Annotated in this window: 44 protein-coding genes and 1 tRNA gene; 18 read left to right on the top strand and 27 right to left on the bottom strand. The window is 59.1% G+C overall.

Going from position 1 to position 57671, the window contains the following annotated elements:
- Positions 1 to 1222: 1222 nt before the first annotated feature.
- Positions 1223 to 3418 carry a family 20 glycosylhydrolase gene (locus tag Q9S52_RS02140; protein WP_304708022.1) on the bottom strand — a complete coding sequence of 732 codons (2196 nt, stop codon included), beginning with the start codon at positions 3416 to 3418 and terminating at the stop codon, positions 1223 to 1225.
- A 33-nt stretch (positions 3419 to 3451) separates the two neighbouring features.
- A complete protein-coding gene (locus Q9S52_RS02135; RefSeq protein ID WP_297832476.1) occupies positions 3452 to 4108 on the bottom strand; it encodes an ABC transporter ATP-binding protein in 657 nt (218 codons plus the stop codon).
- 107 nt (positions 4109 to 4215) lie between these two features.
- Here Q9S52_RS02135 and Q9S52_RS02130 point away from each other — a divergent pair, with 107 nt between their 5' ends.
- A complete protein-coding gene (locus Q9S52_RS02130; RefSeq protein ID WP_304708021.1) occupies positions 4216 to 5337 on the top strand; it encodes an ROK family protein in 1122 nt (373 codons plus the stop codon).
- Between the two features lie 144 nt (positions 5338 to 5481).
- Positions 5482 to 5554: transfer RNA gene (locus Q9S52_RS02125), tRNA-Met, on the top strand.
- Positions 5555 to 6775: 1221 nt separating this feature from the next.
- Here the strand turns inward: Q9S52_RS02125 and Q9S52_RS02120 are convergent.
- The 3 genes from Q9S52_RS02120 to Q9S52_RS02110 form a co-directional block, all read right to left on the bottom strand.
- Positions 6776 to 8386: a fumarate hydratase gene (locus tag Q9S52_RS02120; protein ID WP_304708020.1), complete on the bottom strand. Its 1611-nt coding sequence runs from the start codon at positions 8384 to 8386 to the stop codon at positions 6776 to 6778.
- A 104-nt stretch (positions 8387 to 8490) separates the two neighbouring features.
- A complete protein-coding gene (locus Q9S52_RS02115; RefSeq protein ID WP_304708050.1) occupies positions 8491 to 9846 on the bottom strand; it encodes a mechanosensitive ion channel family protein in 1356 nt (451 codons plus the stop codon).
- Positions 9847 to 10075: 229 nt separating this feature from the next.
- The gene (locus Q9S52_RS02110; protein WP_294591922.1) at positions 10076 to 10282 is read right to left on the bottom strand and encodes a hypothetical protein; all 207 of its coding nucleotides are present in this window, start codon (positions 10280 to 10282) and stop codon (positions 10076 to 10078) included.
- A gap of 242 nt (positions 10283 to 10524) precedes the next feature.
- On the opposite strand from Q9S52_RS02110, the gene miaB reads away from it, so the two are divergent.
- Positions 10525 to 11874 (top strand): tRNA (N6-isopentenyl adenosine(37)-C2)-methylthiotransferase MiaB, encoded by a 1350-nt coding sequence (gene miaB / locus Q9S52_RS02105; RefSeq protein WP_304708019.1) that lies wholly within the window; start codon positions 10525 to 10527, stop codon positions 11872 to 11874.
- A gap of 28 nt (positions 11875 to 11902) precedes the next feature.
- Here the strand turns inward: miaB and holA are convergent, their stop codons facing one another.
- The 5 genes from holA to Q9S52_RS02080 form a co-directional block, all read right to left on the bottom strand.
- Positions 11903 to 12982: a DNA polymerase III subunit delta gene (gene holA / locus Q9S52_RS02100; RefSeq protein ID WP_294591918.1), complete on the bottom strand. Its 1080-nt coding sequence runs from the start codon at positions 12980 to 12982 to the stop codon at positions 11903 to 11905.
- 113 nt (positions 12983 to 13095) lie between these two features.
- On the bottom strand, positions 13096 to 13449 hold the full coding sequence (gene secG, locus Q9S52_RS02095; RefSeq protein ID WP_294591916.1) for a preprotein translocase subunit SecG: 354 nt from the start codon (positions 13447 to 13449) through the stop codon (positions 13096 to 13098).
- Between the two features lie 73 nt (positions 13450 to 13522).
- Positions 13523 to 14170 carry a hypothetical protein gene (locus Q9S52_RS02090; protein ID WP_294591914.1) on the bottom strand — a complete coding sequence of 216 codons (648 nt, stop codon included), beginning with the start codon at positions 14168 to 14170 and terminating at the stop codon, positions 13523 to 13525.
- Positions 14171 to 14199: 29 nt separating this feature from the next.
- Positions 14200 to 14724 (bottom strand): LptE family protein, encoded by a 525-nt coding sequence (locus Q9S52_RS02085; protein ID WP_294591912.1) that lies wholly within the window; start codon positions 14722 to 14724, stop codon positions 14200 to 14202.
- Positions 14725 to 14734: 10 nt separating this feature from the next.
- Entirely contained in the window at positions 14735 to 15997 is a 1263-nt protein-coding gene (locus Q9S52_RS02080) for a sigma-54-dependent Fis family transcriptional regulator (RefSeq protein WP_297626738.1), read from the bottom strand.
- A 567-nt stretch (positions 15998 to 16564) separates the two neighbouring features.
- Here Q9S52_RS02080 and Q9S52_RS02075 point away from each other — a divergent pair.
- Positions 16565 to 17149, top strand: coding sequence for an HdeD family acid-resistance protein (locus Q9S52_RS02075; protein ID WP_294591908.1), 585 nt, complete (start codon positions 16565 to 16567; stop codon positions 17147 to 17149).
- Between the two features lie 74 nt (positions 17150 to 17223).
- Here the strand turns inward: Q9S52_RS02075 and galK are convergent, their stop codons facing one another.
- The 4 genes from galK to Q9S52_RS02055 all read right to left on the bottom strand — a co-directional run bounded on the left by galK (position 17224) and on the right by Q9S52_RS02055 (position 22114).
- Positions 17224 to 18381, bottom strand: a complete 1158-nt coding sequence (galK, locus tag Q9S52_RS02070) for a galactokinase (RefSeq protein WP_304708018.1) — start codon at positions 18379 to 18381, stop codon at positions 17224 to 17226.
- 22 nt (positions 18382 to 18403) lie between these two features.
- Positions 18404 to 19675: an MFS transporter gene (locus tag Q9S52_RS02065; RefSeq protein ID WP_304708017.1), complete on the bottom strand. Its 1272-nt coding sequence runs from the start codon at positions 19673 to 19675 to the stop codon at positions 18404 to 18406.
- 33 nt (positions 19676 to 19708) lie between these two features.
- Positions 19709 to 20797 (bottom strand): aldose epimerase family protein, encoded by a 1089-nt coding sequence (locus tag Q9S52_RS02060; RefSeq protein WP_304708016.1) that lies wholly within the window; start codon positions 20795 to 20797, stop codon positions 19709 to 19711.
- Between the two features lie 396 nt (positions 20798 to 21193).
- Positions 21194 to 22114 (bottom strand): nucleotidyltransferase, encoded by a 921-nt coding sequence (locus Q9S52_RS02055; protein ID WP_304708015.1) that lies wholly within the window; start codon positions 22112 to 22114, stop codon positions 21194 to 21196.
- A gap of 213 nt (positions 22115 to 22327) precedes the next feature.
- Here Q9S52_RS02055 and Q9S52_RS02050 point away from each other — a divergent pair, with 213 nt between their 5' ends.
- Genes Q9S52_RS02050 through rseP form a run of 3 tightly spaced genes read left to right on the top strand, consistent with a single transcriptional unit; the run spans position 22328 to position 25768 of the window.
- The gene (locus tag Q9S52_RS02050; protein ID WP_294591898.1) at positions 22328 to 23179 is read left to right on the top strand and encodes a murein hydrolase activator EnvC; all 852 of its coding nucleotides are present in this window, start codon (positions 22328 to 22330) and stop codon (positions 23177 to 23179) included.
- Positions 23180 to 24418: a 1-deoxy-D-xylulose-5-phosphate reductoisomerase gene (gene dxr / locus Q9S52_RS02045; RefSeq protein ID WP_304708014.1), complete on the top strand. Its 1239-nt coding sequence runs from the start codon at positions 23180 to 23182 to the stop codon at positions 24416 to 24418.
- 24 nt (positions 24419 to 24442) lie between these two features.
- Complete coding sequence (rseP, locus tag Q9S52_RS02040; RefSeq protein WP_300727812.1) at positions 24443 to 25768, top strand: RIP metalloprotease RseP; 1326 nt, start codon at positions 24443 to 24445, stop codon at positions 25766 to 25768.
- A gap of 792 nt (positions 25769 to 26560) precedes the next feature.
- Here the strand turns inward: rseP and Q9S52_RS02035 are convergent.
- A complete protein-coding gene (locus Q9S52_RS02035) occupies positions 26561 to 26770 on the bottom strand; it encodes a hypothetical protein (RefSeq protein ID WP_304708013.1) in 210 nt (69 codons plus the stop codon).
- A 73-nt stretch (positions 26771 to 26843) separates the two neighbouring features.
- Here Q9S52_RS02035 and Q9S52_RS02030 point away from each other — a divergent pair, with 73 nt between their 5' ends.
- The 4 genes from Q9S52_RS02030 (at position 26844) to Q9S52_RS02015 (ending at position 30322) form a co-directional block, all read left to right on the top strand.
- Positions 26844 to 27311, top strand: coding sequence for a hypothetical protein (locus Q9S52_RS02030; protein WP_304708012.1), 468 nt, complete (start codon positions 26844 to 26846; stop codon positions 27309 to 27311).
- Positions 27308 to 28438 (top strand): glycoside hydrolase family 3 protein, encoded by a 1131-nt coding sequence (locus Q9S52_RS02025; RefSeq protein WP_297626761.1) that lies wholly within the window; start codon positions 27308 to 27310, stop codon positions 28436 to 28438. The genes Q9S52_RS02030 and Q9S52_RS02025 overlap by 4 nt, the downstream gene beginning before the upstream one ends.
- A gap of 136 nt (positions 28439 to 28574) precedes the next feature.
- Positions 28575 to 29447 carry a vWA domain-containing protein gene (locus Q9S52_RS02020; RefSeq protein WP_297626764.1) on the top strand — a complete coding sequence of 291 codons (873 nt, stop codon included), beginning with the start codon at positions 28575 to 28577 and terminating at the stop codon, positions 29445 to 29447.
- On the top strand, positions 29444 to 30322 hold the full coding sequence (locus Q9S52_RS02015; protein WP_304708011.1) for a WG repeat-containing protein: 879 nt from the start codon (positions 29444 to 29446) through the stop codon (positions 30320 to 30322). The genes Q9S52_RS02020 and Q9S52_RS02015 overlap by 4 nt, the downstream gene beginning before the upstream one ends.
- Before the next feature lie 1141 nt (positions 30323 to 31463).
- Here the strand turns inward: Q9S52_RS02015 and Q9S52_RS02010 are convergent.
- The 6 genes from Q9S52_RS02010 to dapF form a co-directional block, all read right to left on the bottom strand.
- Positions 31464 to 32051 carry a porin family protein gene (locus tag Q9S52_RS02010; RefSeq protein WP_304708010.1) on the bottom strand — a complete coding sequence of 196 codons (588 nt, stop codon included), beginning with the start codon at positions 32049 to 32051 and terminating at the stop codon, positions 31464 to 31466.
- A gap of 35 nt (positions 32052 to 32086) precedes the next feature.
- On the bottom strand, positions 32087 to 32752 hold the full coding sequence (locus Q9S52_RS02005) for a 4'-phosphopantetheinyl transferase superfamily protein (RefSeq protein ID WP_304708009.1): 666 nt from the start codon (positions 32750 to 32752) through the stop codon (positions 32087 to 32089).
- Positions 32724 to 34070 (bottom strand): gliding motility-associated protein GldE, encoded by a 1347-nt coding sequence (gldE, locus tag Q9S52_RS02000; protein ID WP_304708008.1) that lies wholly within the window; start codon positions 34068 to 34070, stop codon positions 32724 to 32726. Before gldE ends, Q9S52_RS02005 begins: the two co-directional genes overlap by 29 nt.
- A gap of 108 nt (positions 34071 to 34178) precedes the next feature.
- Complete coding sequence (locus Q9S52_RS01995; protein WP_294593955.1) at positions 34179 to 34781, bottom strand: lipocalin family protein; 603 nt, start codon at positions 34779 to 34781, stop codon at positions 34179 to 34181.
- A 67-nt stretch (positions 34782 to 34848) separates the two neighbouring features.
- On the bottom strand, positions 34849 to 35664 hold the full coding sequence (locus tag Q9S52_RS01990) for an alpha/beta fold hydrolase (RefSeq protein WP_304708007.1): 816 nt from the start codon (positions 35662 to 35664) through the stop codon (positions 34849 to 34851).
- A gap of 23 nt (positions 35665 to 35687) precedes the next feature.
- The gene (gene dapF / locus Q9S52_RS01985; RefSeq protein WP_304708006.1) at positions 35688 to 36488 is read right to left on the bottom strand and encodes a diaminopimelate epimerase; all 801 of its coding nucleotides are present in this window, start codon (positions 36486 to 36488) and stop codon (positions 35688 to 35690) included.
- A 169-nt stretch (positions 36489 to 36657) separates the two neighbouring features.
- Between dapF and Q9S52_RS01980 the strand changes: the two genes are divergently transcribed.
- The 5 genes from Q9S52_RS01980 to Q9S52_RS01960 all read left to right on the top strand — a co-directional run bounded on the left by Q9S52_RS01980 (position 36658) and on the right by Q9S52_RS01960 (position 46389).
- Positions 36658 to 37425 carry a nitroreductase family protein gene (locus Q9S52_RS01980; protein WP_304708005.1) on the top strand — a complete coding sequence of 256 codons (768 nt, stop codon included), beginning with the start codon at positions 36658 to 36660 and terminating at the stop codon, positions 37423 to 37425.
- Positions 37426 to 37463: 38 nt separating this feature from the next.
- The gene (locus Q9S52_RS01975) at positions 37464 to 39122 is read left to right on the top strand and encodes a sialidase family protein (RefSeq protein WP_297626791.1); all 1659 of its coding nucleotides are present in this window, start codon (positions 37464 to 37466) and stop codon (positions 39120 to 39122) included.
- A 1359-nt stretch (positions 39123 to 40481) separates the two neighbouring features.
- On the top strand, positions 40482 to 42758 hold the full coding sequence (locus tag Q9S52_RS01970) for a GH92 family glycosyl hydrolase (RefSeq protein WP_304708004.1): 2277 nt from the start codon (positions 40482 to 40484) through the stop codon (positions 42756 to 42758).
- Positions 42759 to 42872: 114 nt separating this feature from the next.
- Complete coding sequence (secDF, locus tag Q9S52_RS01965; protein ID WP_304708003.1) at positions 42873 to 45857, top strand: protein translocase subunit SecDF; 2985 nt, start codon at positions 42873 to 42875, stop codon at positions 45855 to 45857.
- 163 nt (positions 45858 to 46020) lie between these two features.
- Positions 46021 to 46389 carry a co-chaperone YbbN gene (locus tag Q9S52_RS01960; protein WP_304708002.1) on the top strand — a complete coding sequence of 123 codons (369 nt, stop codon included), beginning with the start codon at positions 46021 to 46023 and terminating at the stop codon, positions 46387 to 46389.
- A gap of 1092 nt (positions 46390 to 47481) precedes the next feature.
- On the opposite strand, the gene Q9S52_RS01955 is transcribed toward Q9S52_RS01960, so the two are convergent.
- The 6 genes from Q9S52_RS01955 to Q9S52_RS01930 form a co-directional block, all read right to left on the bottom strand.
- Entirely contained in the window at positions 47482 to 47673 is a 192-nt protein-coding gene (locus tag Q9S52_RS01955; protein WP_304708001.1) for a hypothetical protein, read from the bottom strand.
- A 139-nt stretch (positions 47674 to 47812) separates the two neighbouring features.
- Entirely contained in the window at positions 47813 to 48814 is a 1002-nt protein-coding gene (locus Q9S52_RS01950; RefSeq protein ID WP_300829547.1) for a malate dehydrogenase, read from the bottom strand.
- Between the two features lie 44 nt (positions 48815 to 48858).
- Positions 48859 to 49893 (bottom strand): YeiH family protein, encoded by a 1035-nt coding sequence (locus tag Q9S52_RS01945; protein WP_304708049.1) that lies wholly within the window; start codon positions 49891 to 49893, stop codon positions 48859 to 48861.
- Between the two features lie 200 nt (positions 49894 to 50093).
- Positions 50094 to 50246: a hypothetical protein gene (locus Q9S52_RS01940; protein ID WP_300729053.1), complete on the bottom strand. Its 153-nt coding sequence runs from the start codon at positions 50244 to 50246 to the stop codon at positions 50094 to 50096.
- Between the two features lie 42 nt (positions 50247 to 50288).
- A complete protein-coding gene (aroB, locus tag Q9S52_RS01935; protein ID WP_300729050.1) occupies positions 50289 to 51350 on the bottom strand; it encodes a 3-dehydroquinate synthase in 1062 nt (353 codons plus the stop codon).
- Positions 51351 to 52441: 1091 nt separating this feature from the next.
- Positions 52442 to 52903: an META domain-containing protein gene (locus Q9S52_RS01930; protein ID WP_304708000.1), complete on the bottom strand. Its 462-nt coding sequence runs from the start codon at positions 52901 to 52903 to the stop codon at positions 52442 to 52444.
- A gap of 274 nt (positions 52904 to 53177) precedes the next feature.
- Here Q9S52_RS01930 and Q9S52_RS01925 point away from each other — a divergent pair, with 274 nt between their 5' ends.
- Together Q9S52_RS01925 and Q9S52_RS01920 are read left to right on the top strand one after the other, a co-directional pair.
- On the top strand, positions 53178 to 55085 hold the full coding sequence (locus Q9S52_RS01925) for an FISUMP domain-containing protein (protein WP_304707999.1): 1908 nt from the start codon (positions 53178 to 53180) through the stop codon (positions 55083 to 55085).
- A 15-nt stretch (positions 55086 to 55100) separates the two neighbouring features.
- Positions 55101 to 56927, top strand: a complete 1827-nt coding sequence (locus Q9S52_RS01920) for a hypothetical protein (protein ID WP_300829483.1) — start codon at positions 55101 to 55103, stop codon at positions 56925 to 56927.
- Positions 56928 to 57671: the final 744 nt, after the last annotated feature.

The raw sequence follows: 57671 nt of genomic DNA, 5'->3' as shown, positions 1-57671 counted from the left end.
GCTCCCGTAGTGTAGTGGCGTTCGCCCGGGGCGGGTTTATTCCTGTTTACGTTTTGAACTGACTCCTGCGGTTCGAAGAATCGCGCGGGCCGGAGCCATCCTAAATTAGATATCTCTACAATGGCCCATTTGTGCGGACGAAGCTTGCGGGCCTCCGCTGGGGGAGGCTTCGGCCCGCGCGACCCTTAGGGTCGCAGAAGCTCGGCCTTTTTCTGTTGGGTTCGTCTTCGGCGCGCCTCCCCCGCACCGCTGCCTTCGGGCACTCCGATCAGGCAGCCTCTACCCCAATAAGAGGACGGTGATTCCTCAAGGAATCGCGCTACTCGCTCTCAGCCTATAATAGGTCTCCGCCCCCATTCTGTCGGTTTCGGGCTGCGCGCTCCAGGGGTGGGCCGAAGGCCCAGCGCGCAGGCCCGGCGGTTCTACGAACCGCAAAAGCACGGACAACAGCTCGGCCCGGCGCGACGCGAAAATCGTAATCGGTTTTCGCGCCCGAAGAACAGGCACGGCCCAAAGCTCGCCCCAGTTCTCTGCCCCGTATCCGCCTCACTGCGGCTCCGCTATCGCTCCGCCGCTACCGCTCGGCACGCGAAAGATGGGAGTATTTACTCCTAAACGTCGCCCGCTGGGATTTCATCTCGATTTTGCTCACCGCAAAACGAGTGAAATCCCTTATTTACGCGGGCGGGCGACGGATTTTTGCTCGAAGTTGAGGTTTTTCGCGCGCCTGGGGAAATCTTGTCAAAACGTGCCAGCACGTTTTGACGATTTCCCTCTTTAGGCGTGGCGCGCGGTCGAGCTTTGACCCGCCTCGAACTGTTCCTTTTGGCTTCGCCTTCCTCCTCGCCGCTCGGCAATTTGCAAACTGCGTTTGCATTGCTCTCGCTGGCAGCGTCGGTTGTGAACAAAAGGAACCGAAAAAACTTTAGACGGATGCTTACGCATCCTTAAACTGTCGGCAGCCCAATTCTTTGTCCGCGCGCTGGCGGAAATCTTATTCAAACGCGAATAACGCGTTTGAATGATTTCCTACTTCAGCAGTCGCGCGCGGTCGAGCTTCGACCCGCCTGAAACTGCCCTGCGCGGGCGGCGTCCCGCCGGGGCCCAATTCTTTGGCCGCACAGACTCCACTTATTAGTAAGGCCGGAGAAAATCCTAACAAAACCCCCTGTGGGTGTGGCAGTGGAAATGCTGACGCATTTCCACTGCCAGCCTCTGCCGTTTAATAGACTGCGATTTCGTCCGCAAAGATCCAGGCCGGACTCCCTGCGCGCGGATGACCTTCCGGCAGAATCCCCCGATTCGTCGCCTCGATCCGCACGAAACGAGCCTCGGCCGCCTGTCCGAACCGGATGTCTAACGACCTGATAATCACCTCCGAAGTCGAATCTTGTTCTACAGCCACGTCCGCCGCCTCCGTATACCGTTTCCCGTCTGCCGAAGTCCATACTTTCAACCGTGTCGGCAGCATCACCGATGTCGAACCGATGTGTTGCAGAAAACGCATCCAAACCCCCTCCAGCCGCCACACGCTGCCTAAATCCAGCGTCACATCCAGATTCGTCCCCTCGAAGCCCTGCCAGGCCGGATCGTCCCCCCGTTTGAAGGCATACCGGTTGTCCACCAGTGCCGAATCCCCGCCCCCCGTATAAGCCGAGTGGTAAGGATAGGCATACGTCACTTTCGCCCCCGTCGCCGGATTCAGCAGCCGGGGCGACGACAATACGCATCCCGCAGGTTTCCCCCGCCGAAACGTGACCGCCGTCAAGGTCGACGGCTCGGTAATGACGATCGAATCGGCATATACCGGCGCCTCCGCCGTCGGCATCGACCCGTCCAGCGTGTATCGGATCGGATGGAGCGCCACCTCTGTCGCCAGCCGGATCACCAGTGCGCCGTCGTCGTTGAAATACTGTTCGGCGATGTACGGCGTGAACGCGCTCTCCGCATAATGCCACCCCCGAGCTGCATACCGGTCGTACTGCCGGTCGAGCTTCCGTTCGAACCGGTGCCAATCCTTGGCCGTCGTATCCGTCCACAACGCTTCGGAAAGAGCCGCCAGTCGCGGCAGTAACATATATTCCACGTGTTCCGGCGTGCGGATGTTTTCCGTCCAGATATTAGCCTGACCGCCGAGAATATGGTGCCGTTTATCAGCCGCCACCTCCGGCCGCAGCGGGTCGAACGCGTAGACGCGCGGCACACCGTTATACCCCCCCCACCCCTGCGGTTCGCACGGATTCTGACTCTGGTAGTGGTCGAAATAGACATAGTCCAGCGGCACCATCACCGCATTGTGTCCCGCGTTGGCCGCCCGAACGCCCCCCTCGAAACCCGTCCACGACATCACTGTAGCATTCGGTGCGAGGCCTCCCTCCAGAATCTCGTCATAACCGATCATCCGTTTGCCTTTGCCGTTGATGTACTTCTCCATCCGATGGACGAAATAGCTCTGCAATTCGTGTTCGTCCTTGAGCCCCTCGGCCTGCTTGCGCGCCTGACACAACGGACACCCGCTCCACTGCTCCTTGCCCACCTCGTCGCCCCCGATGTGGATGTACGGCGAGTCGGGAAAGAGTTCCACCACCCGGTCGATGATCTCCTGAAGGAAAAGAAACGTCGAGTCGTTGCCCGGACAATAGATGCCGCTCCCCGGCTTCGCCGTCGGACAGGCGAACTGCGGATAGGCGAAGGTCGCCGCCTCGGAGTGGCCCGGCATCTCGATCTCCGGAATCACCGTGATGTGCCGCGCACGGGCATAGTCCACAATCTCGCGGATATCCGCCTCGGTATAATATCCGCCATACGTATCCGTACTGTCCCGCCGCGACTCGTCGCTCAGCTCCAGCCCGATCCACGGCGCCAGCGGATCCTTGACCTTGCGCCACGCCGCTTTCTGCGCCAGCAGCGGGTATTTGTCGATCGCCAGCCGCCACCCGATACCGTCCGTCAGGTGCCAGTGGAAAGTATTGAGTTTGTGGTAAGCGAGGATATCGATATAGCGTTTGATGAAATCTTTCGGGAAGAAGTGTCGGCTCACATCCAAATGCGCCCCCCGCCACGGAAACCGGGGTGCATCCTCGATCGTCACCGCCGGCACGTAGCCCGCCGAGTCCTTGAGCTGCTCCAACGTCTGCAACCCGTAGAAAATCCCCGCATCGCCCCCTCCGACCACCTCCATCCGTCCGTCGGCCACCGTCAGCCGGTAGGCCTCGGGATTCCGCAGCGAGGTGTCGATCGCCGTCCGCACACTGTCCGCCACCCACCGGATCGTCCCCTCTCCCTCGACGATCCGGGCGGGTTGGGGAATCACGGCGATCTCTTCGGCCGCCCGTTGCGGCCCGCAGGCGCAGCACAGCGCCACAGCCCCTGCGGCAGCGGCGGTCGAGAGTCGGATGGTGGTCAGGTGTCGTTTCATATTCGAAAGGTTCAAAGTGTTCGTAAATTCCGTTTAAAGTTCCGCGATCATCCCGTCGCGCATGGCGATCCGCCGGTCGGACATGGCCGCGAGGTCGTTGTCGTGGGTCACGATGACGAAAGTGTAGCCGAACCGCTCCCGCAGCTCGAAAAACAGGCGGTGCAGGCTCTCGCGATTGACGCTGTCGAGGTTTCCCGAGGGTTCGTCGGCCAACACCACCGCCGGGTCGTTCATCAAGGCCCGCGCCACCGCCACCCGCTGTTGCTCGCCCCCCGAAAGCTCGGCCGGTTTATGCCCGGCGCGGTGTCCCACCCCCAGCAGCTCCAGCAGCTCGACTGCCCGCCGTTGCGCCGCAGCGCGCGAGGTGCGCCGAATCAGGGCCGGAATCATCACATTCTCGGTGGCGGTAAACTCGGGTAAAAGGTGGTGGAACTGGAAAACGAAGCCGATCTGTTCGTTCCGCAGCCGCACCAGCTCGGCCGGCCGCAAACTCCCCGTGTCGCGTCCCGCAATCTCGACCGTTCCGCTATCGGGCTGTGCGAGGGTACCTATGATTTGCAACAAGGTGGTCTTGCCCGCCCCGCTGGGCCCGACGACGGTCACCACCTCGCCTCGGGCGATGTCGAGGTCGATCCCCCGAAGCACTTCGACCGTGCCGAATCGTTTTCGTATCTCTCTGCATCGTATCATCGTATGGACAAATATAGCGTTTTTCGCAATCGCTCGGTTCGCAGACCGCTATATCTTCCTTTTTCCTTATATTTGCTAAAAATAACCCGAACCAAAACGAGAGCTATATGAACTTCACCAAAGATTCCCGCACCGTGATGACGCTGGACGCGGGGGGAACCAATTTCGTGTTCGGCGCGATCCGCGGCTGCGAAGAGATCGTCGAACCGATCCACCTGCCCTCGGCGGCCCATAACCTGGAGCTGAGCCTGGCTAACCTGATCAACGGTTTCCATGCCGTGCGGTCGAGGCTCAAGGAGGCGCCGGTGGCCATCAGCTTCGCCTTTCCCGGGCCGGCGGACTATCCGAACGGCATTATCTGGAACATCGGCAACCTGCCGGCCTATAAGGGCGGGGTGGCTGTCGGGCCGATGCTGGAGGCGGAATTCGGCATTCCGGTCTTCATCAACAACGACGGCGACCTGTATGCCTACGGCGAGGCGATCGAGGGGTATCTGCCGTGGGTCAATGCCCAGCTCGAAAAGGCGGGCAGCCCGAAACGGTATCGCAATCTGGTGGGGCTGACGCTCGGGACGGGCTTTGGCGGCGGGATCGTCCGGAACGGCGAACTGTTCCTGGGCGATAACTCGGCGGCGGCGGAGGTGTGGCTGCTGAGTCAGCGGTACCACCAGGAGCGGAATATCGAGGAGTCGATCAGTATCCGGGCGGTGCGCCGGGTGTACGGCGAACTCACGGGGACGCCGGCGGACAAGTTGCCGCATCCGAAGGACATCTACGAGATCGGGATCGGAGAGAAAGAGGGGGATCAGGCGGCGGCGTTGGAGGCGTTCCGGCGGATGGGGCAGGCTTTGGGGGATGCGTTGTGCAATGTGCTGACGGTGGTGGATGGGATTGCGGTGATCGGCGGCGGTGTGGCGGGGGCGAAGTCGCTGTTCGTGCCGGCGATGATGGAGGAGGTGCACGGGCAGTTCGTGGGGGCTACGGGGGTGCAGTTCCCGCGGTTGGCGCAGAAGGCGTTCTATCTGGAGGACGAGGCGCAGATGGCCGATTTCCTACAGGGCGAGGTGAAACAGATTCAGGTGCCGCACACCAACGAGCGGGTGACGTACGATTCGATGCCGCGGGTGGGGATCGGTTTCTCGCGGATCGGAACGAGCAAGGCGATCAGCATCGGGGCGTATGCTTTTGCGCTGCATGCGCTGGATCGGATGGCGGGCGGACGGAGATAGTTGTTTTGTGCGCCGGGTCGCGCGTATCGAAAATTGTCCTGTTTTCCGACCGAGGGAAGTCGTCTTGGTCGGAAAATGGGATATTTTTTCTTCCCAGGTTTGCAGTTTCCGAAAAATGTCTTACCTTTGTACTCGAATTATGATCGCGGGGTGGAGCAGTTGGCAGCTCGTTGGGCTCATAACCCAAAGGTCGGAGGTTCGAGTCCTCCCCCCGCTACTCAGACGGTTTGCATCGTAAGATGCGAACCGTCTTTTTTTTATTTTTGAAGTGAATCCTCTTGTGAATCCCCGCCCCGGGCTACCGCCATCGGGACACAGGCGCACTGCGTGACATCTGCAACGAAGGTACGGTGTGGTCGGCTTCCGCGGTTGACGGCAGCACGTACGCCAGGCGACTGGTGCTCAGCACACAGAGCCTCAGCACCAGCAGCTCGAACAGCCGCGCCTTCAGTTTTCTGTTGCGTTGCCTCTCGGAATAAACGGGAAAGGCATGGGCGGTGTGGGTAAGGGGCTGAGACTATCTTACCCTCTTGGGCGGGCCGAAGACTGCGGGGCCCAAAAGCAACGTCAGTTGCGGGCCTCCGCTGCGGGAGGCTTCGGCCCGCCCAACCCAAAGGGTCGCGAGAACACAGCCATTTTTTCGGCCGCAGCCAGCGGAGAGCGAAGACGGAGCGACAGCGGAGTATTTCGGCCCTCCGCATCCGGGGGCTGCGGGCCGACCGTTGACACGGGGACTTAGCTATTCGCTCTCGGCTCAAAGCTTGGCCAAGAGTACAGCCCAACTCACCGCCCAAATCCAAGCCTCATGCTCGGCCCAGCGCAGCGGGAAAACCAAGTACGGTTTTCCCGCCTGAAGAACAAGCACAGCCCAAAGCTTGCCCCAGTTCTCCGCCCCGTGTCAGCCTCACTGCGGCTCCGCTACCGCTCCGCCACATTGCCGCGGGCGACGGAGTTTTCGTGGGTGAGCAAGTTTTTTCGCGCGCCTGCGCGATTCATTCTATTTCGGCTCACCGCCGAAATAGCTGAATCGCTTCTTTAGGCGGCGGCGCGCGGCTTTGGCTACAAGAGGGTACTGGCCTCGGGCCGCGCGGGCCCCACGTCCCGTGGACGGGAAATGCTACGCATTTCCACTGGCCGCCTCTACCCCGTTCTTTGTTCGCGCGCCCTGGGAAATCTAGTCAAAACTCGCTTGCGTGTTTTGACGATTTTCCTATTTAAGCGTCGACGTGCGTCTATCCTACGGGAGGAGACTGCCCTCAGGCCCCACTTAGTAAAGCAGAGATAACCCTAACAAAACACCCTATGGGTGCGTGGACGGGAAATGCTCGCGCATTTCCACTATCAGTCGCAGCCCAATCCTTGATTTGGGTACAAAAAGCCTTCCCCTGCTGACACAGAAGAAAGCTCGAAAATGATAAAAGGAGAGAATAATTCCGAATCAGTGTGCGAACTCTGCGAAGAAGTCGTTCCCCTTGTCGTCCACGATGATGAATGCCGGGAAATCTTCGACATAAATCTTCCGCACCGCTTCCATCCCCAACTCCGGGAAGTCCACCACCTCGACCGACTTGATGCTGTTCTTCGCCAGCACCGCCGCCGGGCCTCCGATCGAACCTAAGTAGAAACCGCCATGCTTCTTGCAGGCATCGGTCACCGCCTTGCTGCGATTTCCCTTGGCCACCATCACCATCGAACCGCCGTGATCCTGGAACAGATCCACGTAGGGGTCCATCCGTCCCGCCGTCGTCGGCCCGAACGAGCCCGAAGCCATGCCGTTCGGAGTCTTGGCCGGCCCTGCGTAGTAAATCGGATGGTTCTTGAAGTACTCCGGCATCGGTTTGCCCTCGTCCAGCATCTGTTTGATCCGGGCGTGCGCAATGTCCCGCGCCACGATCAGCGTCCCCTTGATATTCAGGCGCGTCTTGATCGGATATTTGGTCAACTCCGCCCGCACGGCGTCCATCCCCTTGTCGAGGTCGATCTCCACCGCCGGCGTCAACCCCGGAGCCTCCGTCGGCAGGAAACGGGCCGGATTCTTTTCCAGCTGTTCGAGGAAAATCCCCTCCTCGGTAATCTTCGCCTTGATGTTGCGGTCGGCCGAGCAGCTCACCCCGATCCCCACCGGACAGCTCGCCGCATGCCGCGGCAGCCGGATCACCCGCACGTCGTGCACCAGATACTTGCCGCCGAACTGTGCCCCCACGCCAGACTCCTGGCAGATTTTCTTGATTTTCTCTTCCCATTCGAGGTCGCGGAACGCACGCCCCCCCTCGTTCCCCGTGGTGGGCAGGTGGTCGTAGTAGTGCGCCGAAGCCTTCTTCACCGTAGCGAGGTTGGCCTCCGCTGACGTCCCCCCGATCACCACCGCCAGGTGGTACGGCGGGCAGGCCGATGTCCCGAGATCCTTGATTTTGTCCTTGATGAATTGCGTCAGCGACGCTTCGTTCAGCAGCGCCTTGGTCTGCTGGTAGAGGAAGGTTTTATTCGCAGAACCCCCGCCCTTGGTCAGGAAGAGGAACTTGTAGGCCATCCCCTGTTCGGCATAGAGGTCGATCTGGGCCGGCAGGTTGGTCGCGCTGTTTTTCTCTTCGGTCATCGTGAAAGGCACGACCTGCGAGTAGCGCAGGTTGCAGTCCCGATAGGTCTCGTAAACCCCTTTCGAGAGCCACTCCGCGTCGTTCGCACCCGTATAGACATCCTCGCCTTTCTTCCCGATCACGATCGCCGTTCCCGTGTCCTGACAGGTCGGCAGTTCGCCGGCCGCCGCCACCGTCTGGTTCAGCAGCATGGTGTAGGCCACGAACTTGTCGTTGTCGCTCGCCTCGGGATCCTTCAGGATGTCGGCCAGCTGTTGCAGGTGCGAAGCGCGCAGGAAAAACGAAACGTCGCGGAACGCCTCCCGCGCCAGCAGGTTCAGCCCTTCCGGTTCGACGCGGAGGATCCGGCGCCCGCCGCAGGTTTCGACACGGACATACTCTTTGGTCAGGAGACGGTATTCGGTGGTGTCTTCCGACATCGGAAACGGTTCCTGATAGTTGAATTCTGACATGGTGATCGAGTTATAAGTTGGTAAGCACTGAGGACAAAGTTACTGTTTTTTCCGTAACAGTGCATCGGGTGCCTGTCCCTTTTCTAACTCGTTTTCGAACCCGGCTACCGGTCGTCGCGCCCGATTTCGTCGACGTCGAGTCCCGACGGCCGCTGGAACATCCGCAGGCCGAACAACGGCAGGCAGGCCATCACGTACTCCATCGTCGAACGCCGCACGGTGTCGTAGGCATACTCGCTCTCGGTGTTGCGGGTAAAGGCGTAGACCTCGAAGACGAGCCCCGTCTCGGTCACTTCGGTCAGGTAGCGGGCGAAGGTCAGCAGCCGAGGGTTCAGCTGCGGATGGCGGAAGAGCCAGACCTCCATGTGGGCCCGGAATAGGGCCAGGTTGGTCAGGTAGTGCGGACTGCTCGAACGGGCCAGCTCGATGGCGGCCTGAGATTCGGACTGGGTGAGCGGGTCGGCGGCGATCCGTTGCAGCAGGGCGTCGTCGGCCCGGGCGATCGAGGTGACGTCCAGACGGAACCGGCAGGTGAACCGCCGGCCGGTGCTCTGCTCCATGCACCGCCAGTTGATGAAGGATTCCGAAACCATCGAATAGATCGGAATCGTCGTGACGGTGTTGTCCCAGTTCTGGACTTTCACCGAGTTGAGGTTGATGTCGAGCACGACGCCGTTGGCCTGTTTGCCGGGCACCTCGATCCAGTCGCCCGGGCGGAGCATGTCCTGTGCCGCCAGCTGGATCGAGGCGACGAAGTCGAGCAGCGTATCCCGGAAGATCAGCGAAAGGACGGCCGCGGCGGCTCCCAGTCCGACGAAGAGTCGGGCGGGGCTCTCCTGCAACAGGGCGGCGACGATCAGGATGGCGACGATGAAGGCGACGAGGATTTTGCCCACCTGAACATACCCTTTGATCGAGCGCAGCTGTGCTTCGGGCCGCCGCTGGTAGAGGTCGTTGAGGGCGTCGAGTAGTGAAAAGCAGACGAGCATCACGGTGAAAAAAACGGCGCAACGGGTGGCGATCCGTACCGTTTCGTTCAGCCCGGGGGTGAAGCCGCTGAAAAAGGTGTTGATGCTGAACAGGATGACTCCGAGCGGTATCAGGTAGAGCGCGCGGCGGTAGAATTTGCGTTGGAAGAGGATGCCGACGAGGGCGCGGCGGGAGTGTTTGGCCCACCGCCGGATAAAGGTGAGTCCAAGGCGGAGCAGCACCCGGTCGATGAACCAGACGGTGAGGGCCAGGCCTGCGCAAACGACCACGAAGGCGAGCGCGTCGCACCACCAGGGCGAGAGTCCCAGGCCGGCGAGCCATTGGCTGAAGTCCTGCACGACCCAGAATTTCGCGGTCGGAGCGTGCTGTGTCGCTTCGGCCAGCCGGGCCGACCACGCCGTGGTGTCTGCGGCGACCGTGTCGGCTCTGAGCAGCGGCCCGATGAAGGGTATGTCGGTCAAGAGGTGCATTTCGATCAAACTGGAGATGGCGTTTTCGCAGCCTCCGAAAGAGGCGGCCGTTTATGGAACGAATGTCGTGCAAAAGATGTGCCCCAACGGTTTTCCGGTTACAAAATCGATCTTTCCGCTGCAAAAAAAGAGGAGCGTCTCTCCGGTTTTCACCGAAGAGACGCTCTTTATGGAGGACTCGGCCGCAACGAGGCGGCAGGTCCCGGACTCGACGATGCGAGTCTCCGAATTATTTAGCCGCAGCGGTCGAGTCGCAAACTGCGGTCGAATCGCAGCAAGCTGCGCTGTCCACAGCTACTGAATCTACGACGATCGTTTCGCTCATTTCAACGACAGCGGTGGTGTCGGTGTTGTTCGAGTTGGCAGCACCGTTGCCGCAAGCTACGAAACCGGCAGCCAAAGCGGCTACGCAAGCGAATTGGAAAAATTTTTTCATGACAAGTATGTGTGTTAGTGATGTTAAAACCGGTGCAAAGGTATACCTTTTTCTGAAAAATGATACTGCGAAACGAAATTTTTTGTAAAATATAAAGCGGTTGATTCTCAAGGAGTGAGCCTGCGAGACGATGGAATGTCTGTTGCGGCGGGGGTTACGACGCTTCGGCGGGGGAGCGAAATGGGGGTGCGGGCCTGCGAACAAAAGCGTATCTTTGTCGGGTCGAACCGAAAATGCAGGTTATGAGCGCTCCGAAATATCGTCTCGCCGGGGAGCCGGGCGAGGGAAAATTTTATATCGAAACGTATGGCTGCCAGATGAACCAGAGCGACAGCGAGGTGGTGGTGGCCGTGATGCAGGAGGCGGGTTTCGTCTACACCGATTCGCTGGACGAGGCGGATGTGGTGCTGGTCAACACGTGTGCGATCCGCGACAATGCGGAACAGCGCATCTGGGGCCGGCTGGCCGAGTTCCGCGGGGTGAAACGCCGCCGGCCGTGGATGTTGGTGGGCATTATCGGCTGCATGGCTGAACGGCTCAAGGATCGGCTCATCGAGCAGGAGAAGGCGGTGGACATCGTGGTGGGGCCGGACGGCTATCGTTCGCTGCCGGGGCTGGTGCGGCAGGCGGCGGGGGGGACGAAGGCGGTGAATGTGCTGCTCTCGCGCGAGGAGACCTATGCCGAGATCAGCCCGGTGCGGCTGGATAAGAACGGGGTGACGGCTTTTGTCAGCATTATGCGGGGGTGTAATAATATGTGTTCGTACTGTGTGGTGCCGTACACGCGGGGGGTGGAGCGGAGCCGCGATGCGGAGACGATTCTGGCGGAGGTGCGCGATCTGTTCGGGCGGGGATATCGCGAGGTGACGCTCCTGGGGCAGAACGTCAATTCGTATAATTATAACGATGTGAATTTCGCGGGGTTGCTGGCGCGGGTGGCCGAGGTGTCGCCGCTGCTGCGGGTACGGTTTTCGACGTCGCACCCGAAGGATTTCTCGGACGAGCTGATCGAAACGATGGCGCGGTATCCGAATGTCTGTCGGGCGATCCACCTGCCGGCCCAGTCGGGCTCGTCGCGGATGCTGGAGCTGATGAACCGCCGCTATACGCGAGAGTGGTATCTGGATCGGATCGCGGCGATTCGGCGTATGCTGCCGGAGTGCTCGATCTCGACCGACCTGATTGCGGGCTTCTGTACCGAAACGCAGGAGGATCACGAGGCGACGCTGTCGCTGATGCGCGAGGCGGGCTATGCTTTCGCCTATATGTTCAAATATTCGGAGCGGCCGAACACGAAGGCGCAGCGGACGATGCGGGACGATGTGCCGGAGGAGGTGAAGACGGCGCGCCTGACGGAGATCATCAACCTGCAGAACGAGTTGTCGCTGGCTTCGAACCGGGCGGAGGTGGGGCGGCATGTCGAGGTGTTGGTCGAGGGCCGTTCGAAGCGGTCGGCGGACGAGGTCTACGGGCGGACGTCGCAGAATAAGGTGGTGATTCTGCCGCGGATGAATTTCCTGCCGGGCGATTACGTGCGGGCGTTGATTACGGATTGTTCGTCGGCGACGCTGATCGGCGTGCCGCTCGGATAGGGCGTTCGTCGGTCGGGAACCGGCCGGCTCAGAGCATGGCGATGCGGAGAATCAGTTCACGGAGCAATTCGCCGTCGCCTGCCGAGCCGGCGTTCATCCCTTTCGATTTCATGTCGAACTCGCGCAACCAGCCCAGGATGGTAAATACTTTGGCATTGGGGTAGTTGGCGGCAGCGCCGATGTACTCTTTGGCGAAAAACGGGGCGGGCAGTTTCAGCAGCCTGGCGATCTCCATCTCCGACAAGCCGGTCATCGCCGGTCGCCCTTGTTTGCGGTTCTCCCACTGGGCGATCCCGAGGGTCACGATGCGTTGGAAGTGGTGGAACAGGGTGGCGAGCGTCGCGGGCAGCGGATTATCTTTCGGATTGGCTGCGAAGTGGTCGGCGATGGTCAGGGCTCGGGCCATGTTCCGTTCCGAGAGGGCTCGCGTCAGTTCGAAATTGTTGTAATCTTTGCTGATGCCGATATTCTGCTCGATGTGGGCGGCCGTAATCTCTTGCGTTCCGTCCGGCAGCCGGGTGAAGAGCTTTTCGACTTCGTTATCGATCTTTTGCAGTTCTGTCCCTAAGTGGTCTGCCAGCATTTGAATCGCTTTCGGCTCGATACGGCATCCTCTTGCGGCGAAGAGGTCGCGCATCCATCCCTCCATCTCATAGTCCCGCGGCGTGGAGGCCTCTAAAACTACGGCTCCGGGGCAGCCGGCGAGTTGTTTGTAGACCACCGACCGTTTGTCGAAACTCTTCCCTTTATAGCAAATCACCAGCACGGTACTGGCCAGCGGCTGTTGGGCATACACGCCCAGTGCGTCGAAATTGCGCATGGCCTGCGCTTCGCGCACGATCACGACCTGTCGCTGGCTCATCATCGGATAGCGGCGGCAAAGCGATACGACGGTCGGCCCGTCGGTCTCCTTGCCGTAGACGACCGTCTGGTTGAACTCGCGTTCGCTGTCGTTCAGCGCGTGGGCGGCGATGTAGGCCGAAATCTTGTCGGTATAGAATCCCTCCTCGCCGCTCAGCAGGTAGAGCGGCGCATACCGGCCTTGTTTTAGCTCGGCCAGAATCCGACCGGCCGCTTGTTGGGTGTCTCTGAAATTTTGTTTGGCCATATCTTCCCCCAAAGATAACGTTTTCGGGCGGTCGGATGAAAACAAAAATCCCTTTTCGTTCCGGTGAACGAAAAGGGATTCCGATAATGGAATATCGAAGAAGGAATAACAGTCTACTGTGCCGCCTCAGCCCCATCCGTGGTCGGCAGCGCTGCCGGCACCCCCGAAGAGAGGTCGAGGTTCTGGATCGGCGATGCCTGATTCTCGATCGCCTGCTGCAAGGCGTCGTTGCTCCGCGAGATATCCGCCCGCGGCATGGCCATCGTAGCCGCCAAGCTGAGCACGACGATCGCCACCGAAAGCCCCCAAGTCAGTTTTTCGAGGAAGTCGGCCGTTTGGCGTACCCCCATCACCTGGTTCGAAGCTCCGAAGTTGGCTGCCATCCCGCTCTTGGGATTCTGAGCCAGCACCGTCAGAATAATCAGGAAGCTGGCGATAATAATCAGGACAATGAAAAAAACGTACATGGTCGTGTATGTGAAATGCGTGTGAATGTATGGTCGTCGTTCGCGTTCCGGATATGCGCCCCGGCGTCCGGCGTCAAAAGTAGGCTCCGGTTCCGCCTCCGAAATCGCCGTTTTCCGCCCGGATTTCTGCAATCAGGTCTGCAAAGTAAGCGTTTTTTTCCGGATATTTCAAGCCTAATTTGTAATAAATTTCGATGGCTCGATCCGGAAGCCCCTGAGCCAGATAGATTTGGGCCAATATTTCGGTGGCGATTTCACCGTCTTCGGCCACCGAGGCGACTGAAATGTCTACCGGCTCTTCCACCGCACCCGGCACGGGAGGCTCTGCCACGATCCGCGAGCCCCAGCCCTCGGTACTCAGAAAATCGTCGATAATGGCGTCCGTCTCCGACTGCATCGGTTGGTGCACCGATTCGAATCCTGTTTCGAACGTGTCGTGGTGATGTGTATCTTCCCCCTGTACGGTCGCCGCTTCCCATGTCGCATTCGTCACCGGAGCCAGCAACAGGGTGGGATAAGGATGGATGAAGAGCCGCACGTCTGTCCGCCGCAAAGCCCGGTGGTAGCCGGCGGGATCGACTCCCCGCAGCGAGCGCAGCTGCATGTACCGCCCCAGGGTGAACCACGGATAGCTTTTCACGAGGTCGTCCAGACGCGCCGATACGCCCGGTTGTTCCAACAGGGTGTAGTCGTCGAGGTAGGCTCCGATCGGTTCGTCCATAGCGGTTTTTGGGGGTGGCAAAAATGTGATTACCAGTTGGATAAAGCTTCGTTGAAGATGTCGTCCACCAGTTTTTCGACGATCTGCGGAATCAGCGTCCCTTCGGCCTGTGTCAGCAGGATATTGGTGTTGTAGTCTTCGTAGTTGCTGAAGGTCTTTTCGAAGCTGTACTGCGGCTCTTTTTTGTTGACGAATTTGACGCGGACGGTAATCGTGAGCCGGTTCTGCGTGGCGTATTCGTTCCCGGAGATCGAAACGGGGTCGGAGCTGTAGCCGATGATTTCGCCCGAGAAGGCGAGGTCGCCGTCTTCGCGCACTACTTGCAGCCGGGTCTGGCTGGCCAGTTTGCTGGTGAGTTCGTCGGTCAGGGTCGGGCTCAGAATCGGTGCGACCATGGCGGCCATGTTGGTGAAATAGGCGACCGATACGGTTTTGCTCAAATTATAGTTGACCGATGCGCCCGAGAAGGAGTATTTCACGGAGCATCCGCCTGCGGTGAGCAGTACCGCTACGCAGGTGGCGAGTGTATATGTCAACGTCCGTAAACGTCTCATGTTCGTGTGGTTATTCATTCGCAATGTCTTTGTCCTGTATCCCGAGCTCTTTGATCTTCCGATACAGGGTGCGTTCGGAGATGAAGAGTTCCCGGGCGGCTTCTTTGCGTTTTCCGCGGTGTTTCCGCAGGGCGCGGATCAGCATCTCGCGTTGGGCCTCTTCTTTGGTCTGCGGCGCGCTGTCGACTGTTGCGGTTGACGTGTCGGTCACTTCCTCTGCTGCGGTTTCAATATAGGGGTTCTCCGACGTAGCCGGGGTGTAGAGTGTCGGCGTTGCCGTGTATTTGACGGGCAGTGCCGTCCCATAGCCGGATGTCGTACCGCTGCCGTGTTGTGCCGCTGCGAGCTCGGCTACCATCCCTTTGAGTTCCGACACTTCGCCCCGCAGGTCGAACAGCAGTTTGTACAGGATATCCCGCTCTGTGGTGTTTGCGAATTCGCTTCCGCTGCCGTGTCCGGTCGGCCCCACGGGTATCAGACTCCCGGGTGTCGAGTAGTCGGGCAGGTAACGCAGCAGGGTCTCGGGCCCGATTTCGCGCCGTTCTTCGATGGCGGATATCTGTTCGGCGACGTTCTTGAGTTGTCGCACGTTCCCGGGCCAGCGGTATTCCTCCAGCATCTCTCGGGCCCGGGTGTCCAGCGTGACGGGCGGAATGTGGTATTGGGTCGCGATGTCGGAGGCGAATTTCCTGAACAGCAGGTGGATGTCTCCTTTCCGATCTCGCAACGGAGGTACGGCGATGGGCACGGTATTGAGCCGGTAGTAGAGGTCTTCGCGGAACCGTCCCGCTTCGACGGCGAGCCGTAGGTTGACGTTCGTGGCGGCGACGACTCGCACGTTGGTCTTCTGGGCTTTGGACGATCCGACGCGGATGAATTCGCCGCTCTGCAAGACGCGCAACAGCCGTACCTGAGTGGTCAACGGCAGTTCGCCGACTTCGTCCAGAAAAATGGTTCCGCCGTCTGCCACTTCGAAATATCCTTTCCGGCTGTCGGTGGCGCCGGTGAAGGAGCCTTTCTCGTGTCCGAAGAGTTCGCTGTCGATCGTCCCTTCGGGAATGGCGCCGCAGTTGACGGCGATATAATTGCCGTGTTTCCGCGCGCTGTAGGCGTGGATGATCTGTGGAAAAAACTCTTTCCCCACGCCGCTCTCGCCGCTGATGAGCACGGTCAGGTCGGTGGGAGCCACGCGAAGGGCGACTTCCAAGGCCCGGTTCAGGGCGGCGGTGTTCCCGATAATCCCGAATCGCTGTTTTACGCTCTGAAGTTCCATAGTCGGTCACACAAAGATACGGCTTATTTTCATTTCGACGATGATGACTGCTGCCGATTGGCACAATTCTTGAACGCTTTTTTGATACCTTTATTATCGCTTAGGAGGGTACTGTTCTTTTTAACTTCGCTCCGCTCGTTTTCCTCCTCGCCGCTCGGCAATTGGCAAACTACGTTTGCATTGCCCTCGCTGGCAGCGTCGGTTGTGAACAAAAAGAACCAAAAAAACTTCAGAGCGCATCCCTGCGGGATGCTCTGGCCGTGTCTGCCCGATTGGTTGGGCTGGATTTTCGGCGGGCGCGCTAATAATGGGCGAGAACCCCACGCGCGCCTCGCCTGAAAATCACAGCCCAACGAAACAAGGCGGAGAGAACACGTGGTCGGCCCAACGGGACGACCTCTGCAAAAGTCTTTTGGGTACCTTTTCTTCAGAACCGAGTAGCGTACCGAGAGCAGAGACCGCTTGCGAGATTTGCCGAGGTAGCACGAGGAAGACGAAGTCAAAAGGTACGGTTCTATCCGGGGCAAAAAAAACGTACAAAAATTGTTCATTAAAAATTATACTGTTATGCAAACACTTTTCATGGATCGCCTGCAACGTTCGCGCGTGGCAGTGAAAAACTGGTGGCTGCTGCTCCTGCTCGGGATTGCGGTGTTCGTCATCGGAATCATTATTTTCACCTATCCCGGTGTGAGCTATTTGGCGATGTCGGTTACTTTCGCCGTACTGATTCTGGTGGCGGGGGCGATCAACATCGCGTTGGCCGCTTCGAACACCAATCCGGCGATCGGACGCGGATGGCTGTGGGCCGGAGGGATTGTCGAACTCTTGATCGGGATCGTGCTGGTGTGCTATCCGGCTATCTCGGCGGCCACGTTGCCGCTGTTCCTCGGCTTTTGGCTGATGTTCCGGAGTTTCGGGCTGATCGGCTCGGGGAGCGACCTGATGTCGATGCGGGTGCCGGGCGGCGGATGGACGGTCTTCGTCGGGGTGTTGCTGCTGATCTGTTCGGTGGTGATTCTGGCTCAACCGCTCTTCTTCGGGATCGAAGCGGTCGTTATCTGGGTCGGCATCTCGTTCCTGATGGCGGGGATCTCGATGGGTGTCTTTGCGTTCCAACTCCGCAACCTGCACAAGCATTTCGACCGGTAGGATGCCGGTAAGCATTACGAAAGAGGGGTGTACCTGCTCGCAGGTACACCCCTCTTTTTCTTTAGCCGTCCGGATTATTCCGAAATCCGTCGTGCGCCGTCCGAAATCACTACCGGATAGACCTTGCAGTCGATTCCGTATTTTGTCTTGTATTTCGTCCGAACCGTGTCGATAAAGGCATCGTATTTCGGCGCCGGCACCACGTTGATCGTGCAGCCGCCGAAACCGCCGCCCATAATCCGCGATCCGGTCACTCCGCACTCCTTGGCCACTTCGTTGAGGAAGTCGAGCTCTTCGCACGAAACTTCGTACAGAACCGACATGCCGATATGCGTGCCGTACATCTTCCGCCCCACGGTCTCGTAATCTCCCGCTTCAAGAGCGGCGCAGGCGTCCAAAAGCCGTTTGACTTCGTCGATCGCATACTTCGCCCGGATGTAGTCTTCCTGAGAAATAATTCCGATCACTTCGTCGAGCCACTCCGGCTGCGCATCGCGCAGGAACTCGACCTCCGGATGCCGCTGCTGAATGGCTTTGACTGCGCGTTCGCAAGATTCCCTGCGTTTATTGTACGGCGATCCGACCAGCTCGTGCTTCACGCACGAGTCGATCAGCACCACTTTGTATCCATGCGCCTCGGGATCGAACGGCACGTATTGGAACTCGCCGGTCTTACAGTCGAGCCGCATTAGGTGTCCCGCTTTCCCGTGGATCGAGGCGAATTGGTCCATGATGCCGCACTTTACGCCCACATAATTGTGTTCGGTAGCCTGTCCGACCTTGGCCAGCTCCATCGGCGGGAAGCCGAGGTTCAGCATATCGTTCAGCGCGAAGGCATAGGTCGACTCCAGCGCCGCCGAAGAGGACATCCCCGCCCCCAGCGGCACGTCGCCCGAAAAAACGGTATCGAATCCTTTAATAGTCCCCCCGCGTTTGGTCAGCTCGCGGCAGACGCCGAAGATGTACTTGGCCCACTGTTCTTTCGGTGCGTCGGCTTCGCTCAACCCGAATTCGGAGCTTTCGTCCAGATCCAAAGCATAAGCCCGCACTTTGTCCGTCCCGTTGAAGATGATTTCGGCGACCATCCCTTTGTCTACCGCCCCCGGCAGCACGAAACCGCCGTTGTAGTCGGTGTGTTCTCCGATGAGGTTGACTCGACCGGGAGAGGTGTATAAGGCACCCGAGGTGCCGTATAACTCTTTGAATTTCTCGCGTACTTTGGTGATATCCATAGCTATAACTCTCGTATAAGGGTTATTCCGCGATCATGTCCTGTTTCCGAATCCGGCTCCCGAGCAAAGCGTAGTAGAGCAGGTAGGCTTCGCCGAGAATGACGATGATCCAGGTAGCCGCCCACGATCCGGTCGCGTCGGCAATCATCCCCTGCAACAGCGGCAGTACGCCGCCGCCCAGCACGCCGATCATCAATGCTCCCGACCCTGCCGAGGTGTATTTGCCCAGCCCTTTGACCGCGAGTGCGAAGGTCGACGGCCACATCACCGAGTGGAACAAGCCGACAGCCACCAACAGCCACAGGCAATCGGTCAGCATGGCGCCGATGACGAGCAGCCCTGCCGCAATGGAAGTTACGATCAACTGCATCCGTGCCGGTACTTTGCTCAAGGCCGACCCGATGAGCCGTCCCACGAGCATCCCGCCCCAGTAGAGGGAGCCCATCGTCGCTGCGAGGTCGATCCAGTTTGCTTCCGCTTTGGCGTTCATCACCAGATTGGCCCCTACGCAAACTTCCACGCCCACGTAGATAAAGATGGCTACAACCCCCAAGGTCAGGTGACGGAACGACCAGATGCTGCGTTCGAGTTTTTCACCGCCTTCGGCCGTGGTGTTGGCGATGTTGGGCAGTTTGAGCTTCGTAATCAGGAAAGCCACGCCGAGGATCACGGCAATAAAAGCTGCGAACGGGATGATCAATTTGTCGAGGGTGACGACCGTCGCGCCGCCGAAGATGATCCCGCCGACGAAGAACGGCGCCAGCGTAGTCCCGATCGAGTTGGAAGCGCCCCCGATGTTCTGCCGCTGTACGTCGCTGGTGCCTTTCACATTACAAGCGATCAAATACGGATTGATCACCACCTGCATAATCGTAACCCCAGCTCCCACAACATATGCGCCGATGAGGAAGAGGAAGTAGGCGTACGGAATCGAAGATTCGCCGAAAACGATCGACGTGCCGTTCGAATACTTCTGGAGCAGTACCGATGCTTCGAAAATCGCGCAGCCGGCAGCCACAACCATCAGTGCCCGCACCATGGTGTTCTTATACCCGTGCTTGTTGACGAGCCGGGCTCCGATCCCTCCGGTGAGGGGGTAGGAGAGGAACCAGGCGAAGGTGACCATCACGGCCAGGGTGTTCTGAATGCCGCCCACGTTGCTGAGCAGGGCGCTCTGCAACGGGCTCTGGAACTGCTGGTTCACGACGGTGAGGAAACCGACGATGAAGAACAGGAAGACCATCGTAATGAACGGCCCCGTGTAGTTGATTTGTGTTTGTTGATTGTTCGTCATAACGATTTGTTTGGGTTTATTTTTGAGTTTCAGTTATTTCGTTCCGAAGCGGTAGACGATGTGCTGTTCATAAGTTTCTCCGGATTTTAAGACTACGCTCGGGAAGTCTTCCCGATTAGGCGAGTCGGGAAAGGCCTGGCATTCCATGGCGACCCCGTCCCGGTCTGCATAAAAATGGCCTGCGGTTTTCGATTCCGGCGAACCCGCGAGCCAGTTCCCGGTGTAGATCTGTATCCCCGGTTGTGTCGTAGCCACTTCGACGAACCGTCCCGACTCCGGCGAATAGAGTTCCGCCACTGTTTTTTTTCCATCCGCCAAGCCGGGATCGATCACCCAGCAGTGGTCGTATCCTTTTCCCCAGATCAATTGCTGAAACAGCTCGTCGATCCGTTCCCCGATCGCATGAGGTGTCCGGAAATCCATCGGTGTTCCCTCGACCTGCGCCGGTGCCTGCCCTGCCGGCAGCGGAATGGCAGTGTCGTCCGTCGGCAGGTAGCGCGAGGCATGCAACGTAAGCTCATGGTTCAATACCGAACCGCTGTCGTGCCCGTCGAGGTTGAAATAGACGTGGTTGGTGAGGTTTACAATCGTAGCCTTCCCTTCAACCCTGGCGTAGTAGGTGATCTCCAGTCGGTTGTCGTCGTCCCAGTCATAACATGCTTCGACGTACAAATCCCCGGGGTACCCCTCTTCGCCGTCTGCGGAGTGGTAGCCGAACACAACCCGGTTCCCTTCGACCCGCCCTTCCCACAATCTGTTGGCAAATCCGGTCGGCCCGCCGTGCAGGTGGTTCGGCCCGTTGTTGACAGCCAATTTATAGGTCTTATCCTCCAGTGTAAATGTCCCTTTGGCGATCCGGTTGGCGTACCGTCCGACGCTCTTCCCCATGGCAGGCCCGTCGGCGACATAAGATTGCCATTTGTCATATCCCAATGCGACGTCGGCCATGTGTCCCTCCCGGTCGGGCACGGTGATCCCCACGATGGCGGCTCCGTAATTGGTGAGTCGAACGCTGGCCCCCTTGCTGTTGGTCATCGTATAGAGAATGACGGGCTCGCCTCCTGCTTCTCCTCCCGGAGCGGCGGGGGTGAAACCCCATACCTGTTGTGTAATTTCGTTCATTCTGTGTGTATAATGCTCGTCTTTATCTTGGAGGGTACTGTTCTTTTTAACTTCGCTGCGCTCGTTTTCCTCCTCGCCGCTCGGCAATTCGCAAACTTTGTTTGCATTGCTCTCGCTGGCAGCGTCGGTTGTGAACAAAAAGAACCAAAAAAACTTTAGACGGATGCTAACGCACCCTCCAGCTGCCGGCAGCCTAACTCTTGGACTCTTCTTTGGGCCGGGAGCGAACGGCGCGCTAATGCGAGCTAAACCCCAAGCGCGCCGTTGCCCCGACCCAAAAGCAATCGCAAAGACTGAGGAGTGCGGAGCCTAAGGCGTAGCGTAGCTATCATGAAAGTTCTTTGCGTCGCTTTCTTTCAAGAAAGCGACAGTTCCAGCCGGGGCAAAAGACTAAAATTATTTACCCCACAAATTCCGCGGATAGACCCCCGCCTCGATCAAATCGAGCACCCGCTGTACCGTCGCCGGCCGATCCTCCTTGTACGTCACCCCGAACCAGTCGCTCGTCGTGTGCAACACTTTCAACTTCGCCACCCGTTCCGACACCAGTTTGTTCACCAACAGCGGGATGAAGAACTCCGCTTTCAGATTCCCCGATTGCAGAGCGTCATCGAGGAATTTGCGGAAAAATTCCGTCGAATGCCGGAAATAGTCCGGCGTGAAGCCGAACAGGTTCATTGAAACCGGCGTATTTTCCGCCAGCGGATGCGTTCCGTCCGCTTCGATGTAGACGATCTGACCGTTCTGCCGTTCGATTTTCGTCCGTTCCACGATGGATTCCAGATACCCCTTCCCGTCGATCGTGCACACTCCGCGCGACACCGTCCCGTTTTCCGACAACGTTTTGCACACCTCGTATCCCACCATCGCGTATTCACCCTCCGAGCCCTCCGGCAGCGCCGCCAGATAGGCCCCCATCTGTGCGATCGCGTCCTGTCCGTAGAAGTCGTCGGCGTTGATCACCGCGAACGGCTCGGCGATCACCGTTCCGCCCATCATCAGGGCGTGGTTCGTCCCCCACGGCTTTTCGCGGCCCTCCGGTACGGCGTATCCCACCGGCAAACCTGAGTTCAGCTCCTGAAATACATATTCCACCTGAATCTTTCCTCCGAACCGTTCCGCGCTGAAAACCTCCTTGAACTCAGCACCGAAGCTGCTGCGGATGACGAAAACGACCTTCCCGAAGCCCGCCCGGATGGCGTCGTACACAGAGTAGTCGATGATCGCCTCCTTGTTCGGCCCGATGCCGTCCATCTGTTTGAGCGATCCATAGCGGGAGCCCATGCCGGCTGCAAGTACTAAAAATGTGGGTTTCATATCTTTTGACAAATTTGATCCTTTCGGGTTGTTGCTACAAATATACTATTTCCTCTTAATTATCCATACCGCCCGGTCGCAAATCGTTTTCGGATTTCGGCCGACCGGAGCTGCGGACGAGCGGCCAGCTCCGTAATGTACAAAACAAACGAAAAACCGGTCGCCCGGAATCGATGGAAAAAGCCTATCTTTGCACTACGCTTAAACTCGTCTATGAAACTCAAAGATATCGTCGGCTATCTGCGCGAGCGGAACAAACTTTCGCTGCGGAACGTCCGCACCGGACGCGAGATTTGGCACGTTTTCATCAGCCGCATCAGTCTGGTGCTCGCGGCGGTGGCGCTGCTGCTCGTCCTGTTTTTCGCCGTGCTGGCCACCGTGGCCTATACGCCGGTGCTCGACCTGATTCCGGGTTATCCCGGGAGCAAATCGCGCGAGGCGCTGATCGCCAACATCATGAAACTCGACTCCCTTTCCGCCGAGGTGGGGCGGTGGGAGAACTACCACGGGCGACTGGCCAAGATTCTGGACGGGCAGGTCTTGTCGCTCGATGCGGGCGACACGTTGCGGCGACAGGGGGTGAAGGGGACGGTTTCGGCGCGCATCGGGCTCGACTCGGTGTTGCGCGCAGAGATGACCGACGAGGGGTCGTCTTATCGCCTGCGCGAGAGCGGCGAGAATCGATCCCGGTCGGAGGTGACGTTCGAGATGCTGCCGCCGGTCAAGGGGGTGATTACCCGGTCGTTCTCGCCCAAGAACGGGATGTTCGGCGTGGAGATCGCTCCGGCGCCCAACCAGGTCGTGCTGGCGGTGTTGGATGGCGCGGTGATTCTCGATGCCTGGAATCCGGAGACGGGGAATATCGTCGTGGTGCAGCACGGGGGGAATATGGTCTCGGTCTATAAACAGGTCGCTAAGGCGATGAAATCCACCGGCGAGCATATCCGGGCGGGAGAGCCGGTGGCGGTGACCGACCGGCTGATCGACAACAAGATTCCGCACCTGACTTTCGAGTTGTGGTACAACGGAACGCCGGTGGATCCGGAAAACTATATCGCATTTTAAGTGGCAGCCGTGGAGGATAATAACAGGAAAGAGACGCGGCGTCAGCGGCTGGCGGTGCTCGGGTCGACCGGTTCGATCGGGACGCAGACGCTGGAGGTGGTGCGGGCCTGGCCGGAGCTCTTCGAGGTCGAGATGCTGGCTGCCCATCGGAATTGGGAACTGCTGGCCCGGCAGGCGGAGGAGTTCGAACCCGATGCCGTGGTGATTGCCGACGAACGGTATTATGAGCCGCTTTCGGCCACTTTGGCGCACTTGCCGATCAAGGTCTATGCGGGTTTCGATGCAGCGGCGGCTTCGGTGGTGTCGTCGGGGGTGGATACGGTGGTCTCGGCGATGGTGGGATTTGCGGGGCTGGCGCCGACGCTGGCGGCGATTCGGGCGGGGAAGAAGATTGCGCTGGCCAATAAGGAGACTCTGGTGGTGGCGGGCGGATTGGTGATGGAGGAGGCGAGGCGGTGCAACGCGCCGATTATTCCGGTGGATTCGGAACACTCGGCCATTTTCCAATGTCTGGTGGGTGAGGCGGCACAGTCAGTGAAGCGGCTGGTGCTGACTGCGTCGGGCGGGGCATTTCGGGATACTCCGTTGTCGGAATTGTCCCGGATGACGGCGGCGGATGCCCTGAAGCATCCGTGCTGGGAGATGGGGCGGAAAATTACGGTGGATTGTGCCACGATGATGAACAAGGGGTTCGAGGTGATCGAGGCGCGGTGGCTGTTCGACCTGCCGGCGGAGAGGATCGACGTGGTGGTCCATCCGCAGTCGGTGGTGCATTCGTTCGTCGAGTTCGACGACGGGGCTTTCAAGGCGCAGCTGGGGGTGCCGGATATGCGGCTGCCGATCCAGTATGCGTTGACTTTTCCGTATCGGTTGTCTGTGGAAGGGGCGGCGGCTTTCGAACCGGCGTTGTGCGGCGGGCTGACTTTCGATGCGCCGGACGGGGAGAAATATCCGGCTTTGGGGTTGGCTTACGAGGTGTTGGAGGGACGGTACGGCGAGGGGGGAGGGTGTGTGATGAATGCGGCCAACGAGGTGGCGGTGGCGGAGTTTCTGGAGGGAAGGATCCGGTTTACGGATATATATAAGGTGGTTCGGCGGACGCTGGAGGCGTCGGTTTCGGGCGGGGGCTTATGTCAGGAGGGGACTGTGCGGATGTTGGAAAGTTACGAGGCGTGCGATGCCCGGACGAGGGATTATGTCCGGCGGGAGTTGCTGCCGGAATTTGTCATAAAAGGATAATCGAAAAAATAAGGTTCTATACGCATGGAGGTTTTCATCAAGGTATGTCAGGTGATCGTCTGCTTTTCGCTGTTGGTGTTGGTGCACGAGTTCGGTCACTTTCTTTTCGCCAAGATTTTTCACGCGCGGGTCGATAAATTCTACCTCTTTTTCAATCCGTGGTTCTCGATTTTCAAGTTCCGCATCGGCGAGACGGAGTACGGGATGGGATGGGTGCCGTTTGGGGGCTATTGCAAAATTGCGGGGATGGTGGACGAGTCGATGGACACCGACCAGCTCAAAAGCGAACCTCAACCGTGGGAATATCGGTCGAAACCGGCGTGGCAGCGGCTGCTGATTATCGTGGGCGGGGTACTGATGAATATCGTGCTGGCGATCGGGATCTATATCGGGATTACGTATGCCTGGGGGGATTCTTATATCAAGACGAAAGATGTGACCGACGGTTTCGCCTTCAGCGAGGTGGCCCAGGAGGTGGGGTTTCGCAACGGAGACAAGATTCTTTCGGTGGGGGGAGAATATGTGGACAACTACATGCAGGTGCCGGCGATGATTCTGCTGGACGAGGCGCGCGAGGTGACTGTCGAACGCGATGGCGAGCCGGTGCAGGTGGTGATCGATCCGAAGCACATCAAGGCGATGCTCAAGGACAAGGAGTTCATTATGTTGCGGTCGCCGTTCGTGGTGGGGCGCGTAGCGACGGGCAGCGGGGCTGAGGCGGCGGGTCTGGCGGCGGGAGACTCGCTGGTGGCGGTCGACGGGGTGCCGATGCGGTGGTTCGACCAGTTCCGTGACACGTTTATGCAGCACAAGGGGGATACGCTCCAGGTGGCGTTCTTGCGTGGCGGCGAACGGATGACGGCGGCGGTGCCGGTCAGCGATGCGGGACGGATCGGTGTGGGGCTGGGGGCGGTTTCGGTGACGGATGTCTATACGGTGAGCACGCGGCGGTATTCGTTCTGGGAGTCGATACCGGTCGGGACGGGACGGGCGTTCACTTCGATCGGAAGCTATCTCAAACAGTTGAAACTCATCGCGTCGCCGGATACGGAGGCATATAAGTCGGTAGGGGGGATTATCGCGATGGGGAATATCTTTCCGGGCTATTGGGACTGGGCGTCGTTCTGGCAGATTACGGCTCTGATCTCGATTATGCTGGCGGTGTTGAACATTCTGCCGATTCCGATGCTGGACGGGGGGCATATGGTTTTCATCCTGTACGAGATGATTACGGGCCGTGCGCCGAGCGATAAGTTTATGGAGCGGGCGCAGGTGGTGGGGATGATCATCGTCTTCGGCATCATTATTCTGGCCAATGGTAATGATATTCTCAAACTGATATTTAAGTAGTCGCTTTTTGAGGGGACGGGTTCGTCTTTAATGATTAGGGGGCAAGGCGGCCTCTTAATCCGCGCGCGGACAAAGAACGGGGCGAGGAATTGGGCCGAGGCTGCCAGTGGAAATGCGCAGCATTTCCCGTCCACGGGACGTGGGGCCCGCGCGGCCCGAGCGCAGTACCCTCCCGTAGGACGACGCGTGCCCCGCCTGAAGAAGCGATTCAGCTATTTCCGGCGGTGAGCCGAATATAGATGAATCGCGCAAGGCGCGCGGACAAAGAATAGGCGTGCGAAAACGCGGCGGAGCGCAAGCGGAGCCGCAGTGAGGCTGACACGGGGCGGAGAACTGGGGCGAGCTGTGGGCTGTGCTCTTGTCTGTGCTTTGGGCTGAGAGCGAATAGCTAAGTCCCCGTGATAACGGTCGGCCCGCAGCCCCCGGATGCGGAGGGGCCGCACAGCGTCTTTTACTGGCCGCCTCAGCCTTAATATTCGTTCTCCGCTGGCTGCGGTCGAAAACATTTGCTCTTGCGACCTTTAGGTCGCCGTCCTCGGCGAGGGCGACGCATCAGCGGCGCGTGGGGGGCGCGCCGAGGACGAATAGCTGTGCTCCAGCGACTCGCAGAATCGCGCGGGCTGAAGCCTCCCGCCGCGGAGGCCCGCAACTGTCGTTGCTGTGGGCCCCGCAGGCTTCGACCGCTTGAACTGAGAGCGAGTAGTGCGGTTCTTATGCACCGCAGGATTCAATTCAAAAGTAGAGTAGAGGCTTTTGGGCCGAAGCGGCCATTAAAAGACGCCGTGCGTCCGTTTATTCCGAGAGGCAACGTAACTGAAGACCGGTAGCCCGATGTGTAGTTCCGTTGGAGTTTAAATGTAAGGCGAAAAAGTTTAAAAAGATACCGGAAGTTGTCATGGCGTTGACAGACCAATTGGAACCATGATTTCCGACGAGCATCGGATCGCCCCATATTCCGTAATCGCCTGCGTCGCGGAAGCCCGGGGCGAGACCGATCGACACTTGAAAACTGAAGCACTCTTCTTCATTGCATCCCCTTATCTCTTCTCCCCTCGATAAATTTCGAAAATTTAGTATGAGCGAAAAAGTATATCCCCGCGAGATGCACACCGCCGAGCACCTCCTGAGCGGTACCATCGGGCGGATGTTCGGGTGCGGGCGACCCGTCACCACCCATCTGGAACGGAAAAAATCGAAAGTCGATTTCGATTTCCGGAACGTCGGGCGGAATCTCACATCGGAAGAGACTGAAACTCTTGAACAGGCTGTCAACGAGCAGATTGCCAAGCGTCTGGAGGTGACATTCGAGACGGTCTCTCGTGCTGCGGCTGCGGCCGAGTTCGACTTGTCGCATCTGCCTGTCGAAGCCGCTGAGGTAGCCGAACTGCGTGTCGTCCAGGTCGGAGATTACGACCGCTGCCTCTGCATCGGCGAACACGTGGCCAATACGGATGAAATCAGTCCGGTGCGCATTATTTCCACCGATTATGATCCGGAGAGCGGGCGGCTCCGGATCCGATTCAAACTCGAACCATCGGCATGAGAACTTCGATTGCTCTATTTTTCAGTGCTTTGCTCTCGCTTTTCGGATTGGGCGAAGCTCGGGCCCGGCAGGCGGAAGACAGCCTCCTGAGGCGGCAGATCGGCCAAATGATTATCGCCGGTTTTCGCGGATTTACCGTCACCGATAAGGTGGCTGATGCCGTGCAGCGGCTGGGGATCGGCGGTGTGATCTATTTCGACCGCGACGTGCCGTCGGCTGTCAATCGGCGCAACGTGCGTTCGCCGGAACAGTTGCAGCAGCTGAGCGCCGACCTGCAACGGCTGGCGGCCGAGGCGGGGCATCCCGAACTTTTCATCGCGATCGACCAGGAGGGCGGACGGGTGAACCGTCTGAAGCAGGCATACGGTTTTTCGAAGAGCGTTTCGGCGGCTTATCAGGGGCGGGTCGATCGGCCGGATACGACCCGGCTGTGGGCGGAGCGGACGGCCGAAAGCTGTCGGCAGGCGGGGATTAATGTCGATTTCGCCCCTTGCGTGGATGTGAACGTCAATCCGGCTTGTCCGATTGTCGGAGCTGTGGAGCGGAGCTTCTCGGCCGATCCGGAGAAGGTGGTCGCCCATGCGCGGATATGGATCGATGCTTTGCACGGGCAGGGGGTGCGGACATCCCTCAAACACTTCCCGGGCCACGGCAGTTCGCGCGCCGACAGCCATCTGGGGCTTGTCGATATCACGCGGACGTGGGAACGTGAGCGGGAGTTGGCCCCTTATCGTGCGTTGATCGGCGAAGATGGTTATGCCGATTTCGTGATGGTCGGCCATTTGGTGCATCGCGGGGTGGATACGCTGCCGGCTTCGTTGTCGCGGCGGTGGGTGACCGACGTGTTGCGCGGCGAGCTGGGATATCGCGGTTTGGTGATTACCGACGACCTGAATATGGGGGCGATTACGGAACATTATACCTTGGGCGGGGCGGTCGAACGGGCGGTCAATGCGGGGGTGGATATGATAATTGTCGGAAATAACGGCCCGGTTTTCGAACCGGATTTGACCGCTCGGACCATTGAACTGATTTTTCAGGCAGTCTGCGAAGGGCGTATCTCGCGGGCGAGAATTGCGGAGGCGAGTGGGCGAATTTCGGTGATGAAACAAAATATTTTTCAATGATAAAAGTCATTAATTTGACGATTGGATGAGTCTCTAATCTTCATTTAATCAATCGATTTTGCGTGGTTGAGAGGCGATGGTTGCCGACAAAAAAGAGTATATTTGTCGGAACCATTCGTCTCTTATTTTTTGTTCGATGAGTTATTTGGCTCGCATTACGCAAGAGTGTCCCACGGCTGTCGTGCTGCTGGTCGATCAGTCCGGCTCGATGTCCGAACCTACCCGATGGAACGGTCGGACGGTGACCAAAGCCGAAGCGGTGGCGACGGCTATCAACGCGCTGCTGGCGGAGCTGATTGCCCGCACGCGTCGCGACGGCGGATATCAGCCTTATTACGATCTGGCGGTGATGGGGTATTCCGGGTCGGAGGTGCGGTCGCTGCTTCCGACGGTGGGCGAACGATACTTTTTGCGGCCCGAAGAGCTGGCCGACAATCCGGTCGCTACGCGCGATGTGCAGCGGCTCCGGACGTTGCCCGATGGACGACAGATGGCTACCGTGGTGCGCGAACGGGTGTGGGTGCAACCGGCTTCGGAGTGGAATACGCCGATGGTCGCGGCTTTCGGAGTGGTCTATAAGTTGCTGAAACAGTGGTGTGACAGGCACAAAGGGAGGCCTTGTTATCCGCCCACGGTCATCCACATCACCGACGGTGAGGCGACCGACGGTACGGCGCGCGAGGTAGCGGCAGCGGCCCAACGGCTGCGTTCGCTGGGGACAATGGACGGTTCGGTTTTGTTGATGAACGTACATATCTCGGCGGCCGAGGCGGAACCGGTACTCTTTCCGGCTGTGGCGGAGGAGTTGCCTGAGGAACGGTATGCGCGGCTGCTTTTCGATATTTCGAGCCCGATGCCGGATTTGTATCGCGACGAGATCGCGTGGCTGACGGGACGTGAGACGGGCGGCGAGGGGATGGCGGTGCGCGGAATGGCTTATCGGGCGAATATGACTGACCTCGTGCGGATGATGAATATCGGCACGGCAACTTCCGATTTGTTGGTATGAACGACAAAGAGAAATTCCTATTTCCTTCGACGACCGACTACCTCGAAGCGGTGGCCAATCCGACGGGCCGTTTTGCTACGCTGGCGGGGATTGCGGCGGTGACGGATCGGGCGGGCGAACCGGATTACACGGTGGGGACGGGTCGGGTGACTTTTCGGGTCGTGCGGGAGGGGCGACCGGTTGAATTGACTTGTTTTACGACGACGGCGGGGTATGCCGGAGCGGGGCGGTACGGCGAGTTGCTGGAGGATGAGATTTATGTTTTTCGGCATGACGGAACGGGGACTTATTATCCGGTGGCGTGGCGTCCGGTCTCGGATCCGGCGGATTGTCCGGTTGCGTGCGATGAACTTACGGAGGGGCGGTTGTGCGAGGGGCGGCGGCTGGTGGTGCGGAACGGTCGGTTCGGCTTTCTGGACGAGGAGGGGAGCACGGTGGTGGAGGCTCGCTATCTGTGGGCGGACGATTTCAGCGAGGGGCGTGCTCCGGTCGCGGTGCGGGCGGCGGTGGGCGAGGGGATGAGGATGGGGCTGATCGACCGGGAGGGTGGAGTGGTGATCGAGGCGGTGTATGACGATTTATCGTGGGATGGTTCTCGGTATGCCTATGTCGATCGGGGAGGGCGGCATGGGTGTCTGGATCGTATGGGGCGGGTGGTTGTGCCGTTGGAATATGAGGGGATGGGGGAGTTCGATCATGGTTTTGCGGTGGTGTGGCGCGAGGGGCGGTATGGTTATGTGGATGAGGGAGGCGAGTTGGTGGGAGCAGGCCTGGCGTATGCCGAGGCGTGGTCGGCGGAGGAGGATGGAACGGCTCAGGTACGGCGTTTGGAGGTGCAATCGGGAGGTTTGGAACGGATTAAGTTGCGGAAATAGCTGGGTGGGGAGGCGCGCGAACAAAGAACGGGGGTAGAGGCTGGCAGTGGAAATGCGCGAGCATTTCCCGTCCACGGGACGTGGGGCCTGCGCGGCCCGAGCGCAGTACCCTCCTGTCGAACAGCCGCGCGCCACGCCTAAAGAAGCGATTCAACTATTTCGGCGATGAGCCGAAATAGAATGAATCGCGCAGGCGCGCGAATAAAGAACTACGCGCGAAATCCGTCGCCCGCGGCGGAGCGACAGCGGAGCCGCAGTGAGGCTGACACGGGGCCGAGAGTTGGGGCGAGCTCGTTCTTCGGGCGGGAAAACCGTAACCGGTTTTTCCGCCGCGCCGGGCCGAGCTTTGGGCTGGAATTTGGGCGGTGAGTTGGGCTGTGCTGTTGGCCGGGCATTTGTCCAAGCTTTTGCGACTCGCAGAGTCGCGCAGTTCGCCGCCACCCCGCGCGGCGGACTTCCCATGATGGGGCGGTGCTTATGCGACCCCAAGGGTCGCCGGCCCTGTCGCCCAGCGGCTTTGCCGCTCGGGGGAGTGGGCGACAGGCCGAACCTGAAAGAATGGGACGAGCTTTGGGCGGTGGGTTGGGGTTTGTTTTGGGTCAAGCTCCTGCGGCTCGTAGAGCCGCGCGGGCCGAAGCCTCCCGCAGCGGAGGCCCGCAACTCGTGAAGCTCGTTTTGGGCCTCGCAGGCTTCAACCCGCTAAGGTAATTGCACTTTTGTAGACTTAGGCTCCTCCGCTGGCTCCGGCCGCCCCAATGGGGCTACATGTAGAGGCGCCTAAAAATAGTTCCAGCCCCTTGCTTCCCGTAAACGTGCAGCCCGTTTATTCCGAGAGGCAACGCAACAGACGACCGTAAGTGCGACCGTCAGCGATGCTGGGATGGAGCGTTTGCGTGTGGAAGTACAAGAACCGGCTGTTTTCTTCGCTGATCGTGGACGACCAAATAGAACCGTGACTGCCGACGCTGTACCATCCGCCCGTTGAGCCGCTGCGGTAGCCCGGGGCGGAAAGGGATTCAGCCCCCGCATTCTCAATAGACTGTTTCTGCTCCGGAGCTATCCGTCTTTATCCAAACTATAAAAAAGAGAGGGAAGCGACACTTCAATGTGTCGCTTCCCTCCGGTTTTAGTCATGATTGAATTAGAAGCGAACCCCGGCCGTCAGCTGGAAGACGTTGTTCCGAGAGTTGCCGGCTTTCAACGCGTGGCTTACCCCGAAATTGTACCGGGCATCCAGCACGATCGGCCCGAAGTCGTAAGAAATACCGACCGGAATGGCTACTTCAGCCGTGTGGAATGCATTTCCGACTCCGTCTTTCGTTTTAGTGCCGTCGATCTTGGTGATCGAACTTGCGCCGAGGCAGAAGCCGGCCTGAACCCCCGTCTTCAGGGCAAGGTTCTGGGTCACATAGAAGTTGGCCAGCACCGGCACGTTCAGGTAGTCGCTCTTGAGGCGCGTTTTGATTTTCGTACCGTCGATCGTCTCTTTGTTAGTTACGCCTTGTCGCGAATAGAGCACTTCGCCCGAAAGACCGAACCAGTCGACACGATACTCGGTGAAGATACCGGCTGTGAATCCGACTTTGGCGTTCATGTCCGTGTGGCTCATGTTCGACACGGTCATCCCGGCCTTAGGTCCCCAGGTGAACGTTTTTTGTGCGGAAGCGGTCGATACGCCGGCGATCATCGCTGCGGCTGCTGCCATGGAGAGAATAGCGTACTTTTTCATAACTGTAAATTTTTATAGGTTTAGGATAAAGTTATCTATTTGACCAGCCCGCAGACTCCGAGTAACTCTTCGTAAACGAAAGAGGCAAGGATTACGCGAACTGTCTCCACAGTCATTATCAAAGGTTGTGCCACACTCGGCGATTCGAGTCGAATATCACGGGCGAAATCCGTTTCGGGCCCTCCTGCCGCCTTGTAGGCTGCCTCTTTGGCGCACCAGAGCCATAAGGCCGGTCGGGAGGGAAAGATGCGGGCTGCTGTCGCCAATTCGCCCGGCGCGGCGATGCGAGCTGCTGCCCGGCTCGCATCCCGGTCGAGCCGTTCGATGTCGATGCCGCACCGCCCTGCGGTCGAAGCCGCTACGGCTGCCCAGCCGGTTGTGTGTGAGATAGAGATGTCCTGTTTTGTCGATGGCGACACCAGCCGGGGGCGCCCTTGGGGCGTGTATGAGATTCGTCCGCCCAGCTCTTCGCAGACCAGCATCCGCGTTCCGAGCCACTCGCGTCGCCGCTGTCCGCCGGAGCGACCGGTCGCTTCCGGAAAGGTTTCGAATACGGCCTGTTCTGTGTCCGTCAGTTGCGCCCGCTCCAAGAGTTCCGCCTCTGTGAAGGCCTCCAAAGGCGCCAGCCACACCGAAAATTCCGTTCCGTCGATCGGGATCGGGATCGTTCGGCTACTCTTTCTCTTCGTTCGTGTCGTCATGGTTCCCGTCCGTCGCCTCGTCGGGTTGCAGAAAAGTGACTTCCACTTCGGTAATGCGTCGGTTCTCAACGCGCAAAGCCTTGAATTCGATATCTCCTTCCTGTACGCTCTCCCCTTCGCAGAAAAATTCGCCGCGAATCTCCAGCATCAATCCCGCCAGGGTGTCCGCGTCGCCCCGCGCTCCGTCCAGCAGCCCGTCGGGCAGCTCCAGCACGCGGAGAAAATCGCCCAGATGGGTCCGTCCTTCGAAGATGTACCGGTGGTCGTCGATCTGGCGGAAGAAGTCGTCTTCGGTGTCCGATTCGTCGGCAATCTCGCCGACGATCTCTTCCAGAATGTCTTCCAGCGAGGCGATCCCGAGCGTCCCGCCGTATTCGTCCACGACGACGGCAATGTGGATTTTCCGCTTCTGGAAATCTTCGAGCAGGTCGTTGATCTTTTTATGTTCGGGCACGAAATAGGCCGGCCGGAGTAGCTGTTGCCAGTTGAAGCTGGCGTCGGCTCCCAGATGGGGCAGCAGGTCTTTGACGTAGAGAATCCCGCGGATGTCGTCAAGGTTTTCGTGGTAGACGGGAATGCGCGAGAATCCGCTCTCGACCACCGTCTGTTTCACGTCGGCGAAGGTCGCGCCGATCTCCAGCGCCCTGACGTCGATGCGCGGTTTCATAATTTGATCGACTTCGGTCGCGGCGAACCGGACGATGCCGGTCAGCATCTTTTTATCGTCTTCAGAGTCGGTCTCGGCAATCTCGATGGCGTCGGTCAGATCGGTCACCGAGAGATTGCTCTGTTTCCGGGCCAACGCCCGGGTAATCACGCCTCCGGTGCGAATCAGAATGGCCGACAGGGGCCGGAACAGACGCTGGAGCGACAGGAGCGGAACGCTCATCCGCTGGGCGAACGAGAGGCTGTTGTAGGCGGCGAAAATTTTGGGCATGATCTCGCCGAAAAGCAGGAGCAGGAAGGTGACGATAATCACCTTGACGATGAATTCCAGTGCGGTCGCCCCGCCGAATACCACCATACCGTCAATCAGGGAGTTGGCGGCGAGGATGGCGCCGATATTGACCAGATTATTGGTAATCAGGATGGTGGAGAGGAGACGGTCTTTGTCGTCGAGCAGCCGGAGGGCGGCCTGTGCCTGCGTGCCGTCCGACTCTTCGAGTTCGTGGATGTCGTTCGGTGAGAGCGAGAAAAAAGCGGTTTCGGAGCCGGACACCAAGGCCGAAACGATCAGCAGCCCGATGAGTGCGGCGAGAATCCAAAGCAGTTGCGGGTTGAACGGGAGAAATGCGATCCCTTGAAAATAGTCGTCCATAATCGGGGGTAAAGATAGCGATTTTTCGGCGATCCGGGGGCTAAAAACGCTTCGGTCTCGCCGGAACGAATCCGGCGAGACCGATGCGAGAGTCGAAACGGGCCGACGCTATTTCTGCCGTCCGAGCCGCCAGGCGACATGTCCGTTCCCGTGTCCCAGCACGAGCGAGTCGGCGTCGAGCCGCAGAACGGTCAGGGTGTCGCACATCGGCAGGGTTTGGCCGTTCCCGATGCTTTCGCCGGTCAGGATCAGGGCCTTCGGAGCCGTCAGGTTCCAGCCGGTGATCTGCAATGTCGCCATCCCGATCGAAGCGGCAGTCCCGTCTTCGTTCAGCGCGAATCCCTGCACCGCGGTCGAATCGATCGGATTCGGTTCCACCCACTGGCCTTGGATATAGAAGTAAGGCGAGTGGGCCGTGACGTTCAATTCCTGCGCTTCGAGCGCGTTGTGGCCCTGTACTTCGATCGTCCGGCAGGTCAGGCTGACCGAGTCGTCGACCAGTACCCCCTGTACTTTGGCCGGATCGGCGCCCAGCGTGCTGATGGTCAGGGTGTCTCCGGCTTCGGTCCGTACGGTGACGGTGTTCATCGAGGCGTCCAAGACCCGACCGTTTACGGTTTCGGTTTGTGCTGTTTTGGGGCCGCAGGCGGTCATCCAGCCACAAGCGACAGCTGCTGCGAAGAGCGCTGTCCGTGCAATGCGATGGTTCATAAATGATCGTGTTAAATGGTTTGTCTTCAGTGGACAAAGGTACTCAAAAACGGGTAACGATCCGTGCTTATTTGCCTCCTTGGGCGACGGTCGTCAGAAATTCTTTCAGAATCGACAGCGATTCGGACGGCTGTTCGATGAATCCCATGTGCCCCGACCGTTCGAGCCACGCCACGCGTGCCTGTGGCTGTGCCGCGGCCATCGCTTCGGCCGCCTCCGCCGGAATATAGTTGTCGCCCCGGCCGAAAATCATCAGTTCGGGGATGCCGAAACCGCGCATCTCGTCGTTGCGATCCAGCCGCCGCGACATCCCTCGCAGCACGGCCGCGATCGCGGCGTCTTCCGTCATCATCACCTGTTCCGAGAGCTCTTCGATCGCCTCGGAGCATCGTTTCAGGTTGGCCTCCGCAAAGCCTTTGCCGGGATTGACGCGCGCCAGCATCTCTTTTTTACCTGCTTCGATCAGCTCGATTTCGCGCTGCCGGTTGGCCGCTTTTTCGGGTGTGTCGGCGTTCGGCGAGGAGTGGAACAGCACCAGCCCCTCCACCTGTTCCGGGTGGTTCGCAGCGAGCGCCAGCGCGACGTAACCGCCCATCGAATGGCCCACGACCGTGCATTTTTCCACCCCGGCGACCCTCAACACGGCCGATACGGTGTCGGCCATGTAGTCGATGTCGATTACGTCGCGGTCGCCCCACTCCGAAAAGCCGTGGCCCGGCAGATCGACCCGAATCACGCGGTACTCCTTGCCCAGCTCGCCGGCGAAGTCGTCCCAAACTTCGATCGATTCCAAATAGCCGTGCAGCAATACGACGACTTGCGTCCCTTTCCCGGCGTCGGCATAGCGCACCGGTGTGCCGTCGGCGATGACGAATTTTTCCATGTCCGTTCGATTTTTATGGTCGGTTAAATTTCGATTTCTCCTTCGAAAATGCGTTCCGCCGGCCCGGTCAGCCGGATGTCGGCGAAAGTTCCGGTCTCGGTCTCGGCGAAGGTCACCCCCAGTATCCCGCCGCGTGTTTCGACCGTGAAATCGAAGCACTCCGGTTGCCGGACGGCATGCGTCACGAGTGCCGCAGCTGTCACGCCGGTGCCGCAGGCCCAGGTCTCGGCCTCCACGCCGCGTTCGAAGGTGCGCACCCGGATCCGTCCCTCGCCCGCCACCTCCACGAAATTGACGTTCGTGCCGCCGATGGCTTCGAAGTCGGCCCGCCGCCGGATCGTTGCGCCGAGCCGCTCCACGTCGAGTCCGTCCAGCCGGTCGGTGAATTCGACGTAGTGCGGCGAGCCGGTGAAGAGGAACCACGAACGACCGTCGGCCAGCTTTTCCGGCGCTCCGGTGTCGATCATCTGCAACCGGACGAGGCGGTCGTCGAGCAGTTCGGCCGTGTGGATGCCGTCGCTGCTGTCGAACCGTTTGACGCGGCCGCCGATGCCGAGGTGGTCGGCGAAGCGGACGATACACCGCCCGCCGTTGCCGCACATGGTGGATTCGCCGCCGTCGGCGTTGTAGTAGCGCATCCGGAAGTCGCAGCCGGGTGTCGCGCTGTTTTCGAGGGTCATCAGGCCGTCGGCGCCGATGCCGAACCGCCGCTCGCAGAGGGCGCGTATCTCCGGACGGGTCAGGGCGGGGGCGTCGTGTCGGGCGTCGAGCAGGATGAAGTCGTTCCCGGCGCCCTGGTATTTGGCGAATCGCACGTTTTTCATATCGGCAAATATAGCTTTTTATGCGTTTCCCCGGGTGACGGATATTTGCGGACGCGGGCGAGCGTTGGGGGTGGCTTGGCGGATATGCATTTAAATCCTATATTTGTACAATGGGCACAGGGGGCTGCTCCGGTGCCGGAGGTCTGAAATTTTCGAAACAGCGTATGATATGATACCAGAAATAGCGAACCATCGCAGTGTCCGGAATTTCCAGCCGGGGCGACTGATTCCCGATTCGCTGATGACCGAATTGCTGGCTGCCGCGGCGCGGGCGTCGACGGTCGGAAACATGCAACTCTACAGTATCGTGGTGACGTCGGCTGGTTCGCCGGTTTTCGGAGAGCTCGGGCCGTGCCATTTCAACCAGCCGGCGGCGACCGGAGCGGGGGCGTTGGTGACTTTCTGCGCCGACGTGCACCGCTTTTCGATATGGTGCCGGCAGCGCGGGGCGGAGCCGGGGTACGACAACCTGCAGTGGTTCGTGAACGGTGCGATCGATGCGCTGCTGGCTTCGCAGAACTTCTCGTTAGAGGCGGAGGCTAACGGGTTGGGGATTTGTTATCTCGGGACGACGACTTACAATGCGGCGGATATCGTGCGGATCCTGCACTTGCCGCGCGGGGTGGTGCCGGTGACGACGGTAGCGGTGGGGTATCCGGCGGAGCCGCTGCCGGAGCTGACCGACCGGCTGCCGCTGGAGGCGGTCGTGCATCGGGATACCTATCGGGACTATACGCCGGAGTGGATCGACGAGGTGTGGGCGGCGCGGGAGGCGTCGGAGGAGACGGCGCGACTGCTGGCGGAGAATGAGTTGCCGAATCTGGCGCGGATTTTCACCGAACGGCGGTATACGACGGCGGACAACCTCCGCTTTTCGCGGGCTTATCTCGACGTGTTGCGCGGACAGGGCATGTTCGAGTTCGACCTGAAAGACTGAAACCCTTTTTTTGACACGCATACTTCCCAATTCAAACGATGAAAAAGTTTCTTTTGTTCCTCCTGCCGGTCATCGGTGCGGCGGGTTGGCGTTCGGCTCAGGCCCAGACGGTTTTCGTTCACGAACCGACCATTCCGGTGGTTGTCGGGCGTGCCAATAATATTATTTTCGACCTGCGGGTGACGCCGACGATCGACAGTCTCTATATGAGCGGCGTGACGATCGAGTTTCCGGAAAAGGACTTGCCGTATATCGAGGCGGTGCGGGTCTTTTACACCGGAACCACGTCGATGCTCGGCTCGCGCACGGCGTCGTCCGGGCTGGCGCACGGCATAGCGGAGTATGGCGGGGGACAGACGGTTTACGACCATCCGGCTTATGCCATGCTGCTGGCTCAGGATACGACGGTGGCGGCGCAACGGGATGGGACGGTGACTTTGCGTTTCGATCAGCGGCTTTTCCCGTGGACGAATTACTTTTATGTCAGTCTGGCGGTGGCGAAGGATACGCCGCTGACTTTCAAGTTCGAACCGCAGGTCAAAGAGGTGCTTTTCAACGGGAGTGCGCAGGGGAGGATTACCCGCACGCGGCGGGCGGACGGACATCGGTTGGCGCTGGCGGTGCGGACGGCGGGGGACGACGGGGTGCATACCTATCGGATTCCGGGGCTGGCGACGACGGCCGAAGGGACGTTGCTCGGGGTGTATGACGTGCGGAATCACAACAATATCGATTTGCAGGAGGATGTGCAGGTGGGGCTGAGCCGGAGTACGGACGGGGGACGGACGTGGGAGCCGATGCGGCGGGTGATGGATTTGACTGCGTACGGTTCGTTGCCCCGGTCGCAGAACGGGGTGGGCGACCCTTCGATTCTGGTGGACCCTTTGCGGGGGCGGACGTGGGTGATGGCGTTGTGGAACCACGGGATGGGCGGCGGACGCGGCTGGTGGGCGTCGCACAACAATGCGATGACGCCGGAGGAGCAGACGGGGCAGGTGTTGCTGGTGCACAGCGACGATGACGGGCGGACGTGGTCGGAACCGGTCAATATCACGGCGCAGATCAAGGATCCGACGTGGCATTTGATTCTCCAGGGGCCGGGGCGCGGGATCGTGATGCAGGACAGTACGCTGGTCTTCCCGATTCAGTGGACGGATTCGACGCATATGCCGTTCGCGTCGGTGGTTTGGAGTCGCGACAACGGACGGACGTGGACGATCGGTGCGCCGGCGTTCACCAACACTACGGAAGCACAGGTGGTAGAAATTGAACCGGGGGTATTGATGCTGAACATGCGGCGGAACGGGGGCGATAGCCGGGCGATCTGCGTGACGCGCGATATGGGTCGGACGTGGGAGGAGCATGCGACTTCGCGCAGTGCTTTGCGTGAGCCGGTCTGCATGGCGAGCCTGATCCGGGTGCCGGCGGCGGAGAATGAGTTGGGGCGGGATTTGCTGCTGTTTTCGAATCCGGATACGACGCAGACGAGAGCGAAGATTACGATCAAGGCGAGCTTGGACGGGGGGGCGACGTGGCTGCCGGAGAACCAGTTGTTGTTGGATGAGGAGCCGGGTTGGGGGTATTCTTGCCTGACGATGATCGATCCTCGGACGGTGGGAATTTTGTACGAGAGCAGTGTGGCTCAGATGGCTTTTCAGGCGATTCCGCTCCGTGATATTGTCCGGAAGGAGCGGTAGGGCTTTTGTGCAGTGCGTAGGTTGGGGAGAGCTGCCACTTGCCCGTTGCGGGCCCGCGCGGCGTCGCGCGGGCGAAGAATGGGGGTAGAGGCTGCCGCAGCAAAACGAAGTTTTGCCCGTCCACGGGACGTGGGGCCCGCGCGGCCCGAGCGCAGTACCCTCAAACTAAAACGCGCGCCAACGCCTAAAGACGCGCGAAAAAACTTGCCCACTCACGAAAACTCCGTCGCCCGCCCGCGTAAAGAGGGATTTCACTCGTTTTGCGGTGAGCAAAATCGAGATGAAATCCCAGCGGGCGACGGCAAAACGCGGCGGAGCGACAGCGGAGCCGCAGTGAGGCGGACACGGGGCGGAGAACTGGGGCGAGCTTTGGGCCGTGCCTGTTCTTCAGGCGCGAAAACCGATTACGGTTTTCGCGCCGCGCCGGGCCGAGCATGGGGCTGAGATTTGGGCAGTGGATTGGGCTGAGCTGTTGGCCGGGCTTTGGGCATTGCTCTTGCGACCCTTTGGGTCGCGCAGTTCGCCGCCACCCCACGCGGCGGGCTGCAACTCGTCGGAGCTCGTTGCTGCTCTCCGCTGGTGGCGAACTGTTATAGGTCGAGAGCGAGTAGCGCGATTCGCAGAATCGCCGTCCTCGGCGAGGGCGTCGCTTTAGCGGGGCGCGCTGAGGACGAACCTCATAGCAAAGAGGCCGTGCTCTTGCGGCTCTTTGAGCCGCCGGGCCTGCGCGCTGGGCCTTCGGCCCACCCCCGGAGCGCGCAGCCCGAACCCAACAGAATTGGACGAAAGTCCGAAACCAAATGAGCCGAGCTTCTGCGACCCAACGGGTCGCGCGGGCCGGCCGCCTGCCCTCGGGCGGCCCGCAACACGCCGCTTGCGCGTCGAGAGTTGCTGTTCCTCCCGTGCGTCCGACCCGCTTACTGCGCGCTTCTGCTTACTGGGGTGTGCTTTTGTGATTCGGGTCGGAGCCAGCGTGGCCGGAAACGAGCATCGCGACGTTGCAGGCCTACGCCTGGGGTGGCTCCGGCCCGGGCGGTTCTACGAACCGCAGGGATGCACTCAAAACGCAAATAGGGTAACTCCAGTCCCTTGCCCCCTGCGGGCCCGCGCCCCGTTTATTCCGAGAGGCAACGCAACTGAAAACCGAAGGCACGAGGACTGCCGCCGTTAGGAATAAGGCTTTGCGGATGGAAGTATAAGAACATGCCGCCGGTCTCATCTATCGTAGAACACCAGCTGTACCCGTGGCTGCCGAGATTGTTCAAAAGGCCCGAGTACGCGTGGCGGCAGCCCGGGGCGGGGCCATCGACAGCCGGCCGCTGTGAATGATTGAGATATATTCAAAAAACGACTGAAAATATGAGAACTTCGATCCATGGATTATGGAGCCTCGTTTTGGGAGCCGCTTTGCTGGCCGGCTGCCGGACTGCTGCGAACGATCAGGAGCGCGATCTCGCACAGTTCGTCGATCCCCGGATCGGATCTGGCGGACACGGACACGTCTTTGTCGGAGCCAACGTGCCGTTCGGAGCCGTACAGCTCGGGCCTACGAATATCAGTCAGGGATGGGACTGGTGTTCCGGCTACCATGTCAGCGACACCACCGTCATCGGCTTTGCCCATACCCATCTCAGCGGTACCGGGATCGGTGATAAGGGCGATGTGTTGCTGATGCCGCTGACGGGGACATTGACCGCTCCGGTGAAGGCGCAGAACTATCTGTCCACCTACTCCCACGACCGGGAGGAGGCGCAGGCGGGATACTACAAGACCCGGCTCGACCGGTACGGAATCGACGCCGAATTGACCGCTACGCCGCGCGTCGGTCTCCATCGATACACCTATCCCGCTACGGATTCGGCGCGGGTGCTCGTCAATCTCTTCAACGGCATCGGCTGGGACTGGCCGACGGAGTTGAAGATTCGGGCCGTGAACGACTCCACTGTTGAAGGGTATCGCCTCTCGCGGGGATGGGCTGAGGACGATCGGGTCTATTTTGTGGCCGAGTTCTCGAAACCGTTCAAAAACATCGCCGTGTATGCCGATACCACCGTGTTTCCGGCTAAAGAGGGGCGACCGGCGCGGACGGTGGTGACGCCGGAGGCATATGCGGTGTTCGATTTCGGGCCGTTGACCGAAGGAGAGACGGTGGAGGCTCGTGTGGCGATTTCGGGGGTGAGCGTGGCAGGCGCTAAGGCCAATTTATTGGCGGAGGCGCGCGGCCAGGGATTCGACGAAACCCGTGCGGCGGCGCGGAGGGAGTGGAACGACCTGTTGGCCCATATGTCCGTCGAGACGACCGATACGGCCCGCCTGCGGACGTTTTATACCGCGCTTTATCATGCATCGATTTTCCCGGCTGTTTTCAACGACGTGACGGGTGAATACCGGGGGGCCGACGGCAGGATTTATGCGGATTCGAGTGCCGATATCTATACGATTTTCTCGCTGTGGGATACCTATCGGGCGGCCAATCCGCTCTATACCCTCACTGCGCCGGAGCGCGTGGGCGATTTCGTGAACTCCTTCATCCGGATTTATGAGCAACAGGGGAAGGTGCCGGTGTGGCATCTGGCGGGGAACGAGACGAATTGCATGGTCGGATTTCCTTCGGTGCAAGTCATTGCGGATGCGATACTCAAGGATATTCCGGGGTTTGACCGCGAGAAAGCGTATGAGGCGATCCGGGCCTATGCGCAGCTCGATGAACGGGGGTTGCGTCAGGTACGCGAGCGCGGCTACATCCCGGCCGACGAGGAGGGCGAGTCGGTGGCCAAGGCGCTGGAGTACTGCATCAGCGACTGGAGCGTGGCGCAGGCGGCCCGCAAGTTGGGGCGAGAGAAGGATTACGACTATTTTATGGAGCGGTCGAAAAATTACCGCCATTACTTCGACTCGACGGACTGCTTTATGAAAGGGCGGCTGGCCGACGGCTCGTTCCGGACACCGTTCAATCCGGACTACTCGACCCACCGGGGAGATGATTTTTGCGAGGGCAATGCCTGGCAATATACGTGGCTCGTGCCGCACGACTTCGAAGGGCTCTTCGCCTTGTTCCCCAGTCCGGAGGCGGTTGAAGCGAAGTTGGACAGTACGTTTACCGTGCCGTATAACGGCGGGCCGGAGGCTTCGCCCGATATTTCGGGCCTGATCGGCCAGTATGCCCAAGGCAACGAACCGAACCACTCGACGATCTATGCCTATGCTTACCTCGGGAAGCAGTGGAAGACCGCCCGGCTGGCGCGGCGGATTCTGGACGAATTTTTCGACGATACGGTCGAGGGGCTGTGCGGGAACGAAGACTGCGGCCAGATGTCGGCCTGGTATGTCTTCAATGCGCTGGGCTTCTATCCGGCCAATCCGGCCAACGGCGCGTTTGTGCTGGGGAGTCCGGTTTTCGACCGGGTCACGTTCCCGGTTGCAGGGAATAAGCGATTTACCGTCGTGGCGGAAAACAACGGGCCGGAGAATATCTACATTCAGTCCGCCACGCTGAACGGCGAGCCCTACTCGAAGGCCTATATCACCTATCGGGATATCATGGGCGGCGGAGAACTGCGGTTGGTGATGGGCCCTCGGCCGAACGAAGCGTTCGGGGCCGGGCTGGCCGATCGGCCTCGTTCGGCGGTCGAATAGCGGCGGAGGGAACCCGTCCGGGGCGAAAAATGGCTGCGAGTCAGGAAAAAAGTATATATTTGCAACTTCATATCACCCGAAAAAACAAAAACAAAATAAAACTATTTACGATCCATGCAGAATAAAGGCGCACTCAAGTTCTTGGCCATCATGCTGGCCATCGCCTGCGCGTTCCAGCTCTCGTTCTCGTTCGTGACGCGGAGCGTGCGCAAGGAGGCGGCCAAAGTCTCCGGCGGGAACTCGGCTGTTGAACAGGCCTACCTCGACTCCATGAAGTCGCAGGTCGTGTACAACCTCGGACTGGTGAAATACACCTACGCCGAATGTCAGGAGAAAGAGATCAACCTCGGGCTCGACTTGCAGGGGGGGATGAACATCACCCTCGAAATCGCGGTCGAAGATGTCCTCAAGGCCCTTTCTAACCACAGTACCGACCCGCAGTTCCTTCAGGCTATGGCGGATGCCAAGACGGCTATGCGGAGCAGCACCGACGACTTCATCACCCTGTTTGCGGATGCCTATCGGCGGATTGCGCCGGAGGGGCGGCTGGCGGCTATCTTCGGAACCTATGAACTGCGGGGGAAGATTACGCCGGAGTCCACGAATGAACAGGTGATCCGCGTGTTGCGCGAATCGAGCGACGCGGCGATCTCCAACTCGTTCAACGTGCTCTCGACCCGTATCGACCGATTCGGGGTGATTCAGCCCAATATCCAGCGGATCGGGAATACCGGTCGGATTCTCGTCGAACTGCCGGGTATCAAGGATCCGGAACGGGTGCGGAAACTCTTGCAGGGGACGGCCAGCCTCGAATTCTGGACGACCTATACGGCGAAGGAGCTCTATCCGATGATGGCGCAGGCCGATAACGAAGTGGCCGGTTTGCTGGCGGCGGAAAAGGCTGCGAACGCTTCGGCTTCGGAGACTGAAACGGCTGCGGAAGCGGCTGATGAGGCGGCGAAGGATTCGACCGACGTGCTGTCGGCTCTAGGCGCTGCGCAGGGTGAAGACGGAATCGCTGCTGCGGCGACGGGAAATGAAATTTCATCGTTGTTCAGCGTCTTCCAGCCGTTCCAGGAGGGGGGCGTGATCGGGCTGGCGCAGTCGTATGACACGGCGAAGGTCAATACCTACCTCAATATGCCGCAGGTGCGGGCGATGTTCCCGCGCGACGTGCGCTTCATGTGGGGGATCAAGGGGATCAAAGGGAATCCGACGGTCTTCGAACTCTATGCCATCAAGGGGAGCAACGACGGGCGGCCGGCGCTGGACGGGAGCGTGATTACCGACGCGGTCGGACAGTACGGACAGACCGGTTCGTCGGCCGAAGTCTCGATGAGCATGAATGCTGCGGGGGCGAAGACCTGGGCGCGGCTGACGGCGGATAATGTGGGACGGTATATCGCGGTGGTGCTGGACGGGTATGTATACTCTTGCCCGATCGTGAACGGCGAGATCGCCGGGGGGCACTCGCAGATTACCGGCGACTTTACGATTGCCGAAGCGAAGGACTTGGCCAATATCTTGCAGTCCGGACGCCTTCCGGCTCCGGCGCAAATTGTGCAGGAAGCGGTCGTAGGGCCGTCGCTCGGCCAGGAGTCGATCGACGCCGGGATGATCTCCTTCGTACTGGCATTCGTGCTCGTGCTCATCTACATGTTCTTCTTCTACAAGACGGCGGGGATGGTCGCCAATATCGCTCTGATCGCCAATCTCTTCTTCCTGTTCGGAGTCTTGGTTTCGTTCGGTGCGGTGTTGACCTTGCCGGGGATTGCCGGGATCGTCCTTACCATGGGGATGGCGGTGGACGCCAACGTGATTATTTACGAGCGGATCAAAGAGGAACTGCACTCGGGTAAGGGGCTCAGCCTCTCGATCGCTGATGGGTTCAAGAACGCTTATTCGGCTATTATCGACGGACAGGCGACGACGTTGATTACCGGTATCGTCCTCTTCATCTTCGGGACGGGGCCGGTGCAGGGCTTTGCCACGACGTTGATTATCGGGATTTTGACTTCGCTCTTCTGCGCGATCTTTATTACGCGGTTGATTTTCGTGGCGATGCTCGACAAGGGGTGGAACATCCGCTTCTGGAACCGGATGACGGAACACTTCCTCGGCAATGCGAAAATCGACTTTATCGCTTGCCGGAAATACACTTATATTATCTCCGGGACGCTGATTCTCGTGATGATCATCTCGCTGGCGACCAAGGGATTGAGCTATGGTGTCGACTTCTCGGGGGGACGGGCCTATGTGGTGCGCTTCGACCAGCAGGTGACGGCTAACGAGGTGCGGGCTGAGCTCGACAAGGTCTTTACCGACGGGCTGGAAGTGAAGCAGTATGGGAATAAGGATCAGAAGCAGATGCGGATCGTGACCCAGTACAAATACGCGGACGATGCGGACGGGGTGACGAACGAGATCAACGAGATGATTTATCGGGCTTTGAAACCGCTCTATAAACAGGACATCTCAATCGAAGACTTTACGACGACGGTCAATAATCCGTACGGGATTATCAGTGCGGAGAAGGTCGGGCCGAGTATTGCGCACGATATCAAGGTCAATTCGTTCATTGCCGTGATCTTCTCGCTGATTGCCATCGGGATATACATTGCGATCCGATTCAAGAACTGGCAGTATGGGATGGGAGGGGTTGTCTCCCTGTTCCACGATGCGATTCTTACGATCGGTATCTTCTCGCTGTTGTACGGTTTGCTGCCGTTCAACCTGACGGTCGATCAGTCGTTCATCGCGGCGATCCTGACCATCATCGGGTATTCGATCAACGACACGGTGGTGATCTTCGACCGGATTCGTGAAAATCAGCATCTCTATCCGCGGCGGTCGCGGCGCGAAAATATCAACCATGCGATCAATAGTACGCTGGCCCGGACGGTCAATACGGCGGGTTCGACGTTTGTGGTGTTGCTGGCGATCTTTATCTTCGGTGGCGAGGTGATTCGCGGTTTCGTCTTCGCGCTGATGTTCGGGGTGGTGATCGGGACGTTCTCGTCGGTGTTCGTTGCAACGCCGGTGGCATACGACATGATGACCCGCAAGGAAAAACGTACCGGAAAGACGATTGCCGATTAGTCCGGCGCGATTCTTTCTCAGTAGTATTTCGAGGCAGCCTCTCTTCCCTTTGTTTGGAGGGATGAGAGGCTGTCTCTTTTTTATATGTCTGTTCTGTAAAGAATGGGAAAAGTGTATGTTTTTTGCATGGTATGTTTGTGATGTGATAAACTGATGGAACAGAATGATGGAATTGCTTGAATTGAAAGAGGCGGCTTTGGAACAGGTGGTTCGGCCGTCGGAAGATGGGACTTATCGTCCGGTGGGGGAGAGACCGGTTGTTTTGGATTTTTATGTGCCGTGGTGTCAGCCGTGTCGAACGATGTTGCCTGTGCTTGAGGAGGTTGCGGAGGAGTATGCGGGTCGGGTCGATTTTTATAAAATCGACATCGACCGGGAGCGACGGATTGCGGTGCGGTTCCGGGTTCGGAATGTGCCGGCTTTGGCTTTCCTATCGTCGGATGGGGTTTCGGGGTGCGGGGTACATGTCGGTGCGCTGATGAAAGCGTCGTTGCGGGAACGTGTCGAGGCATTGCTGGCGTCGTCGTGTTGATAAGGGGCCGAGGTATAGTTTCGCGTATTGCTTGGGGGTAGAGGCTGCCAGTTGAAATGCGCAGCATTTCCCGTCCACGGGACGTGGGGCCTGCCCGGCCCGAGGGCAGTTCCATTCGGGTCAAAGCTCGACGCGCGCCCGCCTAAAGAAGCGATTCAACTATTTCGGCGGTAGCCGAATATAGATGAATCGCGCAAGGCGCGCGAAACAAAGAATTGGGCCGAGGCTGTCCATTCCGAGTGCCGGGAGGCACCGCCCGCCCGGCGTAAGGGCAGTTCCCTCCCGTAGCCAAAGACGCGCGCCTCGCCTAAAGAAGCGATTCAACTATTTCGGTTTACGCCGAAATCGCTGAATCGCGCAGACGCGCGAAAACGCGGCGGAGCGACAGCGGAGCCGCAGTGAGGCGGACACGGGGCGGAGAACTGGGCTGTGGGTTGGACTGAGCTGTTGTCCATGCTTTTGCGACCCTTTGGGTCGCGCAGTCCGCCGCCCCGGCAGGGGGAGGGCTGCAACTCGTTGAAGCTCGTTGCACTCACCGCTGGCGGCGCCCCCTCCCGCGCCGAGGACGAACTTGACAGAATATAGCGATAAAATGGGAACGGGCGTTGGGTTGATCTGTTGGCTGTGCTTCGGGGGAGTGGGCGACAAGCCGAACATGACAGAATGTGGTGATAAACGGGCGGTGGGGTGGGTGAAACTGTTGCGATCCTTTAGGGTCGCCGGGCCTGCGCGCTGGGCCTTCGGCCCACCCGGGGAGCGCGCAGCCCGAACCCGACAGAATTGGGCTGAACCTTTGGTCGTGGTTTGGGCTGATTTGTTGGTTGAGTTTCTGCGGCTCGCAGAGCCGCGCGGGCCGAACCTCTCCCCTCGGGAGGCCCGCAACACGCCGCTTGCGCGTCGAAAATTGCGATACCTCCCGGACGTCCGACCCGCTTTGCTAGGGAGGTAGTGAATTAGAGATTGCTTTTGAGGGTCGAAGCCTGCGGGGCCCAGAGCAACGTTAGTTGCGGGCCTCCGCTGGGGGAGGCTTCGGCCCGTGCGGTTCTTCGAACCGCAGGATTCAGTCAAAAGTAGGGTAGAGGCTGTCTAATATTAAGGTAGCTCCTGCCCATTGCCCACCGCGGGCCCGCGGCGTTTATTCCGAGAGGAACGCAACTGAAAACCGTGGGCGCGGTCTGTCGTGTAGTTGGGAATGAGTCCTATTGTGTTGAAACTCAGGTAGACGCCTTTTATGTCGTTGATCGCAAAGGCCCAGCTGTATCCGGAGTTGCCGACGTCGCTCAACGCACCTGAGGTGCTGAGGCGGAAGCCCGGGGCGGCGGATGAGAGGACATTGTCAGACTGATCCTCAACAGAGCAAACGTAGCAGGGCCGGATCTTTGGAACAAAGATCCGGCCCTGCTGTCAGTTAAAATAACTTCGACTATTTCAAGTTAGGATTCAACCCCGCCCATTCCGAAATGGCCGGAATGATACCCATGCCGATCACCTCGTCCCGCAACTTGCACAGGTGTCCGTAGCTCTGTTGCAGCGATTCGGTCTCCTGAGCCGTCCCGGTCGGTACCTTATAATGTACTCCGTCTTTGTCGATTGTGGTTTCCATCGCCATCATGATGTGATCGAAGCCCCCTTCCGAAACGTACACTCCTGCCGGCCAGTGGAAAGGAGCGCCGCCCATCGCTGCACGGATCATTTCGACCGACACGTAAGCCGGGCTCTGGAACGACGACCGACCCCGGAGGTCAATGATCCGTTTCCCGCCCTGAATCACGTGTTGCCGGATGGCGGCCCACTGTTCGTCGGTCAGGGCCGGGGTGCCGATCAGTTCGGTCAACGGTTTGCCGTCCACCTTGACGGTTGAAGCGAAAACGGCCATCTGTTCGCCGTGTCCGCCATACGTCCGGGCGTCGGTCACCCGGTCGTGCGCGATACCGAAATGCTGTCCCAGCGCCGTCCGGAGCCGCGTGCTGTCCAAAGCGGCGAGGGTGCTGACCTGAGACGGCTTCAGACCCGAATAGATCAGGGTGACGAGGCCGGTGATATCGGCCGGGTTGAAGATCACGACGACGTGTTTCACATCCGGGCAGTAGGTGCGGATGTCTTTCCCGAACTGGGCGGCGATTTCGGCATTCCCTTTCAGGAGGTCTTCGCGGGTCATGCCGGCTTTCCGTGCCGCACCGCCCGACGAGATGATGTATTTCGCGCCTTTGAGCGCTTCGGCGATGTCGTTGGTCCAGGTGAGGTTGATCCCTTCGAAACCGCAGTGGTACATCTCTTCGGCCATCCCTTCGAGCGCCGGGGCGAACGGGTCGTAGGCGCAGATGTTCGGGGTGAGGCCCATCATGATGGCGGTCTGTACCATGTTCGAACCGATCATGCCGGCGGCGCCGACGATGGTGAGCTTTTCGTCTGTCAGGAAGTTCATAAATATTGGTTTTTAGTTGTTAGTGTCGTTTCTACAACCCGGCGTTACATCAGTGCCGGAGCGAGGTGGCGGGCCAAAAGGTATCCGCCGCCCATCAGCCACACGAAGAGGATAGCGGCCAGTATAAAGGGTTTGACGCCTGCTTTGCGAAACTTCTCGATGCTGGTTTCGGCTCCGAGCGCGGTCATGGCCATAGTCAGCAGGAAGATGTCCAATTGTTTGAGGAAGGCGATCACTCCTTCGGGCAACAGGCCGAACGAGTTGAAAGCGATGACTCCCAAAAAGCCCACGGCGAACCACGGAATCGACACTTTGCCGCTTCCGTTGTCAGAGGTTGCTGCCGTGTTGCCGCGTTGCTGCAATTTTCGTGCCCGTGCGCGCGCGATGGCGAAGCCAAGAAGCAGTAAGACCGGGACGAGCATCATCACGCGGATCATCTTGACGATGACGGCCACGCCGGCCACTTCGTCGCCCATGGCGTTTCCGGCTCCCACGGCGTGGGCCACTTCGTGCAGCGTCGCGCCGGCATAGAGTCCCATCTGTGTCGGGTCGAGCTCCAGAATGCCGTTTCGGTACAGAGCGGGGTAGAGGAACATGGCGATCGTCCCGAAGATCACGACGGTGGAGACGGCTACGGCGGTTTTATAAGGTTTGCTGTGGATGGTGGCTTCGGCTCCGAGCACGGCTGCGGCGCCGCAAATGCCGCTCCCGACGGAGGTCAGCAGGGCGATTCCGCGATCCATTTTCAAGAGTCGTCCGATCCAGATCCCGCCGTAGATGGTTCCGGCGACGATCACGGCGTCGATCACCAAAGCGGCCCAACCGACTTGTACGACATCCTGGAAGGTGAGGTTGAAGCCGTACAGGATGATCCCGATCCGCAGCAGTCGTTTGGAACAGAAGAGGATGCCGGGCACCCAGGTGGCCGGCAGCCGGTTGCGGAGGCTGTTGGCGTAGAGCATTCCGAGTATGATCCCGACGATCAACGGGCTGAGCGAGAGGCTGCTCACCCAGCGGGTCTCGGCGATCCAGAAAGCGGCGCAGCTGAACAGGGCGATCAGCAGTACGCCGTGTAGCATATTTCCGCGGTGTTCACTGAGTTTCATATTTTTTCTGCGGTTTGTGTGCTTGAAACGATAGGGGTTGGGGGCTTATTGTTTATGGGCAGTCCAATTTCGTTTTATTGGGGTCGAGGTCCGGTTGCTTTGGGGTGCCTCTTGGGTAGAGGATGGTGATTATTTAGGGTAGACACAGCCAGCAAAAGACGCAGTGCGTCCGTTTATTCCGAGAGGCAGCGCAACTGAAAACCGTAGGTACGGCGATCTGCGCCATTGGGTCGGAGGGTTGCCGTTTGAAAATCCAAATAGATACTTGTGATCTCTTTGGTTGTAGACGACCACCCGAACCCATGATTTCCTACATTGCCCGTCAATCCTGTATTACAATGACGGAAGCCCGGGGCGGGAGTATCTTGCTATAAAATGTCCGTAATCAACGCCTCCAACTCTGTCAGCGGCATTCGGCGACGAACCGATCGGCCGAGTCCGGATGGCAGGACGAAATCGATTTCCTGCGCTTCTCGTTTTTTATCTGCCTCAACGGCGGCAATCAACTGAGATTTAGTGACTTCGATCGTGGGGTCGATTGAGGTCGGCAGCCCCATTCCGCGAATCGCTCGGGCAATCCGGGCCTCTTCATCTGCCGTGAGCAGGCCGGCTTTAACAGCTGCTCCGGCCGCCACGCAGAGACCGATGGCTACCGCTTCGCCGTGCAGGTAATGTCTCGTGCATTTCTCGATCGCATGGCCGAAGGTATGGCCCAGATTCAACAGTTTCCGCTCGCCGTGTTCTTGTTCGTCCGCTGCTACTACCCGGGCTTTCAGTCCGACTGTGGCGACGAGGATGCGGTGGAGTAGTTCCGGGTTGCCGGTCAGTGTCTCGAATGTCTCTCCTTCGAAGGCTTCGAACAGGGCGGCGTCGCCGATCAATCCGCACTTGATGGCTTCGGCCAGACCGGCTCTCAACTCCCGTGCGGGGAGTGTCGAGAGCATCGTCTGATCGCACAGCACGAAGTCCGGTTGGTTGAAAACTCCGATTAGGTTTTTATAGCCGTCCAGATTGACGCCGTTCTTTCCGCCGACGCTTGCATCGGCCTGAGCGAGCAGGGAGGTGGCTACGAAGCCGAAGCCGCTCACGCCTCGCATATAAACCGAGGCGACGAATCCGGTGATGTCTGTCACGATGCCGCCGCCTATGCCGACGATATACGAGCCGCGGTCGGCTCCCATTCGGAGCAGTTCGCGACAGACTTGTTCTACGGTGGTCAGTGTTTTTTGTGTTTCGCCGAGTCCGATCTGGATATGGGGATAGCGTCCGATCAGTTCCGGATAGGATGCTGCCAGGTTCGGGTCGGTGATGACGATAGGGCGTCGTCCGGCGAGCAGCGTGTTGAGCAAGGGCAGGGCTTCGCCGATCACGATGCGCGACGGGGCTTCCGGTTTGTCCGGGCGCGGTACTGAAATTTCCTGCGTTTTCATCGGAGACAAAATTAACAATATTCTCCGGATGGGCGACGGGCGGGCGCGGCGGCGCGCGGACAAAGAGTTGGGCTGAGGCGGTTAAGCGATACGCAGTATCGCTCCGTCCCGCCGGGGCGCCCGCCCGCCTAAGAGGGCATATTCTGCCGGATTGGCACTCGGCCAATCCGGCAAGAATTGCCGCGGGCGACGAAGAAATGCGGCGGAGCGCAAGCGGAGCCGCAGTGAGGCTGACACGGGGCGGAGAATTGGGGCGAGCTTTGGGCCGTGCCTGGTCTTCAGGCGGTGCTCGTGCGACCGTTAGGTCGCCGTCCTCGGCGAGGGCGACGCATCAACGGCGCGTGGGGGGGCGCGCCGAGGACGAATTTCGCAGAATGGGGATGGGCGACAGGCCGAATTTGAAAACTGTGGGATGAACTTTTGGTCGTGCTTTGGCCGAGCTTCTGCGACCCAAAGGGTCGCGCAGTCCGCCGCCACCCCACGCGGCGGATTGCAACTTGTCGGAGCTCGTTGCACTCACCGCTGGCGGCGAACTTTTGCAAACAGGCCGAGGCCGAACCCGACAGAAAATGGCTGTGCTCTTGCGACCCGTAGAACCGCTGGGCCTGCGCGCTGGGCCTTTGGCCCACCCCCGGAGCGCGCGGCCCGAACCCGAAAGAATTGAGGAGGTGAATGGGGGAAAGTGCTTTTGAGGGTCGAAGCCTGCGGGGCCCAAAAGCAACGTTAGTTGCGGGCCTCCGCTGGGGGAGGCTTCGGCCCGCGCGATTCTTCGAATCGCAAGCATTTCCCGTTTATTCCGAGAGGCAACGCAACTGAAAACCGTAAGCGCGGCTGTTCGAGTAGCTGGTATTGAGCCACGTCACGCTGAGACCCAAATACATGCTATGTATATCGTTGACCGTGGAAGCCCAGCTGTAACCGTAGTATCCGATGCCACTCAGTGCGCCATTGGTTCTCTCGCGGTAGCCCGGGGCGGGGACAGCAAAAGAGGCTTTGAAAAGATAATACGAAAAAGAGGCGACCCTTTGCGAGGTCGCCCCTGTGTAAAATGGAACGAAAGATGCGTTCGGAAAGAAAACAGTTCTCAGAGACTATTTTCCGTTCGTTCCCTCCTTCGCCGTCCGCGGCACAGCCTGCAACAAGGCGACCAGATTGCCCTCGCCGTCCAGCATCAGAAGCCGTTCGCCTTCGAGTTTCAATCGTTTGATGTCCGTCAACCGACTTACGAAGCCGTCTTCGATCTCCGTATCCGGGCAGTACATCCGCGTGACGCCCGCATTCTTGATCTCGATGTTGTGCTCCGGATCCTCGTAGAGGCTGTAACCCGCGAAGAAGTTGTTGCACGGAGCCTGTCCGTAGATCATCTTTTCAGCCGCGTCGAAAGTCAGCGTCACCGCCTTGTCGGTCGGCACCGCTGCGCCGAGGAATTCGATCAGACGCCAGTCGTCCGCTTCGAGATTCGCAATCTTCGGGCTCCCTTTGCGGCATGCGCAACATGCGCTCAGTAAAACGGCCGCCGCTCCGACGGTCGCCAGTATCCATCCTTTTTTCATGTCGATGTCTGTATGAATGGTGAGTGAATAAATCTTTTGGTGTTCCGTAATGGCCGGACTGCCGGTTCGACAGCCTCTGCAAAAGTAGCACAAATTCAGCGAGTGCAAAATTCCTGCCAGAGTTTCTCCGGATGCCTCGCCGCCCGCTGTGGTCTGCGCGGCAGTTTCGCCGAAAGGCTAAAAATTGATCGATAGGTAGTTACGTATGCGGAAAAATTATACTTTTGCAGTCGATTATTCCGGAACGTACCGGGAAACAGCTCGTTTTCAATCTATGAAACACATTGACAATAAGATCGTTATCTCTTTTCTATGCGGAGCGTTGTTTTTGGGCGCGTGCAACAAAAGCCAGGCTCCTTCCGTGTTGGAGCACGGAAGCGAACGGCAGACCTATCCGTTGGTTTTGCAGGATAACGAGGCGCCTGGGGAGAATCTGGCCGAAAAAATTCAGGAACTGTCGGTCTATCACTTCAGCAACGGTAAGTTTTATCTGAAACAACAGCTGAAACCGAACGAGAAGGGCGAAATTGCCGTTTCGGCGGCCGGTGGGTCGCGGCTCTATTTCATCAGCGGCATTCCTTTTTCGCTCTCCGGAGAGACCATCGACGAAGAGAATTTCCGCAATATCGCTGTCGGGCGGGATTTGCACGACAACTCTGCGCCGGAGTTTATGACGGCCGTGGTCGACCTTGGGAATGATACCGAAACGCGAGGGGGGGGGGATCCCCGAACTGTCTCGCTTAAGCGCAGCGTGGCGCGGCTCGACATCGATGCTTCGACGGATAGCAAAATACGGATCAGCGAAGTCCTTGTCGAGAATGCGCCGGCGGAGATCTGTCCGTTCCGCGAAGGCCAGCAGGCGTCGAAAGAGACGATCACCTACCGGAAAGTCTTCGAAACGGCGGTAGGCGGCAAACTGGAGTCCGTCTTCCGGATTTTCGAAAGCGCCCAGCCGGTGCACCTCGTTTTGCTCGGAAGCTATGACGACGCGCCGTTGAGGCTGAAGCTGGAGCTGCCGACGGTCGAATGCAACAAGGTCTATGCCGTGGAGGTGCGGAACTCCGGCGCGATGATCGAAGGGGTGGTCGAGATCAAGCCGTGGGACGAGGGCGGAACGGTCGTCGGAAGTCCGGATGCGGGGAATCGTATCGTGCTCGATGCGGCGCGCTCCCGTTTCCCGGCGGGGGTCAAGGTCGATTATCAGAATAACCTGATCGAAGTGCCGGCCGAAGGGGCGGCGGGGATGAAACTCGCGTTCTTGGGCGACAGCCGGATCGATATCGACTCCGTCGAGGGGTTGGACCCGGATGTCACGCTCAGCGGCGTTTCGGTGTCGGAAGAGCCCGACGGCGGGTTCGTCTCGATGTTCGACGCTTCGGTGGCGGCCCAGGGCCGGGGACGGCTGGGCTATTCGGTGCTCGTGCACCTGAAGAGTGCGCTGACGCAGCTTTCGTACGACTATGTGGAGATTCGGGTCGCGCCCAGCGAACATCAGATCGAAACGGTCGAAATGGGCGGGCTGACCTGGATGGCGTTCAATGCCCGCACGCACGACCTGGAAGATCAGGTCTATCCGCTCGACGGCCTGACGGTCGAGGAGATGTACCGAGAGAGCTGGATCAACACCATCGGCGGTCTGTTCCAGTTCGGACGACTCTATATGTATGTGCCGTGGCAGGGATACAATCCTTCGAATAACCTCGGAAATCAGACTCAGGATGCTCCTTGGATACACGATACCCATATGCCGTGTCCCGAGGGTTACCGGGTGCCGACGCGGGCGGAGTGGCGGGCCATTCTGCCGGCCTCGGCCCAGATTCCGGGGAACTATACCACGGCGACCGGCGAACAAATTACGGCTACGCTTCATGTCGCGAATGGGACGCTCGTGACGCCGACCGGGGTGACCGGAACCCAGCGTTACGTGAAACTCTCCGTCGATGGGACGGATCGTTTCTTGATCTTCCCGATGGCAGGCTATAAAGGCGATAAATCAACGTCGAACAATCCGAATTTCGGCAACTGGGCTTTGATGTGGACCAACGACCGGACGGGGTGTCCGGGAGGGTATGCTTGGCTTCGCAGACTCTCTTTCTCGGCGGCAACCAATTCTCTCTCGTTGATTGATGAATACCAGTGGCAGATGGAAGGATTCGCATACGTGCGGTGCGTCAAGAAATAAGAGAGGAGGCGTGTGATGAAAAACAGACTGAAAATCGCTATTTTCCTTCTGGGCACCGTGTGGGTAATGGCCGGGTGCTCAAAACGACAGGAATTCGACCTCCGGCAGCCGGGCGAGGGGAGTGTCACTTTCGTCTTCGGCTTTCAGGCGGAGAACGACTCCACCCTTCCGACCCGGGCCGACGAGACAGAGTTGCTGCCCCGGGATCAGATCGGACAGATGTGGTATATGATTACCGACAGCCGCGGCGAGAAGCTCGACCTGCATACGCACAAGTTGGAGTCCGACTTTTCGAAACTGACGGTCGAGGGGCTGAAAGAGGGGGATTATACGGTCGTCTTCATGGCGACTTCCAGTCGGGAGCAACAACCGGCGGCGGTCGATCTGCCGCAGAGGCTGGCGGATGTCTGGCTGCGGAATCCGACCGATGCCGAACCGCTGGACGAAATCTACTACTACAAAAAGCTGGATTTGCATGTCGGGCGGGCACAGGCTTCGGTCTCGCAGCCGGTGGCTTTGGAACGCTGTGTGGGGCGGGTCGATGTGGATGTGAATGTCTCGTCGGAGTACATGTGGCGGTTTATCCGCAAGATCGAAATCGTATTCGACGAGGCGGATGGGGTCTACACGGCTTTCGATGCGACGGGAGCCTATTCCGGCACCGGGGCGATTCCGGTTTATGACATTACGGAGAGTCGTTCGTTCTACTCGTTGCCGAGTCGGAAGGCGTTGTCGGGGGTCGTCACGATCGAATCGGAACGCAGCGACGGGATGCCGTTCGTGCGCAAATACCGTTTCTCGGGCTGTCGGATCGAGGCGGGGCGGGTGGCGCATATCCGGATAGATTATCAGCATCCGGAGAGTCGGGAAGGGTTGCTTTATGTGCGTGAAAACGACTTGTCGCGGTTCGAAACCGATACCATGTTCCTGGCGGATGAACCGCGGGAGGTGTTTTATAATGCGGGGCGGCGCTCGTTCTATCCGAATGCTCCGTTACAGGTTTCGGTGGCGGGGGATCATCGGTTGCTGGTCAAGTTCTTCTCGCCGATCGCGATTCGGGATGTGAAAATCCTGTGCCGGTTCAATAAGTTCAGTCCGGAATTCGTCGAGTTGGCGCAATTCGATTTGATTTATCCGTTCATGGAGGCTTCGTTCCCGTTGCCGGTGGTCAGTTCGGAGCGCACGTTCACGACGGCGTCCGGCCGGAAAATCGTGGTGCCGGCTCAACCGGATCTCTCTGGTGAAGATGTCTCGCTGATCATTCAGACGGAGGATCCGTTCATGAAGAAAATCGAACGGATCGACAGTCGGTGGTATATTCGGTTTTCGGCCTATTCGGCGGATGCGGGACATGCTTATTGGCGGCATATGAATCCGTTGCTGTGTCGGCATGGGGTGGCTTTGGCGCTCAATATGGCCTTTATGTTCGCGTCCGAGGAGTTCAATACCGAGATGGAGAAATACGATGGGCGGCTGCTGGACAACGGTCGGAATCCGATTGATCTCGATCAGTTGCGGCAACGGATTCGCAGCCATGGGGGGCTTTCGCTCGGTTGTGTGTCGGGGGTCGGCGGCTTGGGGGGCGGACAGACTTATGGATTGGCGAACTATTGTTATACGGGGGTCTATTTCGATGCGACGTCTCCGAACAGCCATCCGCATAGTTATCCGCGTCAGGCGATGTTCCACGAATATGGGCATTGTCTGGGGTATAGCCACTCTAGTACGATGACTTACGGGGATCAGTGGACGGTGCTTTGTGCGACGGTTTTCGTGCAGATGGGGAAAGACGGGAAGTTGCCCGTTTGTTCGAAGGATGCGGTGGGCAACTTGCCGATGTAGAGTTGCCGGATGTAAGTTTTCGGAGGCCTGATGCAGGTCTGAGAACCAGGGCGCCTGACGCATTAGCGTCGGGCGCCCTGTATTGTAGGAATCTTTTTCAATGAGTTGGGCTGTCGGTAACTTGAGGATGCGCAGCATCCGTCTAAAGTTTGGCTACGCGTTGCCTTCGGCTTCCTCGTGCTATCTCGGCATAGCCCGTAAACGGTCTCTGCTCTCGGAACGCTACTCGGTTCCTCCTTGCACCTCGGCCATTCAAACAAGTTTGATGGCACTCGGTTGCTGCGTCGGTTTTCTGGTTCTCTTTGTTCACAACCGACGCTGCCAGCGAGGGCAATGCAAACGCAGTTTGCAAATTGCCGAGCGGCGAGGAGGAAGGCGAAGCCAACGAGAACAGTTCCAGCCGGGGCAGTGATCAGATCGCGCGCCGCCGCCTAAAGAAGCGATTCAACTATTTCGGCGGTAGCCGAATATAGATGAATCGCGCAGGCGCGCGAAAAGCGCGGCGGAGCGAAAGCGGAGCCGCAATGAGGCGGACACGGGACGGAGAACTGGGCTGGGCTTGGGGCTGTGACAGTTCTTTGGGTTCGAAAACCGGTTGCGGTTTTCCCGCTGCGCTGGGTCGAGCTTGGGACTGAGATTTGGACTGTGGGTTGGGCTGAACTGTTGGCCGAGCTTTGGTCTTTACTTTAGGGCCGAGAGCGAGTAGCTAAGTCCCCGTGGTAACGGTCGGCCCGCAGCCCCCGG

Source organism: uncultured Rikenella sp. (assembly GCF_948810725.1).
In the GTDB taxonomy this organism is placed as follows: Bacteria; Bacteroidota; Bacteroidia; order Bacteroidales; family Rikenellaceae; genus Rikenella.
The sequence above is the reverse complement of the archived record's forward strand: the minus strand, read 5'-3'. Positions and strand labels throughout refer to the sequence as shown.

Coding starts and splice junctions, on each gene's coding strand:
- secG (WP_294591916.1), bottom strand. CDS start 13,449: ATGTACGTTTTTTTCATTGTCCTGATTATTATCGCCAGCTTCCTGATT.
- galK (WP_304708018.1), bottom strand. CDS start 18,381: ATGGATATCACCAAAGTACGCGAGAAATTCAAAGAGTTATACGGCACC.
- Q9S52_RS02025 (WP_297626761.1), top strand. CDS start 27,308: ATGAGAACTTCGATTGCTCTATTTTTCAGTGCTTTGCTCTCGCTTTTC.
- rseP (WP_300727812.1), top strand. CDS start 24,443: ATGGAGGTTTTCATCAAGGTATGTCAGGTGATCGTCTGCTTTTCGCTG.
- secDF (WP_304708003.1), top strand. CDS start 42,873: ATGCAGAATAAAGGCGCACTCAAGTTCTTGGCCATCATGCTGGCCATC.
- holA (WP_294591918.1), bottom strand. CDS start 12,982: ATGGCCAAACAAAATTTCAGAGACACCCAACAAGCGGCCGGTCGGATT.
- Q9S52_RS01960 (WP_304708002.1), top strand. CDS start 46,021: ATGATGGAATTGCTTGAATTGAAAGAGGCGGCTTTGGAACAGGTGGTT.
- Q9S52_RS02085 (WP_294591912.1), bottom strand. CDS start 14,724: ATGAGACGTTTACGGACGTTGACATATACACTCGCCACCTGCGTAGCG.
- Q9S52_RS01975 (WP_297626791.1), top strand. CDS start 37,464: ATGAAAAAGTTTCTTTTGTTCCTCCTGCCGGTCATCGGTGCGGCGGGT.
- Q9S52_RS02090 (WP_294591914.1), bottom strand. CDS start 14,170: ATGGACGAACCGATCGGAGCCTACCTCGACGACTACACCCTGTTGGAA.
- Q9S52_RS01950 (WP_300829547.1), bottom strand. CDS start 48,814: ATGAACTTCCTGACAGACGAAAAGCTCACCATCGTCGGCGCCGCCGGC.
- dapF (WP_304708006.1), bottom strand. CDS start 36,488: ATGAAAAACGTGCGATTCGCCAAATACCAGGGCGCCGGGAACGACTTC.
- Q9S52_RS02050 (WP_294591898.1), top strand. CDS start 22,328: ATGAAACTCAAAGATATCGTCGGCTATCTGCGCGAGCGGAACAAACTT.
- Q9S52_RS01990 (WP_304708007.1), bottom strand. CDS start 35,664: ATGGAAAAATTCGTCATCGCCGACGGCACACCGGTGCGCTATGCCGAC.
- Q9S52_RS01925 (WP_304707999.1), top strand. CDS start 53,178: ATGAAACACATTGACAATAAGATCGTTATCTCTTTTCTATGCGGAGCG.
- Q9S52_RS02115 (WP_304708050.1), bottom strand. CDS start 9,846: ATGCACCTCTTGACCGACATACCCTTCATCGGGCCGCTGCTCAGAGCC.
- Q9S52_RS01945 (WP_304708049.1), bottom strand. CDS start 49,893: ATGCTACACGGCGTACTGCTGATCGCCCTGTTCAGCTGCGCCGCTTTC.
- Q9S52_RS02080 (WP_297626738.1), bottom strand. CDS start 15,997: ATGGAACTTCAGAGCGTAAAACAGCGATTCGGGATTATCGGGAACACC.
- Q9S52_RS02030 (WP_304708012.1), top strand. CDS start 26,844: ATGAGCGAAAAAGTATATCCCCGCGAGATGCACACCGCCGAGCACCTC.
- Q9S52_RS01930 (WP_304708000.1), bottom strand. CDS start 52,903: ATGAAAAAAGGATGGATACTGGCGACCGTCGGAGCGGCGGCCGTTTTA.
- Q9S52_RS02075 (WP_294591908.1), top strand. CDS start 16,565: ATGCAAACACTTTTCATGGATCGCCTGCAACGTTCGCGCGTGGCAGTG.
- aroB (WP_300729050.1), bottom strand. CDS start 51,350: ATGAAAACGCAGGAAATTTCAGTACCGCGCCCGGACAAACCGGAAGCC.
- Q9S52_RS01980 (WP_304708005.1), top strand. CDS start 36,658: ATGATACCAGAAATAGCGAACCATCGCAGTGTCCGGAATTTCCAGCCG.
- Q9S52_RS02135 (WP_297832476.1), bottom strand. CDS start 4,108: ATGATACGATGCAGAGAGATACGAAAACGATTCGGCACGGTCGAAGTG.
- Q9S52_RS02120 (WP_304708020.1), bottom strand. CDS start 8,386: ATGTCAGAATTCAACTATCAGGAACCGTTTCCGATGTCGGAAGACACC.
- Q9S52_RS02020 (WP_297626764.1), top strand. CDS start 28,575: ATGAGTTATTTGGCTCGCATTACGCAAGAGTGTCCCACGGCTGTCGTG.
- Q9S52_RS02060 (WP_304708016.1), bottom strand. CDS start 20,797: ATGAACGAAATTACACAACAGGTATGGGGTTTCACCCCCGCCGCTCCG.
- gldE (WP_304708008.1), bottom strand. CDS start 34,070: ATGGACGACTATTTTCAAGGGATCGCATTTCTCCCGTTCAACCCGCAA.
- Q9S52_RS02005 (WP_304708009.1), bottom strand. CDS start 32,752: ATGACGACACGAACGAAGAGAAAGAGTAGCCGAACGATCCCGATCCCG.
- Q9S52_RS02140 (WP_304708022.1), bottom strand. CDS start 3,418: ATGAAACGACACCTGACCACCATCCGACTCTCGACCGCCGCTGCCGCA.
- miaB (WP_304708019.1), top strand. CDS start 10,525: ATGAGCGCTCCGAAATATCGTCTCGCCGGGGAGCCGGGCGAGGGAAAA.
- Q9S52_RS01920 (WP_300829483.1), top strand. CDS start 55,101: ATGAAAAACAGACTGAAAATCGCTATTTTCCTTCTGGGCACCGTGTGG.
- Q9S52_RS02015 (WP_304708011.1), top strand. CDS start 29,444: ATGAACGACAAAGAGAAATTCCTATTTCCTTCGACGACCGACTACCTC.
- Q9S52_RS02055 (WP_304708015.1), bottom strand. CDS start 22,114: ATGAAACCCACATTTTTAGTACTTGCAGCCGGCATGGGCTCCCGCTAT.
- Q9S52_RS01995 (WP_294593955.1), bottom strand. CDS start 34,781: ATGAACCATCGCATTGCACGGACAGCGCTCTTCGCAGCAGCTGTCGCT.
- Q9S52_RS02065 (WP_304708017.1), bottom strand. CDS start 19,675: ATGACGAACAATCAACAAACACAAATCAACTACACGGGGCCGTTCATT.
- Q9S52_RS02010 (WP_304708010.1), bottom strand. CDS start 32,051: ATGAAAAAGTACGCTATTCTCTCCATGGCAGCAGCCGCAGCGATGATC.
- Q9S52_RS02110 (WP_294591922.1), bottom strand. CDS start 10,282: ATGAAAAAATTTTTCCAATTCGCTTGCGTAGCCGCTTTGGCTGCCGGT.
- Q9S52_RS01970 (WP_304708004.1), top strand. CDS start 40,482: ATGAGAACTTCGATCCATGGATTATGGAGCCTCGTTTTGGGAGCCGCT.
- Q9S52_RS02130 (WP_304708021.1), top strand. CDS start 4,216: ATGAACTTCACCAAAGATTCCCGCACCGTGATGACGCTGGACGCGGGG.